The sequence below is a fragment of the Lactobacillus huangpiensis genome (genome assembly GCF_019972815.1).
GTDB classification, from domain to species: Bacteria; Bacillota; Bacilli; order Lactobacillales; family Lactobacillaceae; genus Lactobacillus; species Lactobacillus huangpiensis.
In genome coordinates, this window is sequence record NZ_BPPA01000005.1 from 57672 (window position 1) to 115342 (window position 57671).

Annotated in this window: 59 protein-coding genes (2 of these 59 cut by a window edge); 10 read left to right on the forward strand and 49 right to left on the reverse strand. The window is 35.3% G+C overall.

From position 1 onward, the window contains the following. The 14 genes from LDM90_RS04685 to rsmG all read right to left on the reverse strand — a co-directional run. Positions 1–297: the beginning of a UDP-N-acetylmuramoyl-L-alanyl-D-glutamate--2,6-diaminopimelate ligase gene (locus tag LDM90_RS04685; protein WP_223896682.1), read on the reverse strand. 1275 nt of this gene lie to the left of the window's left edge; the window shows 297 of its 1572 coding nt (coding positions 1–297); its start codon is at positions 295–297; its stop codon lies off the left edge, out of view. A 44-nt stretch (positions 298–341) separates the two neighbouring features. Beyond that, a complete protein-coding gene (locus LDM90_RS04690; RefSeq protein WP_034978889.1) occupies positions 342–1496 on the reverse strand; it encodes a sensor histidine kinase in 1155 nt (384 codons plus the stop codon). Positions 1497–1500: 4 nt separating this feature from the next. Beyond that, a complete protein-coding gene (gene croR, locus LDM90_RS04695; protein ID WP_187154906.1) occupies positions 1501–2187 on the reverse strand; it encodes a response regulator transcription factor CroR in 687 nt (228 codons plus the stop codon). Between the two features lie 178 nt (positions 2188–2365). Then, positions 2366–3334, reverse strand: coding sequence for an ABC transporter ATP-binding protein (locus tag LDM90_RS04700; protein ID WP_223896683.1), 969 nt, complete (start codon positions 3332–3334; stop codon positions 2366–2368). Position 3335: 1 nt separating this feature from the next. Beyond that, a complete protein-coding gene (locus tag LDM90_RS04705) occupies positions 3336–4862 on the reverse strand; it encodes an ABC transporter permease/substrate-binding protein (protein ID WP_223896684.1) in 1527 nt (508 codons plus the stop codon). Between the two features lie 188 nt (positions 4863–5050). After that, entirely contained in the window at positions 5051–6913 is a 1863-nt protein-coding gene (locus LDM90_RS04710; protein WP_223896685.1) for an ABC transporter ATP-binding protein, read from the reverse strand. 9 nt (positions 6914–6922) lie between these two features. Beyond that, positions 6923–8647: an ABC transporter ATP-binding protein gene (locus tag LDM90_RS04715; RefSeq protein WP_223896686.1), complete on the reverse strand. Its 1725-nt coding sequence runs from the start codon at positions 8645–8647 to the stop codon at positions 6923–6925. 142 nt (positions 8648–8789) lie between these two features. After that, positions 8790–9572 carry a DUF1129 family protein gene (locus tag LDM90_RS04720; RefSeq protein ID WP_223896687.1) on the reverse strand — a complete coding sequence of 261 codons (783 nt, stop codon included), beginning with the start codon at positions 9570–9572 and terminating at the stop codon, positions 8790–8792. Between the two features lie 9 nt (positions 9573–9581). Further along, positions 9582–10682 carry a redox-regulated ATPase YchF gene (gene ychF / locus LDM90_RS04725; protein ID WP_034978903.1) on the reverse strand — a complete coding sequence of 367 codons (1101 nt, stop codon included), beginning with the start codon at positions 10680–10682 and terminating at the stop codon, positions 9582–9584. Positions 10683–10707: 25 nt separating this feature from the next. Continuing rightward, positions 10708–10983: a DUF951 domain-containing protein gene (locus LDM90_RS04730; RefSeq protein WP_034978905.1), complete on the reverse strand. Its 276-nt coding sequence runs from the start codon at positions 10981–10983 to the stop codon at positions 10708–10710. Next, entirely contained in the window at positions 10976–11863 is an 888-nt protein-coding gene (locus LDM90_RS04735; RefSeq protein WP_223896688.1) for a ParB/RepB/Spo0J family partition protein, read from the reverse strand. The genes LDM90_RS04730 and LDM90_RS04735 overlap by 8 nt, the downstream gene beginning before the upstream one ends. Beyond that, positions 11841–12620 (reverse strand): ParA family protein, encoded by a 780-nt coding sequence (locus LDM90_RS04740; RefSeq protein WP_034979054.1) that lies wholly within the window; start codon positions 12618–12620, stop codon positions 11841–11843. The genes LDM90_RS04735 and LDM90_RS04740 overlap by 23 nt, the downstream gene beginning before the upstream one ends. A 15-nt stretch (positions 12621–12635) precedes the next feature. Next, complete coding sequence (gene noc, locus LDM90_RS04745) at positions 12636–13484, reverse strand: nucleoid occlusion protein (RefSeq protein ID WP_198213658.1); 849 nt, start codon at positions 13482–13484, stop codon at positions 12636–12638. A 15-nt stretch (positions 13485–13499) separates the two neighbouring features. Further along, entirely contained in the window at positions 13500–14222 is a 723-nt protein-coding gene (gene rsmG, locus LDM90_RS04750; RefSeq protein WP_187154898.1) for a 16S rRNA (guanine(527)-N(7))-methyltransferase RsmG, read from the reverse strand. 157 nt (positions 14223–14379) lie between these two features. Between rsmG and LDM90_RS04755 the strand changes: the two genes are divergently transcribed. Further along, positions 14380–14916: a CvpA family protein gene (locus LDM90_RS04755; RefSeq protein ID WP_223896689.1), complete on the forward strand. Its 537-nt coding sequence runs from the start codon at positions 14380–14382 to the stop codon at positions 14914–14916. A gap of 150 nt (positions 14917–15066) precedes the next feature. Here the strand turns inward: LDM90_RS04755 and LDM90_RS04760 are convergent, their stop codons facing one another. From LDM90_RS04760 to yaaA, 11 genes are all read right to left on the reverse strand, one after another. After that, entirely contained in the window at positions 15067–15996 is a 930-nt protein-coding gene (locus tag LDM90_RS04760) for an FAD:protein FMN transferase (RefSeq protein ID WP_223896690.1), read from the reverse strand. An 11-nt stretch (positions 15997–16007) separates the two neighbouring features. Further along, the gene (locus LDM90_RS04765) at positions 16008–16799 is read right to left on the reverse strand and encodes a tyrosine-protein phosphatase (protein WP_223896691.1); all 792 of its coding nucleotides are present in this window, start codon (positions 16797–16799) and stop codon (positions 16008–16010) included. Positions 16800–16884: 85 nt separating this feature from the next. Then, positions 16885–17433, reverse strand: coding sequence for an NADPH-dependent FMN reductase (locus tag LDM90_RS04770; RefSeq protein WP_223896692.1), 549 nt, complete (start codon positions 17431–17433; stop codon positions 16885–16887). An 11-nt stretch (positions 17434–17444) separates the two neighbouring features. Next, entirely contained in the window at positions 17445–17984 is a 540-nt protein-coding gene (locus LDM90_RS04775) for an NADPH-dependent FMN reductase (protein WP_223896693.1), read from the reverse strand. A 141-nt stretch (positions 17985–18125) separates the two neighbouring features. Further along, a complete protein-coding gene (locus tag LDM90_RS04780; RefSeq protein WP_198213646.1) occupies positions 18126–18737 on the reverse strand; it encodes a TetR/AcrR family transcriptional regulator in 612 nt (203 codons plus the stop codon). Positions 18738–18846: 109 nt separating this feature from the next. Further along, positions 18847–19068: a hypothetical protein gene (locus LDM90_RS04785; protein ID WP_187154892.1), complete on the reverse strand. Its 222-nt coding sequence runs from the start codon at positions 19066–19068 to the stop codon at positions 18847–18849. A 492-nt stretch (positions 19069–19560) separates the two neighbouring features. After that, positions 19561–20235: an ABC transporter ATP-binding protein gene (locus LDM90_RS04790; RefSeq protein ID WP_223896694.1), complete on the reverse strand. Its 675-nt coding sequence runs from the start codon at positions 20233–20235 to the stop codon at positions 19561–19563. A gap of 1 nt (position 20236) precedes the next feature. Then, complete coding sequence (locus LDM90_RS04795) at positions 20237–21298, reverse strand: ABC transporter permease (protein ID WP_223896695.1); 1062 nt, start codon at positions 21296–21298, stop codon at positions 20237–20239. Then, positions 21298–21819 (reverse strand): TetR/AcrR family transcriptional regulator, encoded by a 522-nt coding sequence (locus LDM90_RS04800; RefSeq protein ID WP_223896696.1) that lies wholly within the window; start codon positions 21817–21819, stop codon positions 21298–21300. The genes LDM90_RS04795 and LDM90_RS04800 overlap by 1 nt, the downstream gene beginning before the upstream one ends. Positions 21820–21958: 139 nt before the next feature. Beyond that, positions 21959–22564: a histidine phosphatase family protein gene (locus tag LDM90_RS04805; RefSeq protein WP_223896697.1), complete on the reverse strand. Its 606-nt coding sequence runs from the start codon at positions 22562–22564 to the stop codon at positions 21959–21961. 29 nt (positions 22565–22593) lie between these two features. After that, positions 22594–23361, reverse strand: a complete 768-nt coding sequence (gene yaaA, locus LDM90_RS04810; RefSeq protein WP_223896698.1) for a peroxide stress protein YaaA — start codon at positions 23359–23361, stop codon at positions 22594–22596. Between the two features lie 56 nt (positions 23362–23417). Between yaaA and LDM90_RS04815 the strand changes: the two genes are divergently transcribed. Together LDM90_RS04815 and LDM90_RS09420 are read left to right on the forward strand one after the other, a co-directional pair. Continuing rightward, positions 23418–24098, forward strand: coding sequence for a hypothetical protein (locus tag LDM90_RS04815; protein ID WP_223896699.1), 681 nt, complete (start codon positions 23418–23420; stop codon positions 24096–24098). Between the two features lie 194 nt (positions 24099–24292). After that, positions 24293–24418, forward strand: coding sequence for a hypothetical protein (locus LDM90_RS09420; protein ID WP_274381257.1), 126 nt, complete (start codon positions 24293–24295; stop codon positions 24416–24418). 141 nt (positions 24419–24559) lie between these two features. On the opposite strand, the gene LDM90_RS04820 is transcribed toward LDM90_RS09420, so the two are convergent. Then, the gene (locus tag LDM90_RS04820) at positions 24560–24901 is read right to left on the reverse strand and encodes a hypothetical protein (RefSeq protein WP_223896700.1); all 342 of its coding nucleotides are present in this window, start codon (positions 24899–24901) and stop codon (positions 24560–24562) included. 187 nt (positions 24902–25088) lie between these two features. Between LDM90_RS04820 and LDM90_RS04825 the strand changes: the two genes are divergently transcribed. Further along, entirely contained in the window at positions 25089–25508 is a 420-nt protein-coding gene (locus LDM90_RS04825) for a hypothetical protein (RefSeq protein WP_223896701.1), read from the forward strand. 15 nt (positions 25509–25523) lie between these two features. After that, positions 25524–25748 carry a hypothetical protein gene (locus LDM90_RS04830; RefSeq protein ID WP_223896702.1) on the forward strand — a complete coding sequence of 75 codons (225 nt, stop codon included), beginning with the start codon at positions 25524–25526 and terminating at the stop codon, positions 25746–25748. 450 nt (positions 25749–26198) lie between these two features. Here the strand turns inward: LDM90_RS04830 and LDM90_RS04835 are convergent, their stop codons facing one another. The 6 genes from LDM90_RS04835 to coaA all read right to left on the reverse strand — a co-directional run bounded on the left by LDM90_RS04835 (position 26199) and on the right by coaA (position 31928). Continuing rightward, positions 26199–27416 (reverse strand): FAD-binding protein, encoded by a 1218-nt coding sequence (locus tag LDM90_RS04835; RefSeq protein ID WP_223896703.1) that lies wholly within the window; start codon positions 27414–27416, stop codon positions 26199–26201. Then, positions 27367–28233 carry an FMN-binding protein gene (locus tag LDM90_RS04840; RefSeq protein WP_223896704.1) on the reverse strand — a complete coding sequence of 289 codons (867 nt, stop codon included), beginning with the start codon at positions 28231–28233 and terminating at the stop codon, positions 27367–27369. The genes LDM90_RS04835 and LDM90_RS04840 overlap by 50 nt, the downstream gene beginning before the upstream one ends. Before the next feature lie 101 nt (positions 28234–28334). Then, entirely contained in the window at positions 28335–28871 is a 537-nt protein-coding gene (locus tag LDM90_RS04845; protein ID WP_223896705.1) for a TetR/AcrR family transcriptional regulator, read from the reverse strand. A 308-nt stretch (positions 28872–29179) separates the two neighbouring features. Then, entirely contained in the window at positions 29180–29752 is a 573-nt protein-coding gene (efp, locus tag LDM90_RS04850) for an elongation factor P (RefSeq protein ID WP_223896706.1), read from the reverse strand. Positions 29753–29948: 196 nt separating this feature from the next. Further along, on the reverse strand, positions 29949–30938 hold the full coding sequence (locus tag LDM90_RS04855) for an ornithine cyclodeaminase family protein (RefSeq protein ID WP_223896707.1): 990 nt from the start codon (positions 30936–30938) through the stop codon (positions 29949–29951). 75 nt (positions 30939–31013) lie between these two features. Beyond that, a complete protein-coding gene (gene coaA, locus LDM90_RS04860) occupies positions 31014–31928 on the reverse strand; it encodes a type I pantothenate kinase (protein WP_045927456.1) in 915 nt (304 codons plus the stop codon). Positions 31929–32023: 95 nt separating this feature from the next. On the opposite strand from coaA, the gene LDM90_RS04865 reads away from it, so the two are divergent. Continuing rightward, positions 32024–32596: an SGNH/GDSL hydrolase family protein gene (locus LDM90_RS04865; protein ID WP_109585786.1), complete on the forward strand. Its 573-nt coding sequence runs from the start codon at positions 32024–32026 to the stop codon at positions 32594–32596. Between the two features lie 15 nt (positions 32597–32611). On the opposite strand, the gene LDM90_RS04870 is transcribed toward LDM90_RS04865, so the two are convergent. Beyond that, the gene (locus LDM90_RS04870; RefSeq protein ID WP_223896708.1) at positions 32612–33061 is read right to left on the reverse strand and encodes a GNAT family N-acetyltransferase; all 450 of its coding nucleotides are present in this window, start codon (positions 33059–33061) and stop codon (positions 32612–32614) included. A gap of 9 nt (positions 33062–33070) precedes the next feature. Continuing rightward, positions 33071–35365: an RNA polymerase recycling motor HelD gene (gene helD / locus LDM90_RS04875; protein WP_223896709.1), complete on the reverse strand. Its 2295-nt coding sequence runs from the start codon at positions 35363–35365 to the stop codon at positions 33071–33073. Positions 35366–35568: 203 nt separating this feature from the next. Here helD and LDM90_RS04880 point away from each other — a divergent pair, with 203 nt between their 5' ends. The 3 genes from LDM90_RS04880 to LDM90_RS04890 are packed head-to-tail and all read left to right on the forward strand — an operon-like array spanning position 35569 to position 37788. After that, entirely contained in the window at positions 35569–36237 is a 669-nt protein-coding gene (locus tag LDM90_RS04880; RefSeq protein WP_223896710.1) for a M57 family metalloprotease, read from the forward strand. Positions 36238–36261: 24 nt separating this feature from the next. Beyond that, positions 36262–36906 carry a histidine phosphatase family protein gene (locus LDM90_RS04885; protein WP_223896711.1) on the forward strand — a complete coding sequence of 215 codons (645 nt, stop codon included), beginning with the start codon at positions 36262–36264 and terminating at the stop codon, positions 36904–36906. A gap of 27 nt (positions 36907–36933) precedes the next feature. Continuing rightward, complete coding sequence (locus LDM90_RS04890; RefSeq protein ID WP_223896712.1) at positions 36934–37788, forward strand: class I SAM-dependent methyltransferase; 855 nt, start codon at positions 36934–36936, stop codon at positions 37786–37788. A 73-nt stretch (positions 37789–37861) separates the two neighbouring features. On the opposite strand, the gene LDM90_RS04895 is transcribed toward LDM90_RS04890, so the two are convergent. The 13 genes from LDM90_RS04895 to LDM90_RS04955 all read right to left on the reverse strand — a co-directional run bounded on the left by LDM90_RS04895 (position 37862) and on the right by LDM90_RS04955 (position 53782). Continuing rightward, positions 37862–39064, reverse strand: coding sequence for an ABC transporter substrate-binding protein (locus tag LDM90_RS04895; protein ID WP_373307171.1), 1203 nt, complete (start codon positions 39062–39064; stop codon positions 37862–37864). A gap of 349 nt (positions 39065–39413) precedes the next feature. Beyond that, positions 39414–40124 (reverse strand): ABC transporter ATP-binding protein, encoded by a 711-nt coding sequence (locus LDM90_RS04900; RefSeq protein WP_223896713.1) that lies wholly within the window; start codon positions 40122–40124, stop codon positions 39414–39416. Continuing rightward, positions 40125–40907, reverse strand: a complete 783-nt coding sequence (locus LDM90_RS04905) for an ABC transporter ATP-binding protein (protein ID WP_045927447.1) — start codon at positions 40905–40907, stop codon at positions 40125–40127. Positions 40908–40910: 3 nt separating this feature from the next. Then, entirely contained in the window at positions 40911–41867 is a 957-nt protein-coding gene (locus LDM90_RS04910) for a branched-chain amino acid ABC transporter permease (protein ID WP_223896714.1), read from the reverse strand. Between the two features lie 8 nt (positions 41868–41875). Beyond that, entirely contained in the window at positions 41876–42754 is an 879-nt protein-coding gene (locus LDM90_RS04915; protein WP_223896715.1) for a branched-chain amino acid ABC transporter permease, read from the reverse strand. Positions 42755–42781: 27 nt separating this feature from the next. Further along, entirely contained in the window at positions 42782–43987 is a 1206-nt protein-coding gene (locus LDM90_RS04920) for an ABC transporter substrate-binding protein (protein WP_373307168.1), read from the reverse strand. A 412-nt stretch (positions 43988–44399) separates the two neighbouring features. Further along, a complete protein-coding gene (locus LDM90_RS04925; RefSeq protein ID WP_223896717.1) occupies positions 44400–45887 on the reverse strand; it encodes a hypothetical protein in 1488 nt (495 codons plus the stop codon). A gap of 525 nt (positions 45888–46412) precedes the next feature. Continuing rightward, entirely contained in the window at positions 46413–47261 is an 849-nt protein-coding gene (locus tag LDM90_RS04930) for a helix-turn-helix domain-containing protein (RefSeq protein WP_223896718.1), read from the reverse strand. A gap of 139 nt (positions 47262–47400) precedes the next feature. Continuing rightward, positions 47401–48993, reverse strand: coding sequence for an ATP-binding cassette domain-containing protein (locus tag LDM90_RS04935; RefSeq protein ID WP_046331504.1), 1593 nt, complete (start codon positions 48991–48993; stop codon positions 47401–47403). 377 nt (positions 48994–49370) lie between these two features. Beyond that, positions 49371–50303 carry an SLAP domain-containing protein gene (locus LDM90_RS04940; protein WP_198180286.1) on the reverse strand — a complete coding sequence of 311 codons (933 nt, stop codon included), beginning with the start codon at positions 50301–50303 and terminating at the stop codon, positions 49371–49373. A 445-nt stretch (positions 50304–50748) separates the two neighbouring features. Further along, entirely contained in the window at positions 50749–51387 is a 639-nt protein-coding gene (locus tag LDM90_RS04945) for a hypothetical protein (protein WP_223896720.1), read from the reverse strand. A 311-nt stretch (positions 51388–51698) separates the two neighbouring features. Beyond that, positions 51699–52706 carry an SLAP domain-containing protein gene (locus LDM90_RS04950; protein WP_223896721.1) on the reverse strand — a complete coding sequence of 336 codons (1008 nt, stop codon included), beginning with the start codon at positions 52704–52706 and terminating at the stop codon, positions 51699–51701. Between the two features lie 227 nt (positions 52707–52933). Beyond that, positions 52934–53782 (reverse strand): helix-turn-helix domain-containing protein, encoded by an 849-nt coding sequence (locus LDM90_RS04955; protein WP_223895757.1) that lies wholly within the window; start codon positions 53780–53782, stop codon positions 52934–52936. 105 nt (positions 53783–53887) lie between these two features. On the opposite strand from LDM90_RS04955, the gene LDM90_RS04960 reads away from it, so the two are divergent. After that, positions 53888–55138, forward strand: coding sequence for an MFS transporter (locus LDM90_RS04960; protein ID WP_223896722.1), 1251 nt, complete (start codon positions 53888–53890; stop codon positions 55136–55138). Positions 55139–55458: 320 nt separating this feature from the next. Here LDM90_RS04960 and LDM90_RS04965 read toward each other — a convergent pair whose 3' ends face one another. Both LDM90_RS04965 and LDM90_RS04970 read right to left on the reverse strand, forming a co-directional pair. Then, the gene (locus tag LDM90_RS04965; RefSeq protein ID WP_223896723.1) at positions 55459–57273 is read right to left on the reverse strand and encodes an FtsX-like permease family protein; all 1815 of its coding nucleotides are present in this window, start codon (positions 57271–57273) and stop codon (positions 55459–55461) included. Positions 57274–57324: 51 nt separating this feature from the next. Next, positions 57325–57671, reverse strand: partial view of an ABC transporter permease gene (locus LDM90_RS04970; RefSeq protein WP_223896724.1) — the 3' portion only. The gene runs 1459 nt beyond the window's last position; only the last 347 of its 1806 coding nucleotides appear in the window; its start codon lies beyond the right edge, outside the window — the gene reads right to left on this strand; its stop codon occupies positions 57325–57327.

The window sequence follows — 57671 nt, forward strand, 5'->3', positions numbered from 1 at the left end:
TGCAGATAATAGAGCCATTGCCTTAGAAACATTGCGCACAATCAGTGCATGCATTCCCTTGCCTTCTGGATATGGTTGCTCTGCTACATAACAGTTGGCACCATTTGCTTTTGCCATTGACAAAAAGGTAGGACGAAAGCCAGCACCTTTACAAAAGAACAGTGTATTGGTTTGAACATCCCGTGAATCATATGACACATATTCCATTTTAGATGGGACGGTGTCCTGAACAGCACTCGATTTAAGCAGATGGTGCTCTTTTAAAATTAAAATACAGGTATTTAAAGAAATACTCATGCTATACTCCTCTATTTAATATCTCAGTCAAAATTATACCACAGCTATGCTGGAGTTTTTTCACTCTTTAGGTTCAAAGGCAGACAAATAATGAAACGTGTCCAATCTTTATCAGATTCACAACGAATTTTGCCGTGATGAAGATCAACAATGCTTTTGGTAATTGATAGACCCAGTCCTGTACCACCTGTTTTAGTATTCCGAGATCCTTCTACTCTATAGAACCGTTCAAATATTTTTTTTAACGACTCTTCAGGAATTTGGGCACCATTGTTTTCTACCCGTAATTCCACTTCATTGTTGTTGACCAAATTAGCAATCAAATTAATTTGTGTTGCCCCTGTACCATATTTCAAAGCGTTAGTGATGAGATTATTGTAAACACGTACTAACTTTTCTGCATCGGCTTCAATCGTTAAATTCTTAGGTCTTGCTTCAATATTAAATACTATCCCTTTTTCTTGACCTTCAAATTCAAATCCCGCTGCCACCTGTTCCAGCATAGAAAAAATATGTAAAGAAGACAGATTTAGTTTGGTACTTGTTGATTTTAACGTTGTATACTCAAGCAGATCATGAGCCAGAGACTTCATTTGTTCAGCTTTCATATACGCGATATTAAGATATTTTTGCTGATCTGCTGGATCTGACACCCCCGATTTAAGTAATCCTAAATATCCAATGATAGAAGTTAAGGGCGTTCTGATATCATGAGAAACATTACTGATCAGTTCATCTTTAGATTTTTCAATCGCCTTTTCTTCATTGATTGCGTTGACTGTACTATCAACTAATGAATTAATCGAATCAATTACTTTTTGTAAGTCTGTTTTGACTTTAAAAGAAATTGTATGATCAAAATGTCCCTTTGCAATATAATGCAGTTCAGAAATAACGTGTCTTAACTGCATTTGATGATAACGCCGAATTAAGCGCCAGTAGAGCACGATTAAATCGCCAATACCCATAAAAATAATAAAGGTATTTTGCCAAGACCATAAATGGCGTCCACCAGCAAAAGTAATGGTCTTTTTTAAAAAATAAATACCGTTAACCAGGTTTTTATTTTGTAAAATTGTCAAGTTGATTAAAATAATCACCGATAGGTTTAACAATAACAGCAAAATAACCGTTATAACGCCTTCAGCAAACAACTCGCTTTTTTCAGCAGCTGTCAGCTTGACCCTTTCTTTTTTCATCTAGCTAAGCCTCAACTTTATAGCCTACACCCCAAACAGTCTGAATAATATCTTCGCCGCCTGTGGCCGTTTGAATCTTGTCACGCAAGTGCGAAACATGCACCATAACGGTTTTAGCAGAAACTATCGATTCCTGTTGCCAAACCCGTTCAAAAATTTCATCAGCAGAAAATACACGATTAGGGTGACTGGCAAGAAGATACAGAATACCGAATTCCAAAGCAGTTAACTGAATATCTTTGCCATCAATTGTTTTAACTTCATGTGAATCACGGTTAATAATAAGCGGTCCAACTTCAAGAATGTCAGGTTCATCATCTTTGACCTGTTTTTGACTGCGACGTAAAAGCGAACGAACTCGCGCCATAACCTCTAATGGATTAAATGGCTTTGACACATAGTCATCCGCACCCGTAATCAAACCCTGGATTTTATCCATGTCCCCCGTCTTAGCAGACACAATGATAATAGGAATGTCAGAATCTTTACGAACTTCCTTGATAACATCAATCCCACTCATATTAGGCATCATGACATCTAAGATCATCAAAGCAATATCCGGAGTGGTAGTTAATTTCGTAATTGCTTCCTTGCCACTATATGCAACAACCGGGGTATAACCTTCATTTTTGAGATAAATACTTAACAGTTCGACGATTTCTTTATCGTCGTCAACAACTAAAATTTTCATAGGGCTAATTTCCCTTCTTTTTACTTATTGATTATATTCGTTTTGTTTTTCTATTCTACTAAATATAGTGTAGCAGAATCTATGTCTAATATTTTAGACAATTTTGTAACAAACTACTAATATTCAAGCATAACTTTATTATTTTATTAAAAAAGCTGGATTTTTCCAGCTTGCTTTCTTAGTTTAAATTACTAATACCATTTAAATACTCCACTATCCACTGCCGATCAATATATCCTAAAAGTTCCTTATTTTGATTTTGCACTGCCACTGCTTCATGATCGCACAACAGCTGCAACAACCTGGCGATAGTTTCTTCTTCACTAATTACCATCATATCAGGTAGTGACTTTAAAGCATCTTTTTTATATTTATTAAATAAAGCCGCCTGCCTCAAAGGCGTTTCGTATAAGTTATTGCCCAAACTGCCTTTAAAAAAGTCTCTTACAAAGTCATTTGCAGGATGTCTTAAAATCTCTTCTGGTTTGTCCACCTGCAATAATTGCCCATCTTTCATAATACCAATCCTGTCCGCTAAAAGCAGCGCCTCATTCATATCATGAGTGACAAATATAATGGTGTTATGAAGCTGTTGATGCAAGTCAACAACCAGTTTTTGCAAATTTGCCCTTGAAAGAGGATCAAGGGCACTAAACGGTTCATCCATTAAGACAATTGGCGGCTTAGAAGCAATTGCCCGCAGTATTCCAATCCTCTGCTGCTCCCCACCAGATAATTCACGCGGATATCTTGAGGCATATTCTTGCGGATTCAGCCCCACTTTTTCTAATAGCCTTGCAGCTGTTTCATCAAGGTTTTTGCTCTTACCCTGGATCGCTGGAATCAGAGTAATGTTTTGAGCAACTGTCATATTGGGAAAAAGTGCAATTTGCTGCAAAACATAGCCAATTTGCCAGCGCAGTTTTTGCACATCATATTCTGTAGTAGGCCGTTCATTAACTAAAACCAGGCCAGAATTTGGGTCTTCCAAACGGTTAATCATTTTAACAGATGTAGTTTTCCCACTACCGGAGTTGCCAACTAAAACAAACAATTCACCTTGCTGAACATCGAGATTAAGGTTATTTACTACTACTTTATCAGCAAACGATTTTTTTACATGATCAAATTTTATCGCTGAAGTCATCTTACTTCTCCTTAAGCAAATGCTGTTTTACTAAAAAATTATGTGCAACTTGTCCCGGATCCATATTTTTAACGTTTACTTCATAGTTCATTTCCTGCATTTGCTTTTCAGTAATTCTGCCTGCTAATTTATTTAAACTATGCACAATTTGGGGATGCTTATTTGCAAAGTCATTACTCATTAAGGGAGCACCTTGATAAATAGGGAAGTTATGTTTGTCATCCTTTAAAATACTTAGATGATACTGTCGCAACTCACTGTCAGTTGAATATGCATCGACTACGTTAACTTTGTTCTGGTTTATTGCTTGATAGCGCAGGGCCGGCTCCATCGATTTAACCGGAAAATCAATTTTGTATAATTTCTTGATCCCTTTAAAACCATCCCCACGGTCAATGAACTCTAAAGTCATGCCACCTTTTAACTGATTAGTAATATTAGCCAAATCACTGATTTTCTTTAAATGATTTTTATTTTTAAAAGAGGTTTTGACAGCTAAAGCATAAGTATTATCATACGCCATAGGTTTAAGCAAAGTTAGTTTATCTTGCTTATACATTAATTTTTTAGCTTTTTCATAAGTCTCTTTTTCGCTTAGACCTGCCGTTTTGACTGGAGATTTGGCAAAAGTTTCCAAAACGGTCCCTGTAAATTCAGGATAAATATCAATCTTGCCATTTTTCAAAGCACTGTATAAAAAGGTCGTTTTACCAAAATTGGGTTTCAGAGTCACCTGCACATGTGAATCGTCTTGCTCAATTAAATCTTTATACATATTGATCAAAATCTCTGGTTCAGAACCCAACTTGCCAGCAATAGTAACAGTTTCTTTTTGACTGGTAACCGCTTGGTAAATACCACTTCCGGCCAAAAATATGATGCTGACACTTAAAATTCCTAAAGCAGTTTTAACCGATGCATGCTCCAGCCACTTAATCAAAGCACTTAACGTGATCGCTAAAATCCCTGAACATACTGCTCCTATAACAATTAACGCGGTATTATTACGGTCAATTCCCAATAGAATAAAACTACCAAGACCACCTGCACCAATTAAAGCCGCCATAGTGGCAGTTCCAATAATTAAAACCAGTGCTGTCCTGATACCCGAAATAATTGTTGGCATAGCTAAAGGCAATTCTACTTTAAGCAACTTTTGCAAACGAGACATGCCGAATGCGTCTGCAGCTTCTTCAAGAGCAGGATCAATTTCAGTTAAGCCCAGATAAGTATTTTGAAAAATTGGTAATAAGGCGTATACAACTAGAGCAATAACAGCAGGTATTGTCCCTATTCCAACAAGGGGAATTAGCAAACCCAACAGTGCCAATGAAGGGATTGTCTGCAATATACTAGCAATTTGTAATAAAAATTCTGCAGCCCCGGTGTGTTTTACTGCCCAGAAAGCCAGAGGCATTGCAATTATCATTGCAATCAGTAACGAAACTAACGATATTTGCAGGTGTTGCAATAAGGCAACGCCCAAATCTCCCCTGCGTTCGCTTAAAATTTGGATAATTTGATTCATCGCTTAATTCCTTTACTACTGCTTTCTATCATTAAATTTACTAAACAGATTATATTAATAGCATTAAAATGATCAATTTCTTTTGCTTTACCATAACACAAACTGGTATTTTAAAAGCAATTATTGCTTAGAGATATTACTTAAAAAAATATTCCCAGCCAATAAGGCTGGGAATATTTTTAAAAGCTCTATTCAATTTCTTTTTTACCAGTATACAACTCGTAGTAGTAACCCTTTTTCTTTAGGAGCTGTTCATGGTTACCTGCTTCAATAATATGGCCATGATCAAGTACCAGGATTAAGTCAGAGTTAACAGTTGTAGACAAGCGGTGCGCTATGACAAAGCTGGTACGTCCGGCTAGTAAATTATCCATGCCTGCTTGCACAAGTTTTTCTGTTTGCGTATCAATGCTTGATGTTGCTTCATCTAAAATCATTACCGGTTCATCCGCAATCATTGCGCGGGCAATGCTAAGCAGTTGCATTTGTCCTTGAGACAAATCGCCTCCATTGCCATCGATAATCGTCTTATATCCTTCATCTAAGCGATGAATAAACTCATCGGCATGTGATAAATGTGCTGCTTGATAAACATCATCATCGCTTGCTTCAGTATTACCAAAACGAATGTTATCCATCACGGTGCCAGTAAACATATGAGTATCCTGTAAAACGATTGATAAGGAATGGCGCAAATCATCTTTCTTTATTCTGTTGATAGGAATACCGTCATAAGTAATTGTACCCGAATTGATTTCATAAAAGCGATTAATCATGTTGGAAATGGTCGTCTTACCGGCACCGGTTTCACCAACCAAGGCAACTTTCATACCAGGTTTAGCATCAATAGAAATATTGTACAAAATTTGTTTATTTGGCTCATAGCCAAAATTAACGTGATCAAACACAATATGTCCCTTAACGGTAACTTTCTTTACTGAACCATCCTTTTGTGGGACGTTCCAATGCCAAGCACCCTTAACATTTTCATCCTTGGTAATAGTAACATCACCATCATCAACTTCAACAGGCTGATCTTCTAACTTGAAAATTCTGTCCGCACCAGCTAAAGCCATTACAATAGAATTTAACTGTTGTGAAATTTGAGCTATCGGCATTGCAAACTGCTTAGATAACTGTAAAAACGCACCGATGACACCCAGTGAAAGTGGTGCAATTTTATTAATTGCCACGGCTCCGCCTAAAACAGCAATTAAGACGTAAAGCAGGTTACCCATGTTACCCATGATAGGGAATAAAATAGTAGCGTAAGTGTGGGCTTTGCCTGATGCTACTTTCAGCGATTCGTTATAAGCATCAAAGTCTTGTTCAACTTCAGGTTCGTGGCTAAATACTTTAATTACCTTGAGTCCATTCAGCATTTCTTCATTGTAGCCGTTGACTTCACCCAATTCCTTTTGTTGCAGTTGAAAGTAGTGAGAAGAGCGAACTGTCAAAAAGCGCACAATTATAATCGAAAGTGCAAAAACCACCAAAGTAAAAATAGTCAATTGCCAACTCAAAACCAGCATCGCACCTAAAACGAAAATAAGGTTTAACGCTGAATTCATAAACTGCGGAATTGACTGCGAAATCATTTGTTGCAACGTATCAATATCATTAGTATAGCAACTCATAATATCGCCGTAGTCATTTTCATCAAAATACAAAATCGGAAGCATTTCCATGTGCTCAAACATTTCCATCCGCACTCTGAATTGTACTTTTTGAGCTAAAACTGCCATCAGCATTGCAAAAAGGTAATTAGAAATAAAACCTATAGCATAACACCCAAACATAACGGCAATTGCATGTAGAAGAGGACCAAAATTTGGCTGTGCTTCCTTAGTTAACGGAATAATATAAACATTAATCAGACGTTCAATAAATAGTGATCCTAAAACATTGGCTGCGGCTGTTAAAATTATGGCAATCGTCGAAGCAACGAGCATCCAGGGACTAGTACTGGCAACTAATTTAAGCAGGCGCCATAAGATTGTGGAACGCTTATCAATATTTTGGCTATTTTTGTTTTCTACTGCTTTATCCAAATTAATCACCTACTTCTTCTGTTCTTCTTGAAACTTAGCGATTGAGCTGTACAGATCATTGCGTTTCATCAACTCTTCATGAGTTCCAATGTCTTGAATCTTGCCTTCATCCATTACAATTATACGGTCAGCATCCTTAATTGACACAATTCTCTGTGAAATAATAATCTTAGTAGTATCAGGCATATTCTGTGCTAAAGCTTCCCGAATTTGACGTTCAGTCTGCGTATCTACTGCAGAAGTAGAATCATCTAAAATCAAGATTTTTGGCTTTTTCAAAAGAGCACGTGCAATAGTAATTCTCTGTTTTTGACCACCAGAAACATTATTACCGCCTTGTTCAACCACAGTATCATATTGATCAGGCATTTCACGAATAAAATCGTCAGCATGAGCAATTTTAGCAGCTGCTATAATCTCATCATCAGTTGCATTTTCATTGCCCCATTTAAGATTTTCTTTGATAGTTCCAGAAAACAGGACATTATTTTGTAAAACCATGGCAACATTATCACGCAGCGTCTTTAAATCATAAGACTTAACGTTATGTCCTGATACGCGCACAGCTCCTGAATCGGTATCATAAAGCCGCGGGATCATAGATACCAATGTCGATTTAGAAGCCCCAGTACGACCAATTACACCTACTGTTTCACCAGGTCTGATATTTAAATTGATGTTGCTTAAAGCTAAATCCTTATCATCAGGATCATATTTAAAGTTTACGTGATCAAAAATCACTTCACCATTATTAATATGTTTTAGTGGTTTTCGTGGATTTTCAATTGATGGCTTTTCATTAATAACAGCGGCAACTCTGTTACCACTAGCTCCAGAAACTACCAACTGTGTGATGATCATAGCTAACATATTTAAACTGCCCAGAACTGAGTTTGAATAGGAAAACATTGAAATTAATTGACCAGTTTGTAAACTTCCGCCAACTATTTCCTTAGCGCCAAACCAACAAAAAGCTAAATTAGAAATATTTAAAACAGCCATAACAATCATAGAATTGAGAGACATAATTTTTTGAGCTGTAGCAAAAAGTTTATAAATAAAACCAGCTGCTTTTTTGAATTTAACGGTTTGTGCTTCTTCTTGCACATAGGTCTTAACTTCACGAATACCACGAACATTTTCCCTGACAACTTGGTTCATGCGGTCATAACCACGAAAGATTTTGGGAAAATACTTGCTGGCACTTTTAATGACCAGACCTAAAAGAATAACAAAAATAGGTGCTATCACGACAAACACAAGTGATAGACGAGGGCTGACAATTATCGACATAATAATTGAAACCAATAGCATCATTGGTGCTCTGACCGCAATTCTAATCAGCATTTGGTAAGACATCTGAATGTTATTAACGTCAGTAGTCATTCTCGTCACCAGACTGGCACTGGAAAATTTATCAATATTTTCAAATGAATAGTCTTGCACATGATAGAACATATCTTTACGCAGGTTTGATGCAAAACCAGCAGCAGCATGAGCAGAGGCGTAGCTGGCACTGGCACCCAAGATAAGAGAAACGACCGTTAATACAAGTAAAATCACACCTGTTTTAGTAATATATGACATGTTCCCTTTCATAATGCCATTATCTATTAAAATACCTACTAAATACGGTATTAACATTTCAATGATAACTTCACCAGTAACAAATAATGGCGACAGCAAAGACAATTTTTTATACTGCCTAATCGATTTACTCAGCGTGTTAATCATTAAATACCTCTTTCTAATTTATTAATGCGTTATTTTTAAACGTGTATTCAGTTTAAAAAGGATAAATAGATTCATAATAAATCTATTTATCCTTTAAAACATATAGTTATCTAAGTATAGCTCTTTTCTTGACAAAAATCACCTATTTACTCCTATCAGCTGGTGAAAATGCAGAGCCGATAATTTGATAATGTCGACGGAAAAGCCAGCGAATACCATATACCACCGCAGCAATTATTAAATTATATATTCCAGGTAAAACTGGATTTATAATTTGTAACACTCTCAGAGATAAAACGCCAAAGCAGATAAAGAGCAGTGCCATCATTGAAATAAAACCCCAAATTAATTTTGACCAGGGGATCTTGCGATTTTTACTGCCATTAGGTAAAACCCATTCATTATACTTCGTCATAAAAACGCCCAGTGCAGCACCAACAATCAACAAAGTTAAGGCACCCATCTCTGAATTATATTTGTTGTTCTTTTGGAATAAACCAATTAAGCCAAAAAGACCAAATAGCAAAGCTACATAAAACAGGGCATTATCCGTGGCATATTGCCAAAACGGAATATCTGAAGCTTTCTTCTTTTTGGGTTTTAATATGTCAGCAGCTTTTAATTTAGGTGACATGCCGTAATATGTACTGGCCGGTTGACCATGACGCTGTGCAATTATTAAATCATTCAAGAGCGCATCTACTCTTTTTTGAGCCTCTTCACGACTCATTTTACCTTGTGCTTCAAGTTCTTTTTGCAAGCGAAAAACATAATCAGAATTTTTATTGCTAAGTTGTTTACGCAACTCGGCAGGCTGCATTTGTTTGACTTCATCATCTATATTTTGATTGATTACTTTTTCCTTTAATTTTTCCTGCTTGTTAGTATCTATTTTAGCTTGTGCTTCAGTTTTCTTTTCTGCCATTATTATTTCCTAAACGTTAAATCTAAATTCAATAATGTCGCCATCTTGAACTTCATAGTCTTTCCCTTCAAGACGCAACCTACCAGCTTCTTTAACTTTCTGCATGGTTTCATATTTGTCTAAATCAGTGTATGAAACTACCTCTGCGCGAATAAATCCACGTTCAAAATCAGAATGGATAACTCCAGCAACTTGTGGTGCTTTCATCCCCTTATGAAAAGTCCAAGCACGAGTCTCAGGACCACCAGCTGTGAAGAAAGTTCTTAGTCCTAAAATATGGTAAGCTGCTCGGATTAAACGGTCAAGACCTGACTCAGTTACCCCTTCAGCTTCTAAAAACTCGGCTTTTTCATCATCATCTAAACCAGCAATTTCTTCTTCAGTAGCTGCAGAAATTCCTAGACACTCAGCATTTTCACTTTCTGCATGTTTTTTAACAATTTGATAATATTGATCTTTTTCGGGATCGGCCATTGAATTTTCAGCAATATTAGCTACATAAATAACTGGTTTATCAGTTAGCAAGAACAAGCCCTTAACAATTTTTTGTTCATCTTCATTGAATTTGATTGAGCGAACGGCGCGACCCTCTTCCAAAACCGGTTTAATCTTTTGCAAAACGTTATATTCAGCTTTAGCTTCCTTGTCATTTTGCTGGGCAATCTTTTTCACCTTGCTAATCCGACGATTAACGGCATCTAAGTCAGCGATTGCTAATTCCAGATTAATAGTATTGATATCTTCTTCCGGATCTACTTTACCAGTAACTGAAGTGATATTGTCGTCTTCAAAAGCACGCACAACATGAATGATCGCGTCAGTTTGGCGAATATTTTCCAGGAATTTATTACCCAAACCTTCTCCTTTTGAAGCTCCCTTAACCAAGCCGGCAATATCAGTAAATTCAAAAGTGGTATGAACTATTTTTTTAGCGGGAATCAATTCCTGAATTCTAGCAAGTCTCTTGTCTGGAACCTCAACCATACCAACATTCGGTTCAATCGTAGCAAACGGATAGTTGGCCATTTCCGCTCCCGCTTTAGTAATTGCGTTAAACAAAGTCGACTTACCAACATTAGGCAGCCCAACAATCCCAGCAGTTAGTGACATTTTTTATCCTCTTTCTAAAACAAAATCAGTTATTATCTTGATTAAAGTGCGGTTGTGCTATTTCATTTTTAGGCACATAAAGCTCATTTTTAGTGTTGACCGGATCATTCGCCTTAGTTAAAACTTTTTTAAAATTATGCGTAAATTTTGAACGCGGCATCATTACGATGTGGCCGCAGCCCATACATTTTAACCTGATATCTGCTCCTAAGCGTAGAATCTCCCAGTCATTAGTTTTACAGGCATGAGGTTTTTTCATCAGTACCGTGTCCGCTAAACTATAGGAAATTTCTTTATTCATCAAGATCGACTCCCAACACGTCAAGTATTCTGTTTAATTCGGCAATTGAAGAAAAGCCAATAGATAAATGACCACTGCCCTTTTTACTTTCAGAAATATTGACAGTTGAACCCAACTTATTAGCCAGCTGATGTTCAGTAGCACGAATAAAAGGTGACTTCTGCACTGTCTTTTTGCGTGGCTTTTTAGCATTAAGATTGGCGACCAGTGCCTCAACTTTGCGCACTGGCATTCCTTCTTTAACCACTTGTTTTGCTACTTCATCAATCTTGTCTTTGTTTTTTAAACCTAAAAGCGTTCTGGCCTGACCCATTGAAAGATCACCATGCTGAAGCAAATGCTTTGTCTTGCTTGGTAAAGTAAGCAAACGCAAGTAATTTGCAATATAAGGACGGGATTTGCCCATTCTTTTTGAAACTTCTTCTTGAGTTAAGCCTAAGTTTTTTTGCAGCATTTCATATGCCTGGGCTTCTTCAAGCGGTGTTAAATCCTCACGTTGCAAGTTTTCCAGAACCGCAACTTCCATCATTTGGCTTTCACTAAAGTCACGCACAATGGCAGGTATTGTAGTCTTTTTGGCTAGTTTTGAGGCACGAAACCTGCGTTCACCAGCGATAATTTCATAGCCCTTAACTGACTGACGAACGATTATCGGTTGAAAAACCCCGTTTTCTTTAATTGAATCAGCCAGCTCTTTAAGAGACTTATCATCAAAATTTTTGCGTGGCTGATATGGGTTAGGTCTGATATCGCCTAAGTTTAAATCCTGAATTTCTTCCTCATTGTCTTCAATCTGCGGCTCATCTTCAAACAAGGCTTCAATTCCGCGACCCAGGCCACCATGTTTTTTTGTATCTTTACTTCTTGAGTTTCTTGCCATGATTCTTCAACACCTCCTTAGCTAAATCATCATAAACTTCGGCACCACGAGAATTTGGCGCATACTCAGTAATTGCTTCCCCATAACTAGGTGCCTCCGCCAATTTGGTAATTCTCGGGATAATAGTTTTATAAACTTTATCAGAAAAATAGGAACGTACTTCTTTAACAACTTCAGCGCCCAGATTAGTCCGGGCATCCAGCATAGTCAGTAAAACTCCCTCAACTCCAAGGTCTTTGTTAAAGTGTTTTTGTACTAAACGAATCGTATTAAGCAACTGACTCAGACCTTCCATTGCATAATACTCACTTTGAACCGGAATTAAAATTGAATCCGATGCTGTAAATGCATTTATCGACAATTGCCCTAAAGAAGGTGGACAATCAATAAAGATAAAATCATAATTGCCACTAATTGAATCTAAAGCAGATTTTAAGCGAGTTTCACGTGCCATCATACTAATCAATTCTGTTTCAGCACCTGATAAATTAATAGTTGCCGGAACTAAATCCAAGCGATTAGTCGAGGTATGGAAAATCGTATCTTTAAGCGGAACATCATTAATCAAAACACTATAAATATCTTGATCAATCTCGGATTTTTCTATTCCCAAGCCAGAGGTTGCATTACCTTGCGGATCAATGTCCACAATTAAGACTTGATATCCGCGTTCCGCAATCGAAGCCGCTAAATTAATAGTTGTGGTCGTCTTGCCAACGCCACCTTTTTGGTTAGCAACCGAAATTACACTCACCATATTTTCCATGCCTTCCTACTTTCTTTTTAATTCTATAGTAATCATATAATCATCAGGATCGTTATTTTCCTTAAACTTAACCTTAATACCTGACTGCTGTGCAAGCTTTATTGCCTTTTTAATCGTATTAATCTGCACTTTTAGGTCTTTGGGAATTCGATTGGCTGCTCGTCTTGTTCTTTCAGCCTGCTCTTTTTCTTTATCCATAGCACTTTTACCGGCAAAATATTGTTCTACATTTTTAACTATTTTTTCGGTGTCGCTCACATTAAGGTTATGAGCCAAAATTTCATCGAGAACGCGGCTTTGATCTTTTTCACTAAGTCCGACTAGACAGCGTCCATGACGAGGAGAAATTTCTCCACTGGCTAAATAGCTCTGCACCTTAGGCGTTAACTTTAAAAGGCGCAACTTGTTCGCTACATAAGATTGCGACTTGCCAATATTTTGAGCCAAAGTTGTTTGAGTTAAATTATTTAACTTCATGAGGTTATTATAGGCTTGTGCTTCATCAATCGGATTTAAATCTTCTCTTTGCAGGTTTTCTATTAAAGCTAATGAAGCAGCTTGACTATCATCCATATTGTTTACGATAGCCGGAATTTTTTCCCAAGCTAGATGTTTTGCGGCCCGCAATCTGCGTTCACCAGCAACAATTTCATATTCATCGCCCTTTTCACGCACAATAATAGGCTGAAGCAAGCCATCTTTATCTAAAGTCGTTGCTAATTCACGAATTGATTCTTCAGAAAACTCATGCCGTGGCTGATATGAATTAGGTTTAATTTTACTTAGTTCAATATCTTGAACTTGTTTATTTTTAGGTATTTCTTCATGATGACGCAAAGAAGAAAATAATGACATTTTGAGTCCCCCTGTTTATTGAATTGGTTTACGGTGTGGTGTGCCCGCCTGCCGCGGGTACTTTTTAGGTGTGGCCTGCACTTTTTTCACCAAAATCAGCGTGCGGTCTTCACTGCTATGAGGCAATTGCAATTCTTTTACAGCAGTTGTCTTGCCACCTAAAGTTTTTAAGGCTTTTTGACTGGAATTTAATTCATCTTCGGCTTTTGGTCCTTTAAGAGCGATAAAATTGCCATTTTTCTTAACTAGTGGCAAACAATATTCACTCAACACAGCCATATTGGCAACAGCACGGGCAGTTACAATATCAAACTGCTCACGATACTGCTTATTTTGTCCAACATCTTCTGCGCGTCCATGAACTAAAGCAACATTCTTCAAGTCCAGTTGAGTGACTAATTCCTGCAAAAAGTTCAGTCTTTTGCCAAGAGAATCAACTATTGTTACTCGTAATTCAGGCACCATAATTTTTAAAGGAATTGAAGGAAAGCCTGCTCCTGCACCAACATCACACAAAGTCTGAGATTTCGTAAATATTTCGCCAAACGTAAAAAGAGGAGTAATACTGTCAAAAAAATGTTTTAAGTAAACATCATCTTTTTCTGTTATTCGTGTTAGATTAACTTTTTTATTAGTCTCAATCAGACTGGTAAAGTATTGGTTAAATTGGTTGATTTGATTTTCATTTAATTTAAAATTACGTTTTGATAATTCTTGGACAAACTGTTCAGGATTCATTTTTCACCCGTGAAACCTTGTTTCACACCCTTTAAATTTAACGCTAAAAATGGCTTATTGTAAAGTCAATGCATCCCTTTAATTATGGAATATTTTTTGACTATCGTCAAAGTCTAAACGCATAAATTAAGCTATAATATCGTCAAAGGAGATTAATATGATTATTACTTTAATTGTTCTGGCTTATTTGGCACTAAAAACTTATAAAGGATTTCAAACAGGCTTTACCAGACTAATCATCAATTTGGTTTTTTCTGCCATTGTATTCATTGCAGCAATACTTTTTCAAAATCCTGTCGGCAATTGGCTTTATAGTCAGATCACGGGACAAAATATTCAAACCACATTAACTCCCGGAACCAATTTGATGCTTTTCCGTTTTTTAGCCTTTTTCGTTATTGTCTTTATCGGCAAAATGGTGGTTAAGATTTTTAAGGGATGGATGCCAAATAAAAATCCTCATGCAACTAATTTTGGTAATTTACTAGATAGCGTATTAGGTGCTGTCGCGTCTTTTTTTGCCAGTTATTTTTTCGTTTATATTATTTTGTCTATGTTAAATGCCTTGCAAAACCCGTGGTTTATCCAGCAGACTCTTGATTCATCATTTATCCGTTTCATTATTTACAATACGCCAGGTTTATCCAATGGTCTGTTTAACAGCATTTTTAGTATTAGTCGAACTGCAGCTTAAAATAATTAAGATCAGAACTCAGCTTTTGCCTGTTGGTTAAAAGCTGTTTTTGTTTTTATAAAATTAAAAATGACTTCTTTATCGTTATCTTTTAAGATAAAAACATAATGTAACAAAAAAAGTGCCTTCCTTTGGGCACCTTTTTATTTACTACTTTTGAAAATTATCATACTCAACGTGCTCATCATTATATACAAAAACAGCTCCGATGCGATCAGGATCATCATGCCAACCGGCAATGGGCTTTCCTGCAAAAAACAGCCTTTTGCATTCAATTTCTGCTTCAACTGAGTACCTGGTAAAAGTAGTGACTCCAGCTAAATTTGTTTCAACAGGATAGCCGGTCCTAGGGTCAATTAAGTGGTGGTATTTATGACCGTCAACTTCTAGATATCGTTCATAGGTACCACTAGTAACAGCTGAACATTGTGGCACCATTACCGAAGCTATATTATTGCCACGAGGTTCTTTAGGATCCTGCACTCCTACTGACCACTGACCACTAGTCCGTTTAGGAGAGTCACCAACAAGTAAAATATTTCCGCCAAGGTTGATAATTCCGGCATGAACGCCATAGGCCATCCAGAAATCTTTGATACGATCCGCAATCCAGCCTTTAGCAATACCGCCAAGATCTAATTCCATTCCTGACTTTTTCAAAAAGACGGTTTGATCAGCATCATTTAAGTCAACGCTAAACGGGTCAATCAGTTTCATCCTTTCTTTAATCTGAACATCAGTTGGAACATGGGCATCCTTAAAACCAATCGCCCATAGTTTAACGACTGGACCAATTAAAGCATTAAAGCCAAAATTTTTTCGGCTCTCTTCTACTGCCAATTTGATCAAATCATAGGTACCACTGGAAACTTGCACGGGATGTTTACCAGCCGCATGGTTTACATCCATAACTTCAGATTCATCACGATTAACTGTTAACAGATCTTCATAATGATCAATCAAAGTAAAAGAATCATTAATGACGCTTTTATCCAGTGCTCCAAAGATTTGTAAAGTTATTGATGTGCCTAAAGCATGATGTTGTCCCACTTGTTGTTCTAAAGCTAAATTTTTTATCATTGATTTTATCCCTACTTCTCCAAATAGTTTTCTCTTATTTTTTCCTGCATCTGTTCATCAATTCCTAATTGTTTATAAATATAAGAATCAATATCGCCATAGTTTTCATTGATTGTAATCAAGCTCGTATCAATATACGCATTTGCTACTGAACCTAAAATACGCATGTTAGCACGAAACTTATCATTTTCTCCGGCTTTTTTAAATTGTTCATCACGAACTTTGCGGTAATCGTTGAGCATCAAATTCGAATAAAGATAATCCTGTCGAATCGTCTCTAAATCTACTCCTAAAATGTAAAGCAATATTACAGTTACTAATCCTGTTCTGTCTTTACCTTCCGAACAATGGTATAAAACAGAACCCTCTGTCGTAGCAGCAATCAAATTAATGATTTGACGAATACTATTCTGAGAAAATTTATTGCTGACATGGTCATGATATCTCTGACACATAGTATAGAAGCCAGCATATTGATCATGGCGATAATGCTCAAAATCTATACTCATGTCTAGTCCGTTGCCACCAGTATTGTCATCGACTGACAATGGAAATTCGTAATGGTCAACACCTGGTATTTTTTGGTCGGGACTAGCCTTGCACTCAGCTGGAGAACGCAAATCGATAATTCTAGTCAGACCATAATCAAGCAAAAATTTTTCATCTTTTGGAATTATTTTACTTATGTTGCCCGTACGCAATAAGCGATGACTTTTAATTTTGTGGCCGTCTAAGCCAATATAGCCACCCAAGTCACGGGGATTTCGCACAGATTTTACAGGTAAAACAACAGGTTCAGTCATGCCAACTTCCTTTCACATTAAAAATAACCGGATAGGATGCTCCTATCCGGTTATTTTACTCTCTGCCAGTTAAACTGGCAAAAGTTTATTTATGTGCTTGCTCAACAAACTTGAAGAAGTTATCCATCATGCCATCTAACTGCTTAATAGTTGCTTCATCAGTCAACTCACCAGTTTCTTTGTTAAACTTATCTGGAGCTTGACCAATCAAAACTTCGTTTCCTGGCAAAACATTTGCACTCATATCAGGTGAAAGCAAAATTTCACGCATATCTTCTTGAGCACGACCAGTACCTTGTGAACCATAAGATGCACCGGCAACAGCAACTGGCTTCATCTTCATAACATTAGGACCTGCATGTGAACCTAACCATTCAAGACTGCTCTTTAAAACAGCAGGAATAGTATGATCATATTCAGGAGTAGTGATTACTATACCATCAGCACTCTTAACGTCTTCAATCCAGGCCTTAATCGTGTCATCAGCCATTTCTGTTCTGCAGAAAGGCGTCAATTTATCGACTTCTTTTACTTCAATATCTGCTTTATCACTATAACGCTTAGCAATAAATTGTGCTAAAAAACGATTATATGAAAAAGATGCATTTGTACCAACAATTGCTAATATTTTCATTCTCGGCCCTCCTACTTAGTTACTTGTGCGTACCAACTATCAACTTCATCGAAAAATTGACCTAAGAATTTAACGGTTGACTCATCTTTTAAGTCACCATTATCATCAAATTGTGTTGGTGCAACACCCATCATGAATTCATCACCGTTAAAGACTTTAGCGCCAAAGCCTGGCGCAGTCAACAAACTCTTCAAACGACTTTGTGAACGAGATGCACCTTGTGGCATTGGTGAGGTTGAAACAATAGCAACTGGCTTGCCCTTAAATGGGTGAGTTACACAGGATAACCACTCAAGTGCACTACTTAACGCACTGGTAACAGAGTGTTGTTGCTCAGGGGAACCGATTAAAACTAAATCAGCGTCTTCAATTTCTTTACTCAAGGTTTGGATTGCTTCAGGAGCATCTTCACCCTCTTTAAACATTGGCAACCCTTTAACAGTTGCAAACTTAAAATCATACTTGTCGGCAAAATGCTTAGAAATAAATTTAAGCAATGCCTCATTAAATGAATTATTGGCATTTGAGCCAGATAATGCAAGGATTTTCATAAAAACCACCTTTCAGGAAACTAATTTCTGTACTAATTATAGCATATCCGTACCTTTTTAACATGTTTCTGCTTTCAGGTAGTTTTAATAATTTAATACCTGCTTGCTACCAATAAATCCTTTAATAATAATGGATTAGGTTTATTTTTTGCTTTTGACTTCATTAGTATCAAATAATGAAATCTTATTTGTTTTGCTTAGCCAATCATTTAAGATTGCGTCGTTAATCTGGGCTGTTAAAACATTTATAATTTGTGTTTGCGAAAATGTTGCAATTTTATTAACTATTAATGAGGCAATACCACTGGTAGTAATCCAGTTAGCAATAACGACACTTCTAATTCTATCTTCGGAATAATTACTATCTGGATATTGCTCCTTAAATTTTTCAATACCAAAATTAATTAATGTATCGGCTATAATTTTACTACCAAATTTACCGTCAACAAACATCGCCCTGAAAAGATTTTCTTCTTCCTTAGCAAAATCAATATACGATAAATCCATATCAATCAATGGCTTACCAGTGTAACTTTTTTGTAAAATATTATTCTTTAAGTTGTCCGCAATTTTACGCAAAACCTCTTTGCGTAAATCTTCCATACTATTAAACTCAAGATACAACGGTTGAGTAGAAAAATGACCAGCCTTAGCAATATTGCGAGCAGTTAAACTCCCAATACCATCTTTAACAACCATTTTGTAGGCAATACTTAATATCTTATTTTTTCCTATTTCTTTTTTTCTAGCCATTTTGGTTTTTCCTTGATTAACTTTAAACGTACTATTTATAAACCAGTTTTCTAGAGACAGTATTACTACTATCAAAACTTCATTTAGACAAATATTTGAAATGAGTCAATTAATCTCCATAATTTAAAAACTCATCATAATAAGTCGAAACCATGCCATTCACTTCTTCTTTGCTTAAGCCTTGCGCAGCACAATAGGAAAAGAAAGCAGCGGAAAGAATATAGCCTCGCTCAGAGTCGTCTGTTAAATTGTCTGAGAAAGTCATATTAATACTATGGTTTTGGTAATCGGTTGATAACTTAATCGATTTATCTTCGGGGATATCATTCATTGCTTTACCTCTACATGAATAGCTTTACTCAGTTATATAGTATACTCGTACCGATAATAAATAAAATAAAAATTATACCAAACTGAAGCATATACTCAAAAATACCTTTTTGTTATTTTAGCAAAGAAATCATTATTTCCTAGTAATTTACTCAAGCAGTTAAAAAACAATTTAATAATTCTACTTTTAATTACATTTGTAATCTTACTATAAAAAATAACATCATCTTTTCACTAATAAGAATAGTAAATTTAAAAGTACTTTGTCAAGGGCAAAGTACTTTTTTCTAACACAAAAGAATTAAGGATTTTCTGTAAAATTTAAACTTTTTAAAAATAATTTTAATTAATAACATTATTAATATTAAACTAAAATTATTACAAATAATAAAATTACTACCAGCTTAAAAGATTAATTGATTTCTCGCTTTTAATCAAAATGATTTTCATGGTTATTTTTTATATTGTTATTTTTATTTGTTAAATTTAATAACTAAATTTCTTGCTTTATTTTTCCATCCATCATCTCATAAATATGGTCTGCATATTGCTTTAATCTTGGATCATGCGTTACCAACAAAACCGCCTTATTATAATTTTTCGCCAGTTTTTTAAACAATTGCCCTACTTCTGCCACATTTTCACTGTCAAGTGAAGCAGTAGGCTCATCAGCCAGCAAAATTTGAGGATTAGCATAAAGTGCACGAGCAATTGCTGCCCGTTGCTGCTGACCGCCCGATAATTCACTCGGATATTTATCAAGTAAAGAGCTGATACCAAGCTGCTTTAATAATTCCTGTAATTTTTCTTGACTGATATTGCCTTTTTTCTTTACCTTATTAACCAGTTCGAACTGCTCTCTAATTTTTAAAAAAGGAACTAAATTATAAGCCTGCAATACAAAACCCAGCTGCGTTAGTCGTAAATGATCACTTGCTTTTGCTGAAATACGTGCAATATTCTGACCATTGACAATAACTTCTCCTGTAGTTGGTTTTTGCAAAGAACCAGCTATTGTTAAAAAGGTGCTTTTACCTGCTCCTGAAGGGCCCATAATTAAAACCACTTCACCTAAGTTAGCTTTAAAATTGATATTTTTAAGAGCAACAACTTGTGCAGCTTCAGTACCATAAACTTTTTGAACATTTTTTAATTCGATAATTGCCATATTATTCACCTATTGCCTGTGCCGGATCTACTTTTAAAATTGATCTGATTGGAATTAAGCTGCCGATAATTGCCGTTAACAACAAACCTACTGTACTGGTCAGAATGATTCTTGGCGTGAAGCTGATGGGAACTGCGGCCGGTAAAACCTTAACTGTCACAAACATTGCTGCCAAGCCAATGACTAATCCAGCAAGGACCAATATAATTGCCTGGCTAACGGTTGCTTTTACTAAAGTGCTGCTGGGAATCCCCTGAGCACGCATGACCGCATAGTTATGCATTTTTTGCATTGTTAAAATGTATAGGAAAACTGCGATTATAATTAATGAAATAATGTATAAAAATCCGATCATCAATTCAAAAGTCATATTTTGTGCTGTATATCCTGGGAGCTTTTTAATAAATTGGTCAATGGGATACGTTTTGCTATCTTTATAATTATACTTGTAGTTATGATTACGAGAAATTAGAGCTGAAACCTCTAAAGTTGGCATCCCTTGCCGCAATTTTTTCCAAGACTGCAATGTCCCGTAAATAATTGGAGCAATATTAATTTTCGCATTTTTAACAAAACCTACAATCTTGTACTTTCTGCTTGAGCCGTTAAGTGCAAGCTTGTCGCCCAATTTGTACCCTTTGGTTTCAAACGCCTGGTCAACAGCCACCTCATAATTCTTTTTTGCTTTTCTACCCGCAATAAGTTCCTGATCATGATAAATAAACTGTTTCTTTTTAACTCCAATAAATTGTGCTGAAATTTGAGGACGTCCGGCTTTCTTAACTACCACTGGAATTTGACCCAATAAAGCTTCATCTTTAGACAGTGTTGCTTTTTTTAAATCATTTTTTGTTAGAAATGACTGACTCATGCTTACGTTAGCATTTTTATTTAAGACTACTTTTTGAGCATCCCAAGATTCAAGTGCCTGCGTATTTTCACTGGCCAAGCCAGTTGCTAGTGCCGATAAGACAAATATGAGATAACTAATCAAAAAAATCATTAAGATTATTAACCCATAACGTAGTTTCTCTCTTTTTATTTCTTTAATTGCTAAAAACATTAATTCTTTCCTTTGTTTAACAGTTCCAAGCTCGCTTTAAAACGAGTCATAATTGCCTTTTTTTGAACTGGATTTGTTAATACTAAGCGAATGGTGGCATGACTGAGCACCATTGCACTCCAATTCTGCGGATCTAATCCAGCTAGTATTTTTGGTGTAAAAGGATGACCAGGTGAACTTTCGTTATACAAGATATGCATTTTTATTAATCCCGCATATGTACTTGCCTGCATTTCTTCAATAAAATGCACAACATTGTCATAATATTGTTGTGCATCAAACTGTGTTTTTATTTTTATGGGCAAATGAATACTTTTTAGAGCTAATTCATACATATAATGGTATGCATCTTCTAAATCAACAAAATATTTGTAAAAAGCCCCGCGTGCGATGCCTGTTTCTTTCACTATTCGCGCTACTTGTGCTTTTGCCAAAGGATAGCTGCTGAATTCTTTTAACAATGCACTTTCAATTTTTTTCTTTTTACCAGCAGGCAAGTTAATAAAAGTCGACTTAGCCATTTTCCTAATCATCTCCTTTTGTAGTAAGTGACACAGTGTCACTTTATAAAAATAATAGTTCATTTATTTTTAGTGGTCAATTATAATGCTCGAATAATTGTTTTCATAAAAAAAAGCCTCTTCAATGAGGCTTAGTACGCTATTCAAAAGTTAAAATACGGTTATAATAATTTACCCGGGGAATACCATTAAGATAGGAAACTTTTGCTAAAGCACAATTATCCATGGTTTCAAAATACTTCATGTCACCATGCGTAAAATAGTGGGCAAACATCATTCTAATTAAAGTACCATGGCAAAATACAAGCACTTTTTTAGTCAAATAATTCTTTTTCATATCATCTAAAAAACTGCCGCACCTTCTATCCAATGCTGCAAAAGATTCGCCACTTGGTGCATATTTAATATAGTCAGCTGCAGCCTTGCCCCAAGGATCAATGGCATCAGGATATTTTTGCCCCAGCTCTGAAAGAAAATGACCATCCCATTCGCCAAAATTAATTTCCGTTAGCCTTTTATCAATTTTTATTTCTTTTTGTCCTTTAGTAAAAATTTCAGCGGTTGTCAAAGATCTCTTTAAAGGACTTGAAAAAACTACATCAAATCCCGCAGGATCGAAATTCGCAGCAGCTTTTTCAGCACATGCACGACCAGTCTCATCTAAATCATGATCAAAAACCGAACCTTGAATACGACCGGTTTTATTTAAATCTGTCTGACCGTGGCGAACAAAAACAATTTGCATAATAACCTCACATTTCTATATCTTAAATTTTAGCGCCGTTTAAAATCGAACTTTGTCCTGAAAACATAAGTGTCATCAGTACTAACTTTCGGCTCAAACACAAAACCAAAATCATGAAAGTCCTGCAGTTGCTCCGGTTCAGTTAATTGGTTTTCAGCAATATAGCGCACCATTTCTCCGCGAGCCATCTTGGCATGCACCCCAACTGTTTTCCACTGACCATTTTTCCTTTCTTGAAAATCAACAGTAATCATCTGTCTGCCATTCTTAACGTATGGAGTAACATTGCGCGAATATTCTTTAGAAGCCAAATTAATGAGTATCTGATCTTCATCAAAAAGATTGTCCGCAATTGTCGTGCCCCAAAATCGGTATAAATTAGGCTGTTTAAACCCCTTTACCTTGTTTTTCATTTCCAATCTGTATGGCCACACGCCATCAAAAGGTCGCAAAACACCGTACAGACCTGATAATATACGGACATTCTCTTGCAAATAAGACAGGGCGGGTTTAGTGAACAGGTCGGGAGCCATATATTGATACTGAATGCCAGAATAGGAAATAATCGCAGGAGTTAAGCCAGCTTTTTGACTCAAGTTTAGAGTTTGAATTTGTCTTTGACCTTCTTTAGTTGTACGATCACTAGATTGCCAAATTTTTTGTAATTCGTTAAAACTGCATTTTTTTAGAAAAGCAGCTAATTCTTGAGCTTGAGCTAAAAATTGTGGGTGTGTCCTTGCAGAAAAAGAGTCATTATCAACTGTCATTTTCATTGCAGGTGAAATAATAATTTTCATCTTTACCACCTTTTGGGTTAAACTTATTAATAATATCTACTGAAGGAGAGAAATCAATGAATCCTGATTTTGCCATCGTATTAAATTTTAAACTAAAAAGCGCAAAAGATGTAGACGCTGATTTTTTAGTTAAAACTGCTCGCAATATTGGAGCCCGGGCTGTCAGCGTTGACGCTTATCAAACCGACTTTGAAAAAGCTTGTGCAAAATATACTATTGCTTTGGTCGATGCAGAAACTATCCAAGAAAGTTGTGATTTAGTCCCAGCAGATGCAGTTGCAAAGCTTGTAGCCAATCGTAAAGATGGGCAAAATACGATAATTAATATTCCGGTCACAGATAATGGTAAGTTGTCTTCTGAAACTGAAGAAATGCTTAAGCAAATCAACAACTGGATGCATCTTTTTGGCCATGCTTTTAATGAAAGCGAACCCTGCGCGCTTAAAATAAGTGGGGTTGTTGAAAATAATGCTTTTGTATTACAAAACAGACACGTGCACTATCAAAAGTATCTTTTCATCAAGGCTCCCCTGCCAGAAGCAATTAAAGTCCAGGGTTTAGTAAATAAGCCTAATCGCATTGAAATGATTGAGAATAGGATTGAGCTGGATTTCACTTTTGCTGATGACGAATTGAGCATAAACTTAGATGGTGTGCCTAAAAGTGATTTTACATGGCAGCTAATTCGGATTCAAGAGCACCGGCCAGAAGACGATATTAAAGAAACTAAATATTAGTGATCTATAACAGTTTCAACTTAAAAACTGATAAATCTTGTTAAATTTATGTCACTTGAATAAAAATTCAGGTTATATCATGAAACAAAGATTTATCAGTTTTTTAATGATTTAATACTATGATAAAAACTGTAAAGTTATGAGACATCTTGGTCAAAAAGGAAGATTAAATCAGAGTAGCAAAGGCTGTAAAGATGATTAATTCTGATAATAATAAAGCAGAATTGTTTTACAAAGTTGCAGCTGGAAGAGGAGATTTCATCAAAGTCTCAGAAATTAAATATTTAGCTAGACCAAAGCTACCGGTACTCAATAATTAGTTTTGAAAATTCGCGAACAAATAATATAAGTCCAAGAAAAATTAGACATGAAAAAGGCACTGATTAATATACTCAATGTCTTTTTGTTAACCTCAAAGACTGGCTTTTCCTGATCCTTTATTACATTGAAACAGATATTTTTTATTTAAGATATTCCAGCAGTTGCTCAACATCTGTTTCTTTTTTATCCTGCGTAATATCTTCATCATTTAAAATTTCAATTGCACGTTGCACTATTGAATAAATCTGTTTATCGTCATTACTATCAATCACCAAATAACTTATTTTAAAGTAAGATTCTAAATTTGACGTATCTTTTTCGTCTAGTGCTTTTCTAATTAAAAATCTAAAAATTGCCTTCATATTGCGTGTCTTTTTACGTTTTTCCTGCTTTTTATCATAAACAGGTAAAAATAAAGCAACACATACAGCAGCAATTTCTGCAGCTGCAGTAACCCACTCTGACAAAGGTCCTATACTCATAATCTTCTCCCCTTGGTTATTACACAAGTATTACTTAAATGAAAATCAAGATTTTGTTTCCAAACATTTTTCCACTTTAATATATATGATTTTTATTATATACATTTATATAAAAACTTGCACTTTTTATTTCTATATGCGATATGATTATATTAAGGAACTAATTATTTTATTTGGGAGGTAAAATATGCAGAATAAAAAACCTTTTTATAAAAAAATATGGTTTTGCTTTGTAGTGATTTTTATAACTTTTTTCACTAATTTTGTTTCTGGCAGCACAGGTATAAAAGATGCACAACAAACGGTTATTGCAAAGTCAACAAAAGTAGTAAAAAGTAATGCAAAAAAAGTAGTTACTGAAAAAGTAACTGTTAAAAGAAGAAAAGCTACTCGCAAAAGAAAGTTAGCTGCAAAAAGAAAGCAAAAAAAGCGTAAAAGTGCCGCCAAACGTAATGTACGTAAAGTCTATATAGCTCCTAATTCGGGGAGAAGATATCATTTTAATCCGAGTTGCCGTGGTCTTCGAAGAGCACATGGAAACATAACCAAAATATCATTAAAAAGGGCTATTAATCAGGGTTACACCTTATGTAAATGGGAAGATTAAGGAGAAGAATAAATAATGATTAAAATTGGTTTTAGAAAGCCTAGTTTAAGAAGGTCTATCTCTGCCAGAACAAAGGGAAGAGCAACAAGGGCTATAAAAAGAGCTATTATTCCCAACTATGGCAAGCGTGGTATGGGTTGGGCTCATCCAAAAAGAAAATTATATAATACAATTTACCATAAGACTACCTTTGATACTCGTAAATTATTTATTCATGACAGTTCTAGAAAAAATAAATAAATATTTGGAGAGCCAATTAATCCCAAAAAAGTTAACAACAGTTTCTCTGAAGTGAATAAAAAAGACTAGGAAAATACTTATTACGCATTAGCTAAGATTGTTATAAACAAAAAGACTGATAAATCAGCGTTTCACAAACGAAATTTGTCAGTCTTTTTTTAATATTAAAGTTTCTAAATCCACTATTGCATCTTGTTCATCATTGCTTTTCATCAGGAGATGCTGTCTCTTCTAACGCAGCGAATAATCATGAAATAATGGTATCAAAGTTAATCAGTTAGCTTTAACTATAAATTCAGATCCATAATACTTGAGCATCTTAATAATTTCCAGGTCAACTTGAGTCGTGGTTTCTCTCACTGGTTTACGGGCCGGACCCACATTTGCAATATTGGCTAATTCTACGGATCACTTTAAAACTGCAGGTACTGTCCTTTAAAAAATATAATCTTACTTCTGCGCTAATTGATAACCGAGTACCCAACCTAAGGTCATGGCCATGCCAAGAGTCAAGCCTTGCATTGGGGTAGAATATTCGATTGCGAATCTTTCACCGGCATTGTTACCACAAGCGTATAAATTGTCGATTGGATTCCAGTTAGAGTCAACTACTCGTTGCTCAGAATCTGTGTTAACTCCGTTTAAGGTAACTATTCCAGTCATTGGCTTATCTTCAACAAAGTACATGCCAAAGAATGGACCTTTATTAACCGGCAATAGGAGTTTCGGATCCCTACCGAAGTCTGTATCCTCACCTTGTTCACAGAAATGATTATATTTAGCAATTTCTGCTTTAATATTTTCTTTTTGTTCTTCATTCAAATGCATATATGTAAGCAAAGTGTCCAAATCTTGGGCGCCCCAGCATGAAACTGTTTCGCCTGGATTGGTCTTTGCACCTTTAGCGCCCCGATCAAGCCATGATTGGAATTCTTGATACAAATCAACTTCTTCATCACCGCCTGTTGGTACAGAAAAGTGCTCTGGAATTGATCTGCGCATTAATTCTGGCCACTGACTATCCCAAATTGCAAAATATCTTCCCGGTTTCGACCTTTCAACACGCTCTCTCATTCCAAATACACCGAGAACAGTTTCATCAGTAAATCTCTTACCATTGCTATCAAAGTAAACAAATGGTGACCCCCAAGGATTAAACCGTGATGCGCCTATTTCAGGTGCAGGCTGTCCTGAAAAGCTTGAGCCCCAGCGTAAAACATTGGTTGCATATTTATCAGAATTTAAAATAACCTGAGGATCAACCGCACAACGTGGACCCGGATCCATTGTAGCTCCAGCCCATAAAGCCATTTTTATGCCACTGCCATCTCTGCCAAAACTTGGACAGTGTAATTCTTCTGTGTCCAAGCCATGAGCTTCATATACATTTCTTTTCTCGTCTTGTAAAGCTTCATACATTTGAGGATTACCACCATAATCCCCACCAGTTAGAACAACCGCATCATTAGCCAAAAACTCTATAAATTGACCATTTTTATCTTTTGCAATAACTCCCGTAACTTTTTGATGAGGCACTTTTTTACTAAAGAAACTCACTTCACCATTTTCAGAAGTTTTTTCATCTTGCTCTTCAACTGAATATGATTCATGAATTAGTTTAACCCCCCTTAGTTTCCCAATACCATTTTGCTCCTTGCTTTTCAGCATCAGCTATTAATTTGGGGGCAGCAGCATTATAGTTAATTTGCACAGCACCTGTCCAACTGGTAAACTTATTTATTTCCCTGCCTTGAGGTAAATAATCATGTTTAGAAGTAACATTTAACAAACAAGCTTTGTTAACAACTTCAGGAGCAGCATGATCCATTAGCCAATCTATCATAGCACCACTATTATCTACAAACTGCTTGACTAGCATAGGACCAGTCCGATTATGAGTTCTTCGTTGATACTCAGCAATAAATTCGCTCTTTTTAATCTTAGGCGCACCATTTTCTAGTTGAAAATTAGAATTAACAGCTGCTATATCATGCATACCGTAATAATAGACATTATCTTCCGCTTGGGCTTCAATTACAGCAACTTTTTTGTGCTTTTCACTGGCAGCAAAGGCGCACATTGTTCCAGCATTGCCACCACCAACTATTACAATATCAGCATGAATAACCTTCTTTATTTCTTCAGAATCAATTTCAGGCTCATTTCCGAGCCAGTCAGGAGCCTTCTTTATGCTTTTACTTTGAGCTGGCTTTCCACTGGCTTCATTTATGATTTCCTGTATATCTTTCTTAATTGCATTTGAAGTGACACTCGCACCACTAATTACATCAACATCTGCACTTTGTGCTGCTAAAATTTTAGCCTGCATTTTGGGCGCTGCTAACTGTCCAATATTTTTAGTCTCTTTACTAGCGTCAATCTGTAATTCAACGATTTTATTATTTTTGATTTTTGCATCTACTTTTACCAAATCATGCATTCCTTGATTTTCTGCATGATAATTGCCATCTTTATAACTTGCCATTTTAATTCCTCCAATCTAGCATGTTACTGTCTTCACATACAAGATTAGATTATTTAGCCAATCTATCAATTTACAGATTCGTGATTTTGTTAACATAAGCGTTAATTTCGAGGAATAAAATCAGGCAGGGCATAAATTAAAGCTTTAGTTACTTCTTTAGGATCATCTTGCATTTTATCCCTTATCCATTTAGAAGTAGCTGAGGCTTGCATATAAATGCAGTATTTTAGAATTACTTTTTCTTTTGCCGTTAAATATATGCCTTTTTGATAAAATTTCTGTTTAATAATTTTTAATACATTTTCATAACCTTGTTCTGGAAATGGTGTGATCCCCTTCTCACTGTTTTGAAATAATTCCTTGTGCTTTAACATCACAGAGAAGAATTTTAACAGGCCATCATACCATCCATATTGAACATAAATATTATTCATGCAGTCCGCCAAATAATATTTCCATAACCATTGGTGGATGTCGTATATGTCCTGAAAATATTTATAAAAAGTAGTACGAGAGACATTACTTTTTTGACAAAGTTCAACTACCGAAACTCTTTCAATGTCTTTTTCTTTTAGCAATTCATTTAACATGCTGGCTATTCTTATTTTTGTTTCATTAGCCTTAACTTTTTGTTTCATTTTTAGCTATACCCTTTATTCAGTTTCCAAGTATGAACGGTTTCGTTAATTTTATTATATACTCATACCTAAAGTGCAAAAATTTAAGTCAAAGTAAAATGACGAACTTTCTTAACCTTGATACCAAAATCGAATTTTAAATCTATTGAATTATGTCTAAAAACTAAACTAGTTAATTGCAGCTTTAAGTTAATTTTCCATGTTGCTTTACGTTCACAATAAGAAATGCCATAGGCTAAATTTTATATCAAAAAAGACGTAACTTATACGGTTACGCCAATTAATTACTCATTTAATAATAAATAAAGTTACTTGCCACCTTCGGCTCTTGACTTGTAGGCACCCTCTGCAGTATTGATAACCAGTTCTTCACCTTCCTTAATGAAGTCGGGAACTTGGACTACCAAACCTGTTTCCATAGTAGCTGGTTTGCCGGAACCGGTAACAGTAGCGCCTTTAATGCCCGGTTCAGTATGAGCTACTTTCATTGTGACAGTTGATGGTAATTCCACACCAAGCAGCTTGCTGTCATTAGCAAATTCCAATTGAACCTCAATATTAGGCATCAGGAAAAGTTTATCATCACCGAGTTGTTCTGCTGAAACCTCATATTGTTCATAAGTTTCAGTATCCATGAAAGTATAAATATCACCTTCATTATAAAGATACTGCGCATTTTTCTTGGTGATTTCGACTAAATCTACTTTCTCGGTTGGACGCATAGTTTTATGAACCACAGCACCACTTTCAACATTACGCAAATCCATTTGCATAACAGTGTTGCCTTTTCCCGGCTTATGGTGATTAGCCTTTAAAACACGAATTAGTTTGCCATCTTGACTAAAGACCATACCCTTTTTTAAGTTAATTGCTTGTACCATTTTTTACTCCTTTAAATCTTTTTCTGAATTAATTACTGTTTTAAGAAAACCACGCTGGAGGTAAAGCAAATTTTTTAATTAATAGTAAATAAATCTCATTCATAATGATTAGTATAACAAAATTTGGACTTTATCAACACCACTAAATCAGTGGTTTATGATTTTAATATAAACCAAATATTTATTTGTAGTGAAATTACATATTAACTTGTGTGCCTACATTTTGCCTTGCGGCTTTATCATAAATAGACTTCGTTGCCATCAGGTCTTGAGCAGCAATGCCAACAGTTTCAAAGAAAATTATTTCGTTATCGTTTTCACGCCCAATTAAGTCACCACTAATCACTTGACCGATCTCACCAGTAAAGCTAGTATTTGAAACCATGCCCTTATTTAACGGAATAATTATGTCGCCAGATTCTGCTAAAACGGCATCTTTAGAGTCAAAGTAAATTTTATTTGCTTTAGCGACTAATTCAGCTGGGGTTTCTTCCATTTGTGGCTGATAAGCACCAACGCCGCAGATAGTTGTCCCTTTTTTAATAAATTGAGCATCATAAACCGGTTTAGTTGACGGCGTAACAGTAATAATCACATCTGCATCCTTCACGGCTTCATTTCCTGTCTTAACTGCAGTGATTTTGGTATGGTATTGCGCTAATTGTTCTTGCATTTTTCCAGCAAACTTTTGGGCACGTTCAAAATCAAGGTCACTGACTGCAACTTCATCCAGGTCACGTACGATCAGCATTGCTTCAAGTTGTGTAGCAGCTTGACCTCCCGTACCAATTAATGCACCTTTTCTGCATTTCTTTTTTGCCAAATATTTCAGCGCCACGCCAGAAGCAGAACCTGTGCGCAATTGGGTAACATAATTACCATCCAAAATAGCATTAACTACTCCAGTTTTGGTATCAATATTTAACACCTGAGCATTAATTGAAGGCAAGCCTTGATTAATATTTTCAGGAAACATGTTCAACACTTTCACACATGCCGCATCATACTCTTCACAAAAAGCCGGCATACACAAAAAGGTATCTTTACCATTTTGCTTAAGAATCTGAGTTCTTAACGGCACGTCTACTTTACCGGCAGAAAAATATTTAAAAGCATCGGCCACTGCATCAATGCAGTCTTTTAAGGAATAACATTTTTCAATATCACTTCTGTTTAACAGTAACATTAGTTCCTCCTGTATTTACTCTTAAGTTCATACTTTTAAAGCCTATTATAAATTACTCCTATGTATAGGCACACATTAGATTTGTTTAAGATAAATCTGATCAATAACATGACCTGCAGTTTTATGCAAAATTAAATTGGCGCGTTGCTTTGTTGGAGCAATATATTCACGTAAGTTGACCAAGTTCACCATTTGCCAAGTTTCCTCTGCAAACTTTAAGGCTTCATCCCTGGGACCATTAGCCATCTCATAATAAAAATTATGCGGATTATTTTTATTTAGTTCCATTACCCTGACGAAACGCTGCATAAACCACTTTTCAATCAGATCCTCAGGAGCATCAATATAAATTGAAAAATCAAAAAAGTCACTTGTCACAATTTGACCATTGGTTGGCAACTGCAGCGTATTAATGCCCTCAATAATTAAAATATCGGGTTCACAAACATGGCCATATTCCCCAGGCACAATGTCACTTAATTCCTGAGAATAAAGTGGGTAAACAATATCTTTTTTGCCACTCAATACATCTTGCAGAAAGTCGGTAAGTAATTTCATATTATAACTTTCAGGAAAGCCCTTACGGTCAGTCAGATTACGTCTTTCCAATTCCTGATTAGAATAAATAAAACCGTCTGTGGTCATCAGGTGTACTTTCAAATCAGGATATGTCCGGCTAAGCAATAATTGTAAAAGTCTGGCTGTGGTAGATTTACCCACTGCTACTGAACCAGAAATACCAATAATAAAAGGCGCGCTGGCAACTTTCTGCTGCAAAAACTCGCTTTGCTTTTGTTGCAATGACCGTTTCCCTTGATAAACTAAATAAAGATACTTAATTAAACTGCTGTAAACTTCTTGAACATCAGTTAAATTAATAATATCTCCTAAAGATTTTATCTTTGCCAGTTCTTCTTTAGTAATCTTAACTGATTCAGTGGCAGAAAAAGACTGCCATTTTTCCCTGTTAAATTGTAAATAATTTTTCATTCTAATATCCTTAAATTTCTATGTTCTTTAATATAGTAAAATAAAAGTATAAAGTCTCCTAATTAATTCTTCTAATCAAAAAGAAAGGCAAAACTATGAAAAAGATAATTCTATTTGGCGATTCTTTATTTAATGGCTACCATGCTGGCCGTGATACTAATGTCATAACTGCGGGCGTGCAAAAAGAATTAGGCGCAAATGTGCAAATTATAAACTTATCTTTAAGTGGCGCCACTACTGCTGAAGGCAAGAAGCGTCTAAATTTAATTCCGCAAGATGCCGACATAGTGGTACTCGAATACGGTACAAACGACATGTCAAGTGATTGGGGCATTAGCAGCATTGATTATGCTAAGAACCTGAATTACATGGTTGAAAATATCGGTAGCGCTAAAATGATTATTGCAGGTCCATCTTATGAAGATCCTAATAACAAGTACATCATGCAATACTATAATCTTGAAGATATGAAAGTATACAATCAAATTGCTGCAGATTGTGCTCGCAAGTATAATATCCCCTTTATTAACTTAATCGCCAACTTTTGTCCGTTGAAAAATTTATCTTCGTATTATCAAGAAGATGGACAACATCTCACTACTATTGGAAATCAAATTTTAATAAATCTGGTAGTGACGGCAATTAAAGAAAAACTTGCACAAATATAGTGCAAGTTATCATTTTTATAAATCTTTATACATCATAACATGCTTAATGTCAGCCTCTACAAATGGCTCGCCTTCAGTGTGATAGCCTAAAAAATCATAGAAGGGCTTTGCCTGCCATTGTGCATGACAATAAAGCCGGTCGGCACCCTGATCACGCAGGTATTCATGAACCTGTTTCATCATTTTGGTTCCCAGCTTTTGCCCGCGGGCTGCTGCAGCTACTGCTACTCTGCCTAACATCCACTTGCCATTTTCTTGAAAAATACGACAAACGGCCAATGCATTTGTTTTTTCAGTATTGAGCAAATAAACCTGAATTGAGTCTAAATCTTGGTCATCAAGCTCTGGTACTGTTATTTCCTGCTCGGTTACAAACGTATCTATTCGTAAACGAGCTACACAAAACATTTCGCGTCCTGTCATTTGCGCAACCCGTTTGAAAGTAAATTTTTCACTGTCAGTCATAAAATCTTCCTACTTTTCTATATAAGTTTTCGGGTCTACTTCCAGAAGTGGACTCTTTTCGTTAGTATAAATAATATCAAGCTTGTACATCGCCCGAGAAGTTATTGTGTATACAAGTTGCGTTTCATCAATGCGATGATAATTTTCTTTTGAGGCAGCCCACATAATGACGGCATCAAACTCCAGGCCTTTAGCTAAATAAGATGGAATCACTAAAGTGCCGTCAACTAAGCGCTGATTGGCAGTGGCAATCAATGTTGCTTTCACTTTGTCTTCTTTGAGCTTTTCTGCCACTATTTTGGCACTGGCCAAGTCCTTGGTAATAATTGCAGTTGTCATGTTAGCCTGATTATTTTCATCTAGTATTTGTTCCAGTACCTTGATTGTAGCAACATCATCAGAACGTTGCCAAAGAGCTGGTTTGGGACCCTGACGGTCAAACGATTCAATTTTTTCACCTTGTCGCAGGATTTGCTTGGTAAATTCAGTCAACTGTTTTGTTGAACGATAAGATTTAGTTAATTGGACAACATCAGTTTTTTCAGGATCAAATAAACCACTGATCTGCTTAAGCAGACTTCTACTTTCATCTTTGGTAAAAATAGCCTGGTTTAAATCACCCAACATCGTGAATTTAGCGCGAGGAAAATTATATTTCAGATAGCAAAGTTGAAACGGCGTATAATCCTGAATCTCGTCAATAAAAGCATAACGCATTTCATAATCTACATGACGGCCTGTGATCAGATCATAAAGATATAAGTAGGCCGAAACATCATTCATATGAATATAATGCTTCATAAAACTTTGCTTAACTTCTTCGATATGTTTTTGCCAATCTGCTTCTTCAATTCGCCATTTACTTAGGTCAGTCATTTTAGGAACAGCACGTAAAAAGTTCAAATATTGTGCACGCATATTAATAAAATTATTCCGTCTAATTTGCTGGAAAACTTTATCAAGTGCCTTCACGACAATTTTACGGCTGAGGAATTTTTCTTCTTTTTCCTCTGATTCAAACTCCTGGTCTGGACGATCATATAAAGCATTCAGCTGCTCTTGACTAAGATTTTGGATGGCATCAGACACCCAGGCCTTTTTAGTTTCGCTGTTAATCTTGCGATTGAGTGATTTTATTAATCCTTCTCGCGTAGCATCAATTCTATTGCTCAAATTATAATTGGAATTAAATGAATAATAGAGTTCACTGATTTTTTCTTTCGTAAAAAATGGTTTCTTTTTATTACGGAAGTAAATATTCTTAAAAATTACACCTCGATTATTGAGGTGTTTAGCATAATGGTGCAGCAAATTAAAGAAATTTGTTGAATCCTTAAATTGACTAATTGCAGAATCAGCTTTGCTGTCTTCAAATTGATCAAATAAATTTTCAACAGTCATTCCCGGTAGTCTTCTAGCTACAAACTGCCAGTAAGTCATTTGCACCATGTTTTGTTCACCCATCTCGGGCAAAACATTTTTGATATAATCATTAAACAATTGATTAGGACTAAACATGATGACATCACTACTGGTAAGGTTGCCACGATAGCGATACAGCAGATAGGCAATCCTCTGTAATATTGCAGAAGTTTTACCTGAGCCTGCAGCTCCTTGAACAAACAATAAGTCGGCACTGGTGTTCCTAATGATTTTGTTCTGCTCACGCTGAATCGTTGTCACAATTGATTTCATTTGCGTGCCGGATTTTTCACCTAAAACTTCCAGCAGCATCTGATCACCAATAGACTCATTGGTGTCAAACATGTTAATAATCTTGCCGTTTTCAATCATGAATTGCCGTTTTTTGGTCATATCAACGGTAATTTCACCTTCAGGCGACATGTAAGAAACCTTACCAATCTTACCATCATAATAAATTGATGAAATTGGTGCACGCCAATCATAAATCAAGAAATGATTATTTTTGTCCGCAAAAGAACCCAGACCAATATAAATAGTTTCCGGCTTTTCATTAGTTTCTTTAAAATCAACTCTGGCAAAATAAGGCTTTTGCTCTAATTTTTGGACCGTGCTTAGTTGCTTTGCGGCATGTTGCCAAGCATTTTGACGTTCATCAAGTAACTGCTGTTGCTGGTGAATAGACAAAGCAGTTTCCATAGATGTTGAATAGCCGTCATAATCTAATTTTACATCATCAAAAAAGTGTGAATTAAGATCTTGGGCTTCTCCTTCAGCGGACTTAATTGACGAGGACAACTCGGCTTTTTTAGCCCGTATCATTTTTAAAATCTTATCGAGATGCTTTTGCTCAAATTCTCTATCATCCATCGCTTTTGTCATAAACTCACCTAATTTTCCAAAACTTGCATTCTATTTTACCATGAAATCGGTTTATATTAAAACCTTGGATTCGTTTTTTGCTAAACAGTGAAATCTGCAAAAATTTCCTGATAACGATTATAATTTTATGTGTTAAAGTCAGTAAATTATGAAACTTTTTCTACTTTTCCTATATAATGTAAGGTAATGGAGTTGATTAAGGTATGAAAAAATTTTGTCATTTTTTATCAAAATTAGCATGTGCGCTGGTTGTAACTTTTACAATTGAAAGTACAATTGCTCCGATTGCTGATAATTCTGTATTCAGTTGGCCTTCTCAGACTGTTTATGCCAAGAAAACTGCTAAAAAGGCAAAAAATGCTAAAAAGAAAACAAAGAAAACTAAAAAAACCAAGAAAAAGAATACAGCTGCTATAGCTTCTTCTTGGCACTGGAAAAAGCCTAAAGCCACTGTTTACATTGATCTTAATGATAATGAAGAATTAATTTCAGCTACTAAAGATGCAATTGATGCATGGAATGATACCAAAGCCTTTACTTTTACTGAAACCAAAAACAAGAAAAAAGCTAATATCGTGATTGAACAGGTTTACAGCCCCAATACCAATTATGCGGGTTATACTACTTTTCATTATTACGTGAAAACCGGAATCATGTATTCCGCAGTTACCAGGTTAAATATTTATTACTTACAGAATTTTTCACCGTATAGTTATACTTACCAACGTATTTTAAATACTGTCGAACATGAATTGGGACATGCAATCGGACTAAAACATAATAATGGAGTGTCTGTAATGTATCCTACCGGTTCTTTGTATCCAATTGAGCCTGTCGACGTTGAAAATGTTCAAAAATTATACAAAGAATAAAATATTAGATTTGTGAGGAGTAAAATGAAAAGAATATATATAGTGCGTCACGGTGAAACCTTTATTAACCGCTATAACAAGATGCAAGGCTGGTGTGATACGCCACTAACAGAAAAAGGAATAGCAGGTGCTGACCAAGTTGGTGAAGCTTTAAAAAATGTGCCTTTTGATATTGCATTATCAAGTGATATGAAAAGAGCCAGCGACACTTGTGACATCATCATTAAACACAATGTTAACCGTGATGAAATTCAACATATCGCAACTCCTTTTTTCCGTGAACATTTTTACGGCTATTTTGAGGGTATGGATTCAGATGCTGCTTGGCAAATGATCAGTGGTCCTCACGGTTATAAAAGCCATGCTGAAATGCTCAAAAATGAATCATTAGACACAGTGAAAGACTGGATTAAAGAAGCTGATCCTTTTCATGACGCAGAAAATGCAAAAGAATATTGGGATAGAATAAATAAGGGATTTAAATTAATCGGTCAATTAGATGGGGCTGAAAATATTTTGCTCGTAACTCATGGTTTTACCATCCATAGTATTGCCGATCGTTACAGCGATTTTGATATTAAAGAACGACCTCGTAATGCTTCAATTACAGTGATGAATTTGACAGAGCAAGAGAAAAAAGTTGTTTCATATGACAAATTAAAGCTCTGATGCCTCCATTTAACAGGAGAATATTTTATGAAATCAAAAAATGATATGTCTGACGTTGCTGACAACTTGAATAACTGGAATGATCGCGCTGTTGTACATGCAAATGGTGGTTATGGCGATCTTACTCAGTTTGCTAAAGACAAAAATGCTATCACTACAACTGTTAAGCGTGATTTAGACGTACTCAGACCATTTTTGACTCATAATTCAGTTGAAAATAAGCGGCTACTTCATTTGCAGTGTCATATTGGAGATGATACGCTCAGCTGGGCGCGCCTGGGAGCTAAAGATGTTTACGGTCTGGACTTTTCACCTGCTGCCTTAAAGTATGCACACAAGTTGGCTCAAGAGGCTAATACTTCAATTACCTACGTTGAAGGCGATGCTCGCTATGCCGCAGAAGCTATCCCGGAAAAATTAGGACAATTTGACATAATTGTGACTAGTGCAGGTACAATTACTTGGCTGCCAGAATTAAAATCATGGGCAGAATCGATTGCTCAACTCCTAGCTCCTGGTGGAATTTTTATGATTCGTGACAATCACCCTTTGTTGTTTGCACTCGATAATGCCGGGTTAGAAATTAAGTTGGGTTACTTTAGCGGCACTGAAATCACTTATGAATCAGATGCTTCATACACACCAAACTCTAATGGGAAAATAAAGCATCAGACAAACCATAATTGGGCTCATGATTTTGCAGAAATTATTAATTCATTAATTGATGCTGGTTTAACCATTAAAAACGTAGGAGAGCATAAAATTAGTGATTGGAAGTCTTTGCCATCACTAATCTATGATAAAAGCCAAGAAGGTTGGACACTTCCAGCTGATTCACCACAGATTCCATTGACTTTTTCAGTAGTTGCACAAAAATTGTAAAATCAATATTAATACAATCAAAAAGGTTGGCTTTGCTAGAAAAGCTAACCTTTTTATTACCTAAAAATAAGTCTTATTCAATTTTAAAAGTTTTACCCACTTTACCATTAATTAATTCTTCTACAGCAATTGGTTTTTCAGGATTATGATCTTTATCTACAGTGATTTTCCCAGTTACGCCAGTAAAATCTTTAATTTGTTCCAGACCCTTCGTGATTTTTGCAGAATCATCGGATTTTTCATTTTCGATTGCTTCTTTAATCATATATACTGCATCATAAGCTAAAGCAGAAAAAGTTGGTGCTTCTTCATGGTAGCGGTTCTTGAAATCGCGCATAAATTTAGAAGCAGTTGGATCCTTGGCAGCTACCTGTGTTGAAAAGGGCGTGGTATAGTAGATTTTACTTGCATTTTTAGCACCAGCAATCTGTACCAGCTTAGGATCAGCCATGCCATCACTACCGACAATTGGTGCCTTAATTCCAATTTGACGCGCTTGCTTAATTATTAAGCCAACTTCCGTGTAGTAGCCTGGAACGTAAATAGCATCGACTTTCTTAGCTTTAAACGAAGTTAATACAGCGTTAAAATCTTTGTCACCTTCTGAAAATGTCTGACTATCAACTATCTTGCCTTTATAAGTTTTCTTAAATGCTCTAGCAAGACCGTTACCATAGTCACTTGAATTGTCAGTATAGACAGCCACTCTTTTTGCCTTAATGTTATTCATTACGAATTTGGCTGCACTACCACCTTGAAAATTATTTTGGTAACATGCCCTAAAAACAAATGGCTGAACTTTACCGTTCTTTTGTAAAGTGTAATTTGGATCTGTCGCTGAAGGACTGACACTTGGTACCTTAGCTTTAGTAATATTAGGAATTTCAGCTGTGCCGGCATTAGTAGTTGCTGGTCCTACAATTGCTGCTACCTTTTCTTTTGTAGCTAATTGGGCGGCAACTGAAGCAGAAGTAGAAATAGCAGTTTTATTATCACGCATAATCAGTTTGATTTTTTTCTTACGACCATTAACATCAATGCCGCCTTTTTTATTAATTTCACTAACTGCTAATTGAATACCTTGCTTTTGAGCGTTGCCATAACCGGCTGCAGCTCCAGACAACTCCATGTTAACGCCAATTTTGACTGAATCTTTATCTTGCTTAGTTCCAGTACTGCTACTGCTTCTAGCTACTGTACAGCCTGCCAGCATAAAAGCTGCCATGCCAGTGATTACAACATTCATTATCTTCTTAATACCACTAATATTATTCATCATCTTGTTCCTTCTAACTATTCTTTAACTAAAATTGCCAACAAAAAAGCCTCATTCAAATCAATGAATGAGGCTTAAATTATCAATTAGTTAAACCCCAATCATTGACACGCAAACTAGGGCTTAACTACTTTAAATTACATCACGTAATTCATGTATGTTAAGTCCTGCGCTCCAACAACAAGGTAACTAAATCCTGAGTTTGAAAAATATTCATATTATTTTTTTGATTAACATATTTCGTTTCCATCGTAATTACCTCCTCAGAATTTTATGTAAACCCTACAGTTTTCACTATGTTACTCAACAATGAATTAACATCATTGCCATTACAACAACTTGATTACCACTAACCACCAAAATATACTTTCTGTACTTCCGGGTTAGCCAACAATTCTTGACCAGTACCACTTAATTGCACTATTCCTGTCGCCAATACATAACCACGATCGGCAATAGATAGAGCTTGTTTAGCATTTTGTTCTATCAACAAAATAGTTGTACCTTTTTCGTTTAGTTCTTTAATAATTTTAAATATTTCTTGAATATACAGGGGTGACAAACCCATTGATGGTTCATCAAGCAGCAACAATTTTGGCTTTGCCATTAAGGCACGACCCATGGCCAACATTTGCTGCTCACCACCAGACAGGGTAGCTGCATCCTGATTACGCCTTTTTTGCAAAATTGGAAAGCGTTCAAAAATATCTTTATATGTTTTTGAAACTTCATCATGATTCTTTTGCAAAAACGCACCCATCTGCAGATTCTCCATTACGGTCATTCCAGCAAAAATATGCCGACCTTCTGCTACTTGAGAGATACCTGCGCTGACAATTTGCGGAGCACTTTTGTGATCTATTTCTTCGCCAAGGTAGAAAATTTGACCACTTTTTGGCTTAAGTAAGCCAGAAATTGTCTTGACAATAGTTGACTTACCAGCTCCATTAGCTCCGATTAGGGTTACGATTTCACCTTGGTTAATTTCAAAACTGACATTCTTAACAGCTTGAATAACACCATAATTTACAGACAAGTCACGAACTTCTAACATTGCCATCTAGTCATCACCCTCTCCTAGATATGCTTCAACAACTTTAGGATTTGCCTTGATTTCTTCAGGAGATCCGGTAGCCAATATCTCGCCTTGATCAAGTACATAAATTCTTTCAGCCAGGTTCATAACTAAAGACATGTCATGCTCAATTAACAAAACTGTGATCTGAAATTCTTTTTGAATATATTTAATAAGATTAGTCAAATCCGCTGTTTCTTCTGGGTTCATACCAGCAGCAGGTTCATCCAGGAAAAGAATCTGCGGGTGAGTAGCCAAAGCACGTACTATTTCTAAGCGTCTTTGTGTTCCGTAGGGCAAGTTCTTAGCCAAGGTTTGTTCATTATCCGTTAAATCAAAGATTGCTAATAGCTTTTGCGCAGCTTCTTTCATTTCCTTTTCCGTTTTATAAAAACTGGGTAAACGAAAAACTGTTGTTAAAAAGTTTTCTTTGTATTCATTTGTCATTGCAGTCAGGACATTATCCATAACAGTTAAGTCTTTAAATAAGCGAATATTTTGAAATGTACGGGATAAACCTAAGTCTGCAATTTGCACAGCACTTTTATGCGTCAAATCATAATTTTTATCATCAACTTGCAAGTTGATCTTTCCACTAGTAACTTGGACCATTCCAGTTAGCAAGTTGAACAAAGTGGTTTTACCTGCACCATTAGGACCAATCAAGGCAACTAGTTCGTGCTTATCCAGATGAAGTGAGACATCATTAACTGCAGTTAACCCACCGAACTTGCGCACTACGTGGTCAACATCTAATAAGTGTGGCATATACTAGCCCCTTTCCTTTTTGCCAAAATGGCGTGTCAAATTTTTAAGAGAGAATTCCCAGTTACCCAAAAGTCCTGATGGCTTGAAAATCATGATTAGTATCAGAACTATAGCATAGATAACCATTCTTAACGCACCGAAACTTTGTAAAACGGTATCTAAAACGCCTAAAACAATTGCTGCAACAAACGTGCCAGTCATACTGCCAACACCACCCAAAACAACAATAACTAAGATAGAGATAGATTCCATGATACCAAAGTTTGAAGGAGATATTGTTTGCAAGAATGAAGCATGGAGACTGCCAGCTATTGCAGCAGTTGCGCCACCTAGAACGAAAGCTGCCAGCTTCCATTTAGTAGTATTAATTCCCATTGCTTCAGCAGCAATTTCGTCTTCACGAACGGCTTTAATTGCCCGACCATTTTTTGAACGAATGAAGTTAGTCAAAATGATTGTGGTCACACAAACCAAGATATAAACAGTTGGCCATGAGCATAACTGAGGAATATTGTATAACCCTGCCGCTCCACCAGTAATTTTCAAATTATTAATGACATTGCGGATAATCTCAGCTGCTCCTAGAGTTGCGATTGCTAAATAGTCACCCTTTAAACGAATGAAAGTTGCCGTACCAATAACTGCAGCAATTACAATTGCTATCAGCACACCTACGAGCATTGAGATTAAAAAGCCAGCTTCGCTACTCATGCGTTGAGTAATAATCGCGGTAGCGTATGCTCCAATTGCCATGAAACCGGCATGACCCAGAGAAAATTGACCACTAAAACCGATAATCAGGTTTAAGCCGGTAGCTAAGATAATATTTATTCCAATCGTGACCAGCATATTTTCAATAAAATCATCTATCACGCCAACCATAATCAACGCATTGATTAAGTAAAAGCCGCCTACCATTAATAACAGCCACGACAAAATGTATTTCCAATTAGATTTCATTTTGCCACCTACACCTTCTCTTTAGCATTTTTGCCAAAAATACCAGCAGGTAAGAAAAGCAAAATGACTATTAATACTAGATAAACAACTGAATCTTTATATGCCGACAAACCGATAGACTGGAAGAATGTTTCCAAGATACCGATTAAGAAACCACCAATAGAAGCTCCTGGCACTGAGCCGATTCCACCAAGTACAGCAGCAACAAAGGCTTTAATTCCTGGTGTCATGCCCATTAAAGGATCGATTTGGTTGTAATACATTCCAATTAAAATGCCTGCAGCACCGGCTAAAGCCGAACCTAAAGCAAAGGTAAATGAAATCGTATGATTAACATTAACACCAACTAATTCAGCGGCAGCAGGATCTACGGATACTGCACGCATTGCCCGACCCATTTTGGTCTTTTGAATAATGATCTGCAATGAAACCATCAATATTAAAGCAGTAGCCAAAATCAAAATCTGAACATTTGAAATTTGCACTCCACCGATATTGTAATTAACCTGCTCAATTACTTGGGGGAAGCTGCGAGCATTTGATCCTACAAAGTATGACATGCCATTTTCCAGTAAAAACGATACGCCGATAGCCGTAATCAGTACAGCTATACGAGGCGACTTACGTAGTGGCCGGTAAGCAAAATACTCAATCACTACGCCTGAAACTGCACCAATAATCATTGCAGAAAGCAGTGCTGTAATAAAGTTAAAATGCCAAGCATTAATCACATAGTAGGCAAAGAATGCACCTAGCATATAAATATCGCCGTGAGCAAAGTTAATTAAATTAATAATGCCATAAACCATGCTGTAGCCTAAAGCCAACAGGGCATAAATCGAACCCAGTGACAAGGCGTTAATGATTTGCTGTAAAACTGTTTGCAAATTTAAGCACTCCTTTCATTTTCTTATTTACTCAACACGGAATGAGTCGCTTACTTTACCGTTAGTCAATTTTTCAATCGCAATTGGCATTTCCGGATTGTGGAATTTATCCATGGTAATTCTGCCAGTCACACCGTCAAAGTCTTTAATCTTAGCTAGACCTTCAGTAATTTTAACTGAATCATCTGATTTTTGTTCTTCAATAGCAGTTTTTACTAAATAAACTGCATCATAAGCTAATGCTGAAAATGTCGGTGCATCCGCATGGTAGCGAGCTTTATATGCTTTGATAAACTTAGCAGCTTTTGAATCTGGATTCTTGGCAGCTACATTAGTTGAAAATGGTGTAGTGTAATAAATATTGGTTGCATTTTTAGCACCTGATATTTGAACGAGTTTAGGATCACACATACCGTCACCACCAACGATTGGAGCTTTAATACCCATTTGCCGTGCTTGTTTGATGATCAAACCCAATTCTGTGTAGTAGCCCGGTACATAAATAGCATCGATTTTCTTAGATTTAAATGAAGTTAAAACAGCATTGAAATCTTTATCACCTGCAGAATACGTTTGACTATCAACTATCTTGCCTTTATAAGTATCTTTAAAGGCTTTTGCTAAACCAGTACCATAATCACTGGAGTTATCTGCGTATACCGCTACACGCTTTGCTTTTAATTTATCGGTGACAAATTTAGCAGCGCTCTTTCCTTGGAAAGTATCTTGGAAGCAAGCTCTAAAGACGTAAGGCTGAACCTTGCCATTTTTCTGTCTGGTATAGTTTGGATCCGTTGCAGATGGACTAATGCCTGGAACAGAAGCCTTGGTAATATTAGGAATTTCAGCGGTACCACAATTAGTAGTAGCTGGCCCTATAACTGCTGCCACTTTATCCTTAGTTGCCAGTTGTGCAGCAACCGAAGCAGAAGTAGCAATTGCGGATTTATTATCACGGATAAGCAATTTAAGCTTCTTTTTATGTCCGTTAACATTAATTCCACCGGCTTTATTAATTTCAGAAGCTGCTAATACTATACCTTGCTTTTCAGCACTGCCGTAGCCGGCAGCAGTACCAGACAACTCTATATTAATCCCGACTTTGACTGTATCTTTATCTTGGTGTGTACCCTTGCCGCCCCCACTTTTTGCAACTGAACAGCCGGCTAGCGCTAAGCCGGCCATTCCCAACGTAAAAATACGCAACAAATTTTTTGAAAATTTACTCATCATTTTCTCCTTTTCAAATAGCCTGGTAACTAAAAACCTCATTCATTTAATGAATGAGGCCTAGATCAGTTATTAGATAAGCCCCATTCATTAAGACGCAAACAAGGGCTTTTCATGTAAAATTACTAAAGTAATTCAATCATGCTAAGTCCTAGACGACAACAACAAGGCAATTAAACTCTGGGCGATAATATTTTTAATGTTGGTTCGTTTATTTAAATATTTAGCTTTCATTAAAATCGCCTCCCAAAATTTAATTTAATACTTAGAATTATAAAAAAAGAACATTAGCATGTCAAGAAATTTTTGTAATTATTTTTATCAAAGTTCTCAGTATTTTTTTATTAATTCTATTGTTTTCATAGGAAAAACAAACGCACGCTGTTAAAGCGTGCGTTTTACTTACCAGACTTTTTTAAAATACTGCTTTTTTCCGCCAAAATACAACCATGATACATAAAACAAAATAGCATAAAATCATGAGCATTATTGGTAACCATATTTCATAATATGCTGTTGGCAGAACCTGATTAAAGATTTTTAGACCAAACAAAGCATCAAAGACACCAAAAACCGCTGGAATTAAAAACAACAGTCCCGTTACGTAAGTGCTACTTTCCTGTGATACTTTTTGAGTCTTTAATTTTTGATCAATATCCCGGTTTTTCTTAGCAAATTTTATTACCTCTATTATCAAAATAGCAATCAGAGTTGCACCAAATACAAATGCCAGTGAGTAGCCCAAGATCTTCATTTCTTTACTCATCCCCAATATCAGCTGATAAGTAGCCGCCTTCGAGTTGCTATAGAGTCGACTATAGGTAAGACTACTTTGAGCCTGTTTATGTTCAATTTTTAGTAAAAATGACCAGTCTCTATCAAAACTGTTTAGCTGCACCAAAGTCAGATATTTAGTTTTACCATTAACCCTATTTAATTCTGCAGTTGAACAAAGTGCAATTGTTTTATTTTTTTGACTGCTATTAGGAACGAGTTCGCGGAAACTGTTACCTGCTAGAGAATTTTTATTCAACTGGTCTAACTTGATTGATTTGACTTGAAAATTGCGTCTGCCGGTATTTCTGACGTACTTAATTGGATTATCTGCCAGCTCATTACGAACAAAATAAAAGTGCCCTTTTGTTTCTTTATAATGGTAAGTTTGCTGCTTTTTAATTTTTAGTTGAGCAACATCGTTTTTAATATTGGCGGTATTGCTGACAATTACGCCATCATAATAAGTTCCCCTCTTAATATCTTGAGAAAAGGCATTAAAGTCATGACTTAAAGCCAGAACGCCCATAGTTAAGGCAAAGAGTATGGAAATGATAGTAAAAACACTGGCATAATGATGGAGTCCCAACTGCGTTTTTCCTTTAGCCAACTTAATTTTGCTAAACCAAGTTGCAGGTACCAAGCTTAATAACGAGTGGCAAAGCAAATAAGTACCTGACACAATTGTGACAAAGGCTGCCAATAAAGTATTAAACAGATTTTGACTAGGCAAATTTAGTATAAGATAGCCGGTTACTATTAGTATCAATCCTAAAACCATTTCAATTATTCTTAGTCCTGAATGTTTTTGCAAAATTGCAGGTGCATCTTCTTTTTCAGCTAAACTGCTTAAAATAGTTTTGGTTAGCCTCAAAGTTACTACAATTCCGCCAAACATTAATAAGGCTACTAGTAACATAACCACTTGCATGCCCCAATTGATCCGCAGAAAACTGTTAATGAAGTTAAAATTCGGCACATCCTGTTTTATCAAACCGCTAAACAACTTAATAATTAAGGACGCTAAATCCAACCCTAAAATAATGCCAGCGACAATCATCAAACCGCTAATAATGAGAGTCGCACAAAGTTCTATCAGTCCAACGCGCATATTTTTTAATTTTTGCATCAAGATCACCAAACTTTCTGTTCAGCTCCTTCAAGCAGACCACCTTTTGACTTAATTATAGTTAGCGCTGTCATTTTTTAAATGACCTGAACAGTTTCTTGAACATATTTTAATATTTGCTTTTTAAACCATTATTCTTTTTTAAATATTGCTTTTTGTTAGTATCAATTTCCTCCAGCTTGATCGCCATTTTTAAAACATTTTTCCTATCATATTTCTTTATAGAAAATTTACTTATCTTTATAATTTTTTTCCGGTCTAAACTTTATAAATAATCCATCTACAAATGCTTCATAAATATGATCATCTACTTTAGACATAATTTTTAAATCTTCGCTTAACTTACAAAATATTTTTCCCATGTTTCTAATTAATCTAAATTGAGCCCAATAAGAATTAATTTATGTAATAAATTTTCAATTTTCTTACTCCTTTCTATTTACTTCTAGTTTATTACAATTTTATATAAGCATATAAAAAATGTCATATTTAACTCTTAATGGTTTAATATGACATTTAAAAATTTTATTTATTAGCAATCATTAGTTCTTCAAGTTCTTTACCATAACTGGGCATACCAGCAATTTTCACACTTGCAGTTATTGTTTGTACTTTATCAAGACACTTGGGATCTTGGTCATAATGATATTTGATTATATTCTCATAAGCTGGAGCAATAGTCTTATAAAAAAATATATCTGGTTTTGTTTTGATTTGTTTTTCACTACTAACATAAAATTCTGTTTCTTCAAATCTTTTGTTACGAATACACAAAATCATCATATTAATAATTATAGACAAAACTAACTTTTGAATATCAATGCTACTCGAGCCAATAAACTGACGTATTACTCTTTTTGAAATCAATAAATTACTATCTAAATCATAAAAACTCATAAGGTTGCAGTACAGTCTTAAACTATCAGAATTAAAATGAGAAACATCAAACGTTCTTTCTTTCAATCTATCTATAACGCCACTATCAATACTGGAAAGATTTTTGTTAATTATTGCAATAAAGATATCAATTATATCTAATTTATCTTCTTTATTTGGAAAATCACTTTCCGCAACAAAATTTCGTATTTGCTGCAGATCATGCACAGAATTTTGATAATACGCTTCATTAACCATTCTATCAATCTCTAGGTTCTCGTCATGTACGGTCTTCGCCTGGTGGTTTAACTTACCAAAAAAATCAGTTAATGAAATTTTGTTAATGTTTAATAACTCAATTAAATTATCTGCTGAAATGCTGCTTAAATTTTTTTCAACTTTTGCATAAAATGACGGGCTTACCACATCATTAACCCATTGCCTTTGTGTTTTCTTTTGCTGAATGCGATAGTCTTTTAGTAATTCACCAATTGTCATTTAAATTTCCTCAACTATTTGATTAACTATCAAATATTACACTTTTTAATTTTATTATAATCAAAAAATATAAAAGTATCATAAAATTAAAAATAAAGATTATATAATGCTGAGGTAAATTGGGTTATTATCTATCTGACTACGACAGGCTCTTATCGTTAAATTGGTATTGATTAAAATCAACAACTACATCATACTTTTGCAGTTCTTCTGGATCGTAATGATGAATAACTTCAACAAAAGTAAAGTTTGAATCAAAAATATATTGGTGAATTGCCTTTGATGAAGTTTTATCAAGTGAAGCATTAATTTCATCCAGTAATAAAATTGGTCGATTGGCTAAAATAGCCCGTGCCACCTCAATTCTGGACAATTGGCCACCAGATAGTTGATCTGCATTGTCACCTAATTGATAATCAAATCCCTTTTCTTTAATTAATTGTCCTAACTGTAGTCCTTGACATACCTCAAGAACTTTTTCTTTAGCTATATTGGCTCCTAGAGTTAGATTAAACCAAAGCGTATCAGAAAAAATAACTGCACTCTGGCTGGAATAGGCAAACAACTTAGTAAACGATCCTGCCGCTACTTCGTTATGATCAAGTATAATTTTTTTAGATTTACCATACTTACCATACATTAGAAACTGTAACATCGTAGATTTCCCTGATCCTGAGGGTCCGATGACCGCAACTTTTTGGCCAGACTTAATATCAAGATTAATATGTTGTGCTAATACCTTATCCTGACGCATTAAATCTAGGTCTTGCACTTGTAGTTCATTAAATGTAGGATCATTGGTTTGTTCACGCTCCACATTATCTGCTTTTTGTATATATTGCTTTATCTTTCGAACAATTGGCTTTGTAGTAGACAAATTATTTCGTTCTTGCAAAATTTGTAAAATTGGATTTACAAATGAATTAGATAATTGCGTTATTGCAAAAAGAGCACCTAAAGTAGTTTGACCTTTAATTACTAATGCAATACCAATTGCAAACGGCAATAAATAAGTACCCATAATTGCAATTGCATTAAGAAAAGCACTGGTATTAGTATTAAGCACATTCATCTTGGCTAATTTTTCTTCTAATTGGTTAACTTTATACTGATTTTGTTTAACTGCATTATCCTGCTTATCATATAAATTAAAGGTAGCAGTACCAGATAACAAATTTTTAGTTTGATTAACATATTTATCATTAGCATTTGTCCAAGCTTCTGCAGCATTTTGAATAGGCTTTTGGAAAAAGGTGGAAACAATTGTTGGTATAACCGAACCAATAAAAAATATTATTGTAAGCTGCCAATTTAGATACAAAGCGAATACCATAGCAAATACGACGGTGTATGAATAAATCAGAATTCCTATTTCAGCATCATAGCGATTTGTTTCCAAAAGTTTAAAATCATTAGTTAAAAAACCTAAATTAGAAGCATCTTCTTGCTCATCCGAGAGCATACCCCTCATCACTTTAAGCCTTAACTTAGTATTGACCTGCTTAGCAGCGTCTGCTTTAAGATAATCAAAAATTAAAGTGGCGACTAAAATTAAGATCAATAACAAAATATTTTTACCAAAAAAGACTGGAATAGCTGCAAAATTTTTAGCTGTTGCCAAATTAATTAACGAACCAACAATGTATGCTGTAACAATATTCTGCATACTGGAAATTAATCCAAAAATATTTAAACAAAAAAACTTAAAGTGCGAGTAGTATTTGTAAACCATGATTTTCTCCTTAATTTGCTTTAATCTCACTTTGCATGTAATGGAAAAATACCTAAATACTTCCCAATAAGTTTCTTTTCCATTACTACATGTAGAGTATTTACCTTCATATCTCGACCATGCTGTATGTTGATATAAATAATATAATTGCCTTTTTATTTTTATTAATAAAACTGTCATATTTGACATAAATAAGTTGGATATGACAAATCCAAAAACTAACAGAATTTATTTCCTATCCACTTTCACCTGTACCAAAGCAACTTAACATAATGCCATTATTATTAGCATCGTGTCTACATATGAATTAAGCAAGCAAAAAGGCAAGAAATTTTCATGAAATTTCTTGCCTTTTATTAAAAGTTAAAACTTTAAAACTATTTATTCGGCTCCGATAATTTAGGCCCAGCTAGATACTTGATATCTGACGCTTTAAAGAAACATCTAGGATTATCTGCCTGCTGATAATATAGCTCCTCTTTTTTGCTATCTGGATTAATTATTTTAATAGCCGTACTTACTGATACGCTTGTTCCCTTTCGAAGGAGTGTACCTGTAAATGCTTTGCCATCTTTATCATAATATTTTGCATCGTTTACAGCATATACTTGTGTAAAAACACTATAAAAAGGTAATAGCTGTCTTGGAGTGGTCTTAATATAGACATTACCAATAAATTCATCTGTACCCTTAATCCGGTATAATTTTTGTATAGCAGGTGGGGTATTAATACGTTTTGGACCAAACTCTTCTGAATTAGTTTCTTTATCTAGAACTATCTTTTGTCCACCACTTAAATATTTATCAAGCTGTTTACCTTGATTATCGTAAAGAGGTATTTTAGTTTGTGTTGACCAGAGCTTAGTAGTCACAGAAGCCTCATTAGTATATAAATCATTGCCATTTATTTTTGCAACATTGACAACTTTGATATAACCACCATGACCGATATTATAATACTCTTTACCTTTAATTGTTACATAAGGTAAATAAAACCAATTCCAGTTAATATCATGAAATGAATAACGTTCAGCCATTGCATCAGTTGTCGTTTGAACCTTACCAGCATACTGAATTGAGCTACCTTTTTGTAATAAACCGTTAGCTCGAAGGTAAGAATATACTTTTTTGCCTTTTTTGTTATAAATTCGTGTACGATGATTTAGTGTCAGCACTTCTTGATTTTCATCTTCATCTTGGTTAGTAGTTTGTGCTGCATGAGCTTGGTATCCATCTATTGCTACAGTAGATATAGAAGTCGCTGCCAATATTCCGGCTGCTATGCTAATAAATAATTTCTTTTTTCTCATTTTAATTACCTCTCTGTTAAAATTTTAATAGTTATTTTCTTTAATGTCTACTAACGCCCATTTACTTCAACATATATTTCCAATCTATAATTAAAAACTTTAAATTTTAAAAATAAAACGTTTAAAATAAAAAATTAATGTTTTTAATTTAAACTATACCAAAGCAACTTAACATAATGTACATTAAGCGAAGTTGCTACGAAACCTAGTGCTACAAGGCTTCAAACTGTAGCAAAAAAATGTTTGTGAATTTGAAGCCGTATAGCAAAAGGGAAGACTGATTTAACAGCCTTCCCTTTTTTCGTTACCTGATAATTTCACAATTAGACCAATTAGCCTATTTGCTACTTTTAATCCTTTAACTTTAAGCTGCTCCATGTGCTTCGTAAATTAATAAGAAAATCACTTTGATAGCAGCAGTAAACTAAAAATTTGTCTATTTTCCTTACAGGTTACCAATTAGAAGAACAGGAATATTAGCATAAACTTTGTTATCAATCCATTGCTTCAATTGAATAATTGATTCTTGAGCTAGCTTTTTATCTGAACCCTTTAATTTATTAGCCAATTTTTCGGCAGTGACTAGCATTTTTGTCTTTTTCTCTTTAGAAGTATTAGTGATCATTTCTACTTCGGTTTTTATTAATGGTTTAAGAGATTTTTTATGACCATTTACATTGTATGTCCCGGTTAAAAAATTAGTCCAAAACTTATATTTGCCATTTTGCGACACAATATGAACTAAAGAACCATTTTCTACTGATATAGCGCGATCTATTTTGAATAACATGTTTTTAGCGAAAACTTTTTTAGCATGCTTCAAACTATATTTTTTAAGTAAGCCATTTTTTCTTTGATACAATCCGCCATCAGTAGTAGCTATATTTTTAGCTAACTTGAAAACATAGCCAGCTTTAGTCAGTTTGTTAGACCATGTTTTATCAGACACACCCTGATTATTAACCAGAGTGTTTGTATCGCTTACGTCAGCTGCCTTAATAGGTACATAATTATTGTTTACACTATATATCAAGCTTGCACCAAAAACAGCTGCAATTGCTGCTATACTAAGTGATTTTTTCATTTTTACCAACCTACTTTGATTTAATATATCATTTCTTAATAAATTAATATTTTAATAACAAAATTATATATCTTTAATTAATTTTGCTCAATCATTTACACCTATAAAAATAGCCTAAGACAAAATCTTAGGCCTCACTTTTGTACTATTAAGTAGTTCGTTAAGAATACCATTTACGATATTCAACACATCTCGAATTGTGGTAATTACAAGATACAAAAGAATTAGAATTAGAACATCAGACACGTCTTTTCACCACCTTTACGAGAAGTCAGTCAACTTCTCAAGATAGTGCACTAAACGCGGTAAGATTATTTTACGTCTTTTTCTATGTTGGCTGGCGTGACATCAGCTGCTGTATTTATTGGCTTTAAATGATTGCCAAAAGTATATTTAGCAGTCGAAGCTTTCACAAAATTACAGTTTGACATCGATGAAGGTGAATCTAAAACTTCATAAAATAGTTCTGCTTTTTTATCTGCTGGAACCCATATATATCTTAATCCTGTAACCGAAACCGTATCACCTGAACTAAACCATGAATCGTCCGCAAATTCTCCTTTTATATTATAAAGATATGCGTCATTCACAAATCTTACATGCATGATATTAGTATACGGTATTAGTTGCTGACGAGGCTGCGTTTTAAGGTCGTCTCTTAAAACAAACAATTTTTTATTGTTTTTTATGCGGAATACTTCTAGAACTCCATTATCAAGCATATCAATTTTAGTCGTCCCTGCTAGTTCTTCTCTATTACTGCGACGATCAACCACTAGTTTCGTACCCTTTTTGACATATTTATTGGTAAATTCACCTTTATTATTAACAAGATTTGCTTTTGTAAAATCTTTATCAGAAGAAAATGGCGATGATGCTATTGTAACAGTAGCATAATTAGTAAATAACTTATTTCCATTGATACTATCAACATTTATAGCTTTAATATAACCGCCATGACCGATGTTGTAGTATTGTTTACCTTTAATTGTTTTATATGGTAGATAATACCAGTTCATATCTTTGTCATTAAAGGAATAACGCTTGGTATCTGGATCAGATAGGGCTTTAATTTTGCCAACATATCTTACTAAAGCACCCTTTTTTAGCAGCCCATTCGTTTTAAGATAAGAATACTTTTTCTTACCCTTTTTGTTATAAACACGAGTCTTATGATTCAAGGTTAGCTTGCCTTGCTCAGAATTTACATTTGACGTAGTAGTTTGAGCTTGATCAATATTAGTTGTAGTAACTGCTAATGATGTTGTTGTCAATATTCCAGCTAATAAGCTAATAAACAATTTTTTGTTAATTTTCATTGTAATTACTCCTTTATCCTTAGATTCTAATAGCAGTTATTGCATGTATTTATGAGTGGATAATATTCTTTAGAAATGCCAAAAAATCAGCAAAAGCAAACTAATTAGCTGTGCCAAAGATGACAGATCTCAATTTTATCTTGTTTAGATAATTTAGACATAAAAATACCCCCAAATTTGTCCTAAATTTTGAGGTCACTTCAAAATCAAATATGACAATTTTAAGTTTATTTATTTGCAACTAAAAGCTCTTCTAACTCCTTACCATAATCTGGCATTCCAGCTAATTTGATACTTTTAATTATTATTTCTGTTTCATCCAGATATTTTTTATCATGATTATCTTGATATTTAATTATATTATAAAATGCCGGTATCAGCAGCTTATAAAAGAAAACCTCCGGTTTTGTTTTTATTTGATCCGCATAATTAACAAATACCTCAGTTTCTTCAAATCGCTTATTTCTAATGCAAAAAATCAGCATATTGATAATGATAGCCAAAATTTTGTCTTGTATTCTGACACTGCTTGATCCAACAAGCTGTTTTATTATCCTTTTAGATAGCAATAAGTTGCTATTCAAATCATAAAAGCTCATGAAATTACAGTACATAATTAATCCATCTTCATCAAAATTAGAAATATTAAAAACTTTTTCTTTCATTCTGTCTATAACTTCTTTATCTAGCATTGTAAGGTCTTTACTAATTACCGCAATATAGGCATCAATAAGAAGTAATTCATCATTTTTATTAGGCAATTCACCTTCAGCAACTACATCTCGTATTTGTTGCAACTCTTTTTTTGAATTTTGGTAATATGCTTCATTAATAAGTCGATTTATTTCTAATTCTTGTTGATTAATCGACTTATCTTTTTGATTTAATTTACTGAAAAAATCAATCACTGGAATTTGATTAGAATGTAGTAATTCAATTAAATCTTCGGCAGAAATTCGACTTAAATTTTTCTCTACTTTCGCATAGAATGAAGGGCTTATCACATCTTTTGCCCATTGTTTCTGCGTCTTTTTTTGACTTATCCGGTAATCTTTTAGCAACTCCCCAATTGTCATTTTTATTCCTTCTAACTTTAAACTGTCAAATATGACATTCCTCTCTTTTTCATTATAACCAAAATATACTAAATATACAGTTAGGTTAAGAAAAGAGGTAAAAACATGAACATCTTTTTAAAGAATAAAAACTACAGAAAATTCACCCTTGCCAGCTGGTTATCCGGCGCAGGCAACACCCTGTTCTACCTGGCCCTCATGACTTATGCCAGCAAGTTAAAAAATTATTCCCTGGCATTATCTTTAATTGCAATTACTGAGTCTCTGCCTGATTTAATTCAAAGCTTTAGCGGCTACCTGGCTGACCGGACACACAATAAGTATCGCGTAATTGTCTGGCTGGCAGTTATTCGCTTTGCGTTATACATGCTGGTGGGTCTGCTCTTTGCCACCAATATTGCCGGCTGGAACCTGGTCTTAATGGTTATCGGACTCAACTTTGTATCTGATCTTTCCGGCATGTACTCTGGCGGTTTACAAACGCCGCTAATCGTTGGCCTCGTCGGTGAAAACGAAATGGCCGAAGCTCAGGGTTTTACAAGCGGCGTATCACAACTAATTACGCTAGTTGCACAATTTGTTGGCTCCGGGCTCCTGCTCTTCATGTCATACTCAGAACTGGCTATTGTCAACGCACTAACCTTCTTAGCAGCAGGCTTACTTTATGCCAACATTGGGACGAATATTCATAAGCAACAGCCTGAACAGACGGAAGAGGTAAATGACCAAAACTTCTTTGCCACAATTGGTTCATCATTGAGGCAAGTAAGGCAAGCCCACGGACTTTTAACGATTGTTTTAGTTGTAGCTATGCTTAATGGCTTGCTCAGTTCTGTCCAGCCATTAATTTCTATCGTTATTGCTGGTAACAAAAGCATGCTTATTGGCAGTTATAGTTTCACCATCGCACTTCTAGGAGCCGCTGCCGCAATTGGTTTAGCTCTTGGCAGTGCAGTCGGCACCAAACTCCTTAAAAACACGTCGCTTTTCCAGCTATCTTTATTATCTACTATTAGTAGTGCCATTATGGCTACTGTCATCCTAAATAAGAATATAGTGTTCTGCCTTATTCTAATGACCACTCTTGGTTTCTTAGCTGGTACGAGCAGCCCTAAGCTAATGCAATGGTTAGTTGTCTCCGTAGATCGCAAAATATTATCTTCTTCAGCAGGGCTTTTAAACACTATCTTGGCAATCGCTGGTCCATTAATGACGACATTATTTACCACCATAGCTGGTACAATCAATGTTAATTATGCCCTGTACGGTGTCTTGGGATTTAGTGCAATCGTCTTCACTGTTACTTTAACTGTAATGATAAAAGTCAACAAAACAAAACAAGCTGAAATTGCATAAAAATTTACTAATGTTTTTGCCTAAAAATTCAGATCAATCCAACATAAAATAATGAACGCTATACCAATTTTTCGCATATTAGGGATAAAAGCATTCTCCAATTAAGATTTTGTGAAATTAAAGTCTTTTTACCGGGTAATTTTGCACAATTTGAACAATTAAAAAATCGTATCCAAAAGGACACGACTAGACGAAAAAAATAAGCATTAGTCTAAGCGACTTCTGCTTATTTTTTCATGAGATGTTGCGTGAATTCCCACCAATTAAAGAGTTACTATTTTGATTTTGAAAATTTATTTCAAAATCCGGTCTTTTTATAATTATTTATTTGTCAGCACAATTTTTTCATATAATGTAACTGTTAACAAGTAATAACCCAGATAAAGCACAATAAAAATTGTAAATGGAATCCAGATATTATGGTATGGAGATATCAGCAATGTTTTAAACAGTTGTAAGCCACAAAGGACATCTACTATGCCTAAAATAGCAGGCATGGTGAACAAAGTACCAATTTCTTTTCTGATCGAACTGCGTAATAATTGTGGCCTGGCTCCAATTTCATGTAGCATCTGGTAGCGCACCTTGTCGCTAGCTGCACCACTTAAAACTTTAAACATTAACGTCGAAGCGAGCATAGTCAGAAATGCTATTCCTAAGAAAAAGCCCATAAATTCAAACGCACTGGTAAAACCAATCATATTGCTATAGTTATATGATTTTGAAGAAAGGTAAATATCTTTGTAATTGCGATTTTCCCTTAGTTGCTCTTTTTGAATTTGTTTAATCACTGGAAAATCATGGGCAAAGTCTTTGACATTAATATAACTGACGAATTTTTTCTGACCACCAAGTGTATTCCACCTTTGTTGTGAAACTAGCTTAATTTTCTTAGGAATGCCGTTAGGCACCATTTGGCTAAAAATGCTATTGGCAGCTGTTTCTGGTTTATCCAGTTCGGCAGTAACCAGTGTTTTCACTTTATATGTAGGTAAATTGTCTTGATTGTTATGAAAATAGATTTCTATTTCTTTCAGCGGCTGTTTTTCAAATTCCACGCGGTTAAAGTAGAGGTGCATCCCCTTTTCTTTGTAGTGATAAGTCTGCTTATTAGTAATGGTTAATTTTGCTTCTGCTTTTTTAACTGCTGGCGTCTGACTAACAATTGTAGCATCATAATAAAAGCTTTTTTGCGTCTCATCCTTCATGGAACCAAAATTAAGTCCCACGGTAATTGCACCTAGAGCCAAGGCAAACAGAATTGAAATCATAGTTAATATCTTGGTGTAGCTTTGCAAACGAAATTTCAACTGACCAAGAGTAAATTCATTAATACCACGATACGAAAAAGATTTTTTATTAAGTAAATAATTAATAATAGCCGTAAAGACACCATTAAAGACGAAGAAAGAGCCAGCAATAATTGTTACTAAGGCGGTGGGAATAAGAAAGTAAATATATCTGGTGGACAGAGTCATCACATAGTAACCGACAGCCAGCAAAAGCACACCGCAAATTGCTTCAATTCCCCGCATAACTGGATGATGATTAAGATTAATGGGAGTTTGATCTTCGTGTAAAAGATCAATTACCGGAGTATGTGTAAGTTTGTGCACATTGCTCAGTGCACCTAAGAGAAAAATAATAACAAAGAAAAGCAGTGTCCCTATTATTGCGCTGGGTAATATTGCCTTAAAGTGAGTAATTTCTAGCCCTAACTTACCTACCAGCACCTTGGTAACTATTGTGGTCAACCCAAGCCCCAGTATTATTCCCAGCAGAACTGCTAAAAATCCAGTTAGCAGAGTTTCAGAAAAAATTAGTAAGCCAATACGCGTGCTTTTGGCACCGAGCATCATATACATGCCATAGTCATGCTTACGCATGCTTAACAAAAACGAATTGGCATAAACAAGATAAACTGATGTAATGATTACTAACAAAATAATGCCAAAGGTAAAAATATAAGTCAGGTATGCTGTTCTACCGTAGACATCTTTACTAATAAATACAGGGTTAGTAGCAATTGACAAGAACATGTAGAAAATCATGCTGGCAACAATTAAACCAGAAAATAATACCAGATAATCTTTTAGCCTATTCTTAATCCCCGTCACAGACAGTTTCCAAATCATTACTGCTCCTTTCTTTAATTAAAAACAAGAATCTATTTACTGCTCCCAATTTTACTCACGTTCCAGGACGATTTTTTCATATAGTTTTACGGTTAATAAGTAATAAATCAGGTATAGCACGATAAAAATTGTAAAAGGAATCCATAAGTTCTGGTATGGGTGTGGCAAGAGCAATTTAAACAGCCTCAACCCAAAGAGCACATCGATTACGCCTAATACGCCGGGCAGAAGAAACAGCACTCCAATCTCATTTTTAATAGATTGACGCAAAACTTTTACCCTTGTGCCAATTTCAAATAACATTTGGTAACGCACCTTGTCACTAGCTGCGCCACTTAAGACCTTGAACATTAAGGTTGAAGCCAGCATGGTCAGGAAAGCGAAGCCTAAAAAGAAGC

Bases quoted from the DNA above. Each gene is read 5' to 3' on its own strand.
- LDM90_RS04755 (WP_223896689.1), top strand. From the start codon at position 14,380: ATGATTATTACTTTAATTGTTCTGGCTTATTTGGCACTAAAAACTTAT.
- LDM90_RS04825 (WP_223896701.1), top strand. From the start codon at position 25,089: ATGCAGAATAAAAAACCTTTTTATAAAAAAATATGGTTTTGCTTTGTA.
- coaA (WP_045927456.1), bottom strand. From the start codon at position 31,928: ATGAAAAATTATTTACAATTTAACAGGGAAAAATGGCAGTCTTTTTCT.
- LDM90_RS04715 (WP_223896686.1), bottom strand. From the start codon at position 8,647: ATGATTAACACGCTGAGTAAATCGATTAGGCAGTATAAAAAATTGTCT.
- croR (WP_187154906.1), bottom strand. From the start codon at position 2,187: ATGAAAATTTTAGTTGTTGACGACGATAAAGAAATCGTCGAACTGTTA.
- LDM90_RS04845 (WP_223896705.1), bottom strand. From the start codon at position 28,871: ATGAAACAAAAAGTTAAGGCTAATGAAACAAAAATAAGAATAGCCAGC.
- LDM90_RS04775 (WP_223896693.1), bottom strand. From the start codon at position 17,984: ATGAAAATCCTTGCATTATCTGGCTCAAATGCCAATAATTCATTTAAT.
- LDM90_RS04960 (WP_223896722.1), top strand. From the start codon at position 53,888: ATGAACATCTTTTTAAAGAATAAAAACTACAGAAAATTCACCCTTGCC.
- LDM90_RS04880 (WP_223896710.1), top strand. From the start codon at position 35,569: ATGAAAAAATTTTGTCATTTTTTATCAAAATTAGCATGTGCGCTGGTT.
- LDM90_RS04935 (WP_046331504.1), bottom strand. From the start codon at position 48,993: ATGGTTTACAAATACTACTCGCACTTTAAGTTTTTTTGTTTAAATATT.
- LDM90_RS04925 (WP_223896717.1), bottom strand. From the start codon at position 45,887: ATGCAAAAATTAAAAAATATGCGCGTTGGACTGATAGAACTTTGTGCG.
- LDM90_RS04720 (WP_223896687.1), bottom strand. From the start codon at position 9,572: ATGGCAGAAAAGAAAACTGAAGCACAAGCTAAAATAGATACTAACAAG.
- LDM90_RS04805 (WP_223896697.1), bottom strand. From the start codon at position 22,564: ATGCAAATTGTTTTTGTTCGCCACGGTCAGACAGATTTAAATAAAACC.
- helD (WP_223896709.1), bottom strand. From the start codon at position 35,365: ATGACAAAAGCGATGGATGATAGAGAATTTGAGCAAAAGCATCTCGAT.
- LDM90_RS04895 (WP_373307171.1), bottom strand. From the start codon at position 39,064: ATGAATAATATTAGTGGTATTAAGAAGATAATGAATGTTGTAATCACT.
- LDM90_RS04865 (WP_109585786.1), top strand. From the start codon at position 32,024: ATGAAAAAGATAATTCTATTTGGCGATTCTTTATTTAATGGCTACCAT.
- LDM90_RS04735 (WP_223896688.1), bottom strand. From the start codon at position 11,863: ATGGCAAGAAACTCAAGAAGTAAAGATACAAAAAAACATGGTGGCCTG.
- LDM90_RS04945 (WP_223896720.1), bottom strand. From the start codon at position 51,387: ATGAAAAAATCACTTAGTATAGCAGCAATTGCAGCTGTTTTTGGTGCA.
- LDM90_RS04890 (WP_223896712.1), top strand. From the start codon at position 36,934: ATGAAATCAAAAAATGATATGTCTGACGTTGCTGACAACTTGAATAAC.
- LDM90_RS04730 (WP_034978905.1), bottom strand. From the start codon at position 10,983: ATGAATAAAGAAATTTCCTATAGTTTAGCGGACACGGTACTGATGAAA.
- LDM90_RS04815 (WP_223896699.1), top strand. From the start codon at position 23,418: ATGAATCCTGATTTTGCCATCGTATTAAATTTTAAACTAAAAAGCGCA.
- LDM90_RS04840 (WP_223896704.1), bottom strand. From the start codon at position 28,233: ATGGCAAGTTATAAAGATGGCAATTATCATGCAGAAAATCAAGGAATG.
- LDM90_RS04870 (WP_223896708.1), bottom strand. From the start codon at position 33,061: ATGACTGACAGTGAAAAATTTACTTTCAAACGGGTTGCGCAAATGACA.
- LDM90_RS04940 (WP_198180286.1), bottom strand. From the start codon at position 50,303: ATGAGAAAAAAGAAATTATTTATTAGCATAGCAGCCGGAATATTGGCA.
- LDM90_RS04740 (WP_034979054.1), bottom strand. From the start codon at position 12,620: ATGGTGAGTGTAATTTCGGTTGCTAACCAAAAAGGTGGCGTTGGCAAG.
- LDM90_RS04965 (WP_223896723.1), bottom strand. From the start codon at position 57,273: ATGATTTGGAAACTGTCTGTGACGGGGATTAAGAATAGGCTAAAAGAT.
- LDM90_RS04705 (WP_223896684.1), bottom strand. From the start codon at position 4,862: ATGAATCAAATTATCCAAATTTTAAGCGAACGCAGGGGAGATTTGGGC.
- LDM90_RS04910 (WP_223896714.1), bottom strand. From the start codon at position 41,867: ATGAAATCTAATTGGAAATACATTTTGTCGTGGCTGTTATTAATGGTA.
- LDM90_RS04950 (WP_223896721.1), bottom strand. From the start codon at position 52,706: ATGAAAATTAACAAAAAATTGTTTATTAGCTTATTAGCTGGAATATTG.
- LDM90_RS04760 (WP_223896690.1), bottom strand. From the start codon at position 15,996: ATGATAAAAAATTTAGCTTTAGAACAACAAGTGGGACAACATCATGCT.
- LDM90_RS04800 (WP_223896696.1), bottom strand. From the start codon at position 21,819: ATGGCTAAGTCGACTTTTATTAACTTGCCTGCTGGTAAAAAGAAAAAA.
- efp (WP_223896706.1), bottom strand. From the start codon at position 29,752: ATGGTACAAGCAATTAACTTAAAAAAGGGTATGGTCTTTAGTCAAGAT.
- LDM90_RS04700 (WP_223896683.1), bottom strand. From the start codon at position 3,334: ATGACTTCAGCGATAAAATTTGATCATGTAAAAAAATCGTTTGCTGAT.
- LDM90_RS04905 (WP_045927447.1), bottom strand. From the start codon at position 40,907: ATGCCACACTTATTAGATGTTGACCACGTAGTGCGCAAGTTCGGTGGG.
- LDM90_RS04855 (WP_223896707.1), bottom strand. From the start codon at position 30,938: ATGTTACTGTTAAACAGAAGTGATATTGAAAAATGTTATTCCTTAAAA.
- noc (WP_198213658.1), bottom strand. From the start codon at position 13,484: ATGTCATTATTTTCTTCTTTGCGTCATCATGAAGAAATACCTAAAAAT.
- LDM90_RS04790 (WP_223896694.1), bottom strand. From the start codon at position 20,235: ATGGCAATTATCGAATTAAAAAATGTTCAAAAAGTTTATGGTACTGAA.
- LDM90_RS04820 (WP_223896700.1), bottom strand. From the start codon at position 24,901: ATGAGTATAGGACCTTTGTCAGAGTGGGTTACTGCAGCTGCAGAAATT.
- yaaA (WP_223896698.1), bottom strand. From the start codon at position 23,361: ATGAAAATTATTATTTCACCTGCAATGAAAATGACAGTTGATAATGAC.
- LDM90_RS04900 (WP_223896713.1), bottom strand. From the start codon at position 40,124: ATGGCAATGTTAGAAGTTCGTGACTTGTCTGTAAATTATGGTGTTATT.
- ychF (WP_034978903.1), bottom strand. From the start codon at position 10,682: ATGTCACTAACTGCTGGGATTGTTGGGCTGCCTAATGTTGGTAAGTCG.
- LDM90_RS04835 (WP_223896703.1), bottom strand. From the start codon at position 27,416: ATGCTGAAAAGCAAGGAGCAAAATGGTATTGGGAAACTAAGGGGGGTT.
- LDM90_RS04770 (WP_223896692.1), bottom strand. From the start codon at position 17,433: ATGAAAATATTAGCAATTGTTGGTACAAATGCATCTTTTTCATATAAT.
- LDM90_RS04830 (WP_223896702.1), top strand. From the start codon at position 25,524: ATGATTAAAATTGGTTTTAGAAAGCCTAGTTTAAGAAGGTCTATCTCT.
- LDM90_RS04780 (WP_198213646.1), bottom strand. From the start codon at position 18,737: ATGGCTAGAAAAAAAGAAATAGGAAAAAATAAGATATTAAGTATTGCC.
- LDM90_RS04690 (WP_034978889.1), bottom strand. From the start codon at position 1,496: ATGAAAAAAGAAAGGGTCAAGCTGACAGCTGCTGAAAAAAGCGAGTTG.
- LDM90_RS04885 (WP_223896711.1), top strand. From the start codon at position 36,262: ATGAAAAGAATATATATAGTGCGTCACGGTGAAACCTTTATTAACCGC.
- LDM90_RS09420 (WP_274381257.1), top strand. From the start codon at position 24,293: ATGATTAATTCTGATAATAATAAAGCAGAATTGTTTTACAAAGTTGCA.
- LDM90_RS04765 (WP_223896691.1), bottom strand. From the start codon at position 16,799: ATGACTGAACCTGTTGTTTTACCTGTAAAATCTGTGCGAAATCCCCGT.
- LDM90_RS04795 (WP_223896695.1), bottom strand. From the start codon at position 21,298: ATGTTTTTAGCAATTAAAGAAATAAAAAGAGAGAAACTACGTTATGGG.
- LDM90_RS04930 (WP_223896718.1), bottom strand. From the start codon at position 47,261: ATGACAATTGGTGAATTACTAAAAGACTATCGCATTCAGCAAAAGAAA.
- LDM90_RS04955 (WP_223895757.1), bottom strand. From the start codon at position 53,782: ATGACAATTGGGGAGTTGCTAAAAGATTACCGGATAAGTCAAAAAAAG.
- LDM90_RS04785 (WP_187154892.1), bottom strand. From the start codon at position 19,068: ATGAATGATATCCCCGAAGATAAATCGATTAAGTTATCAACCGATTAC.
- LDM90_RS04920 (WP_373307168.1), bottom strand. From the start codon at position 43,987: ATGATGAGTAAATTTTCAAAAAATTTGTTGCGTATTTTTACGTTGGGA.
- rsmG (WP_187154898.1), bottom strand. From the start codon at position 14,222: ATGAATCCTGAACAGTTTGTCCAAGAATTATCAAAACGTAATTTTAAA.